This is a genomic window from Achromobacter sp. EG18 (genome assembly GCF_059759395.1).
In genome coordinates this window covers 2,193,061-2,247,683 of record NZ_CM186213.1, presented here as the reverse complement: position 1 = coordinate 2,247,683, position 54,623 = coordinate 2,193,061, and the positions used below count along the sequence as shown (strand labels likewise).

The following is a 54,623-nucleotide window of genomic DNA, read 5'->3' as shown; positions in this document are numbered from 1 at the left end:
AGCGTGTCGCTGAGGGCAATACTGCTGAAGGTGGAGTCGGACGATTTTGGCACCATGGCCGGGCCGACCGTCAGCGTGGGTTGGCTTGGCCTGTAGATGTTCGACGCCCACATCGTCACCGGGCCTTGGACGGCGCCGCCGGCTTGTTGGATGGCATTGCCGCTGAAGGTGATCTCGTGTCCGACGGGGCCCGTGCGCAGACGTCCGCGAATGCCGGCATTGGCGGCGTTGACGTTGGAGAAGCTTCTCGTATTCTTGGCCATGCCCATGTAGTCGCCCGAGGCTTGCGCATTCATGCCCAGCGCGTTGTTCATGTAGCCGGAACTGCTTTGATGCTTGGTGCCGATGGCCGCGAATCCGGTCCAATGTTCGTTGAAATCGAATTCGAGCGAGCCGATGAGCGCCTTGCTGCGCTCGGAGGAATACGCCCCCGGCATGGTGTTGGTCGCAGGATCGGGAGCCGCAGGAACGTGTTCGTTGGCGAAAGTGGTGAAGAGCGGCATGGCGCCGCGCTTCTTGCCATCGATGCTGTAGGCATCCAGCGCGATGCGCAGCCGCTCTGCGCGAAAGTCGAGCGCCACCGCGGCCATTTCCCGCTTCTCTCTCTGGCCGTCCAATGCGGTGTTGCCATTGGATGTGGCGGTATTGACCCGGATGCCGAATTCATTCTCCTGTCCGAATCGTCGCCCCATGTCCAAATGGGCGCCCAGCTCCGAATCCGAGGCATACCTGGTAGTCAGGCGGGTCAACGGCTTGTCGCCAGCGCGTTTGGGCACCAGGTTGATGACCCCGCCCACGGAACCGGCCGGAGTCATGCCATACAACAGAGCGCCCGGGCCTTTCAGCACTTCCACCCGTTCAAGGAACTCCGTGGCGACGCGAAAGCCCGGCGTCAGACCGAAAAGGCCATTCCAGGCGAAATCCGTGCTTGGCATGTGGAAGCCCCGCACATTGAAGAATTCTGTCGGACCCGATTCGGGGAACGTCTCTCTTACCGATGCGTCCGCGCGCAACACCTCCGCCACCGTATCGGCCTGCCAATCCTCGATCATGCGCGAGGTATAGCTGCTCGTGCTGAACGGCGTTTCCATGACATCCTTGTTGCCCAGCAAGCCCAGGCGGCCACCCCGGGCCACGTGGCCGCCGGCATAGGGCTCGGGCACTGCCGATGGCGCGGATGGCGTTGCCGTTACGCGCACAGCAGGCAAGGTCACGGCACTGCTATCCGGCGTGGACTGATGCAAGACATAGCTACCATCAGCCAGGCGTACTGCCTGCAATCCTTGGCCCTGAAGCAGCCGGGCGAAGCCCTGTTCGACGGTCGCCGCGCCGGACAGGCCAGGCCCGTACCTGCCTTGTGTCAGGGCGCCTGGGGCGGATAACAATATCCCTGCTTCTTCTGCGTAGCGGTTCAAGGTCGTGTTGAGCGGGCCGGCGGGAATGTCGTAACGGCGTGCCGGCGCGGCGGCGGTCTGCGCCTGTGCGGCGGGCATCGCGCCCATGGAGGCGAGCAGCGAGCCCGCCATGGCTAGGTTCAGTGCCAGCGCCAACGGACGCAGCGCGGGGCCACGCGGGCGGATAATGGGACGTGGCATCAATTGATCTCTCCGGAAGTTACTTGGATGGAGAGACGACCATCGATGGCAGGCACGGTTTTCCGTCGCGTTCCGTGGGCGGGCCGGATCGGGACGAAAGGCCCGCGTTCCTCCGATCATCGTCTCTTATGCACTAAATCGAACTGGACGGAAAAATGGGGAACTGCCTTTGGTCCTATTGAGGAGGCGAGGCCGGTACGATGCGTGCGGATCAAGGAAGGTGACCGACGCGGGCGTGATGCCTTTCAACTCGGGGCGGTTTCAGCGACCTTCGACCGTCGTCCACCACGGCAGGCGACGGCGTACCCGGATGGGCAGGGTCTGCTCCAGCATGGCCAGCGCCCGGTCCGTATCGTCGGTCGGGAAGACGCCCATGACGCGAATGTCCGCCACTTCCGGGGCGACGCCGAGATGGCCGTGGCGATAGCGGCCCAGTTCGGCCAGCAAGTCCGCCAGGCGGATGTGGTCCGCCGGCACCACGCCGTGAACCCAGGCTTCACGCATCGGATCGGCGCCCGCCAGGGCGCGGATTTGCTGGGTGTCGAACGTGGCGGCTTGCCCGTCGTGAACCTGCAGTGTCCGTCCCGCGTTCGTGCGGATTTCCATTGAGCCCTCGAATACGTCGACGCGCGTTGATGCGCGGCCCAGGAGCACCGAGTAGCGGGTGCCCAGGGCTTGCAACCGGCCATGCACCGTATCCACGTAGAACGGGCGCCGCAGCTTGTCTTGCGCGGTCTGGACCAGGATTTCACCGTCCAGAACGATGAGGCGCCGTTCCTGGCGCCGGTAGTCCACGTCCAGCGCGCTGCGGGTGTTGAGCCATACGCGCGAACCGTCAGTCAACACCAGGCGCTGCCGCTTGCCGGTGCCGGTGTGGTGGTCGGCCCGCAGCGCCGCCACCACCTCGGGCAGCGGCGTGTAGCGCCAACCCAGGGCGAACAGGCCCAGGCCCATGACGCCGGGAATGACTTTCAGGGCCTGGCGTCGGGCATTCACCGCGCGTCGCGCCGCCTCGCCGCTGGCGACCGCGGCTGTCGTGCCCGGTGGGCCATAGCCGCGCAACGGGTCGAACTTGCGGCTGACCTTGTCGATACAGGCCCAGGCGGCCTGATGCTCCGGCGCCTGCAGCCAGGCCTGCCAGGCGACCCGATCCGCGTCGGTGGCGCGCTCGTCGCGCAGTCTGGCGTACCACTGCGCCGCCTGCTCCAGGCTCTGGATACGGGGCTTGGTTCGCGCCGCGGCAGGCGCGGTTGCCGCGGCCCGTTGGCTCCGCGGGGGGCGCTTCGCTTTGCCGGACGCGGGATCAGTCACCCCGGCCGGCCTCGATCAAGGCGCATTGCAGCATGGCCTGGGCGATGTACTTCTTGACCATGCGTTCGGAGACGGACAACTGCGCCGCGATGGCGCGATAGGGCATCCCGTCCACCTGAGCCATGATGAAGGCGCTCGCCGCCTTTTGCGACAGGCGGCCGAGCATCGCGCCGATTTGCAGCAGGGCCTCGACGACAAGCGCCCGATCCTCGGGCGACGGCGCCAGCGGCTCGGGCTGGGCGGCCAGGGTTTGCAGCCAGGCGCGTTCGATTTCGCGGCGACGCCACAGGTCCACGCACAGGCCGCTGGCGGCGGTGCGCAGCCAGGCGCGAGCCTGGAGAAAGCCGTGGAACTCGCGGCCCACCGGTTTGGCCAACAAGCGCAGGAAGGCGTCGTGCGCCAGATCCGCGGCATCGGAATCGTTGCCCAGGCGGCGTTGCAACCAGCTCCGCAACCAGCCGTGATGATCGTGGTAGAGGGTTTCCAGCGAGGGAGGCGAGGGATAGGAGGGGGCGCTCATGCACAAGTCACCATGCCACGGGGTGACCGGAGGATCATGGTTTGTCTATTGATAGGGAATGATTTTTATTATCGTATGGCTATCAAGCGTCCGAACCGGGCGATTGTCTGAAACCGTCTTGTCTTGCGCGGGGACGTCTGGCTTCTGCCCAGCCAAACCGCATCTGATGATCTTTTTTGATTAAGAATTAATCACTTCGATTAAAATAGGCTGCCCATGCTGACAGTACCCCTCTGGAGATACAAGATGAGTCCCGCAACCAAGGTGCTGACCGCACATGTGCCGCTTCCGTTGGCCGAGAAGGTCGATCAGATGGCTGTGCGCCTGGACCGATCTCGCGGCTGGATCGTGAAGCAGGCACTGTCCGCTTGGATTGCCCAAGAGGAGGAACGTGACAAGCTCACCCAGCAAGCGCTTGCTGACGTGGATGCTGGTCGGATTGTGGATGACCAAGCCGTGCAAGCCTGGGCGGAGAGCCTGGGCTCTGACCAGCCATTGCCGCTGCCGCGATGATGGAAATGAAGTGGACCAGCAAGGCGCTTTCCGATCTGGCGCGCTTGCATGAATTCCTGGCGGCGGTGAATAGGCCCGCGGCCGTACGGGCTGTGCAAGCGCTGGTCAAGGCTTCAAGTGTTTTGCCGACCAACTCCCGCATTGGCGAGCAGCTATTTCAGTTCGAACCGCGCGAGGTACGCAGGATATTGGTCGGGGAGTACGAAATACGTTACGAGATCCGGGATTCGATCATCTACGTATTGCGACTGTGGCACACCCGGGAGAACCGCTGACGGCCTCAGCCCGCCAGCTTCATATGAATGATCGGCCGCGGCCGCCCCGCGTCGTCGGTTTCCGAGCGGCCCACGTCTTCAAAGCCATAGTGCTTGTAGAAACCATGCGCCTGCGGGTTCTGCTCGTTGACGTCGACCCGCAGGCTGCCGTGCAGCGACAGCGCGAAATTCAGCAGGCGCCGCCCGGCGCCCTTGCCGCGCTTGTTGGCGTCGACGAACAGCATCTCGACCTTGTTGCCGTTCAGGCCCATGAAGCCGGCGACTTCGCCGGCATCGTCCTCACAGACCCAGACGCGCACCGACGGCAGGTGGGTGTTGAGCACCTGCGGGTACATGGCCTGGATTTCCTTTTCGGACAGGAACGTATGGGTGGCCCGTACCGAACGGAGCCAGATGTCCACCAGGGCGAGGTCGTCGCCGTGGTTGCGTTCTCGGATGTTCATGTCGGGCGCTTGCTAATGTCCGGAGCGGTGGATATCGGTCGCCGCCAGGACGGTTTCCATTTGCACAGTATGCGCGAAAACGAAGCGGTCCCCGTACACGGTTTCATCCGGAAACTCGGAGATCAGCGCCATCGGCAGCTCTTCCCGGTCGGTCTCCGTGACCTGCACGGGAATGCCGTTCAGCACATCGAATCCGGTTTCGAGCGCGTGCGCGTGGAATAGTTCAAGCTGGCGCGCATTGAATTCGACCAGGCCGGGCACGTTGCGGGCCAGCCGCGCCGTCACGCCCTCGATCAGGCGGCGGGCGCGCTCGCTCCAGCCCGGGTGGTGGCGCAGCACCAGGAAGAAGCCCTTGGGGATGGTCCACAGCTCGAAATTGCGCGGCAGGTAGCCCGACAGGGGGCGGGTCCACTCGTGGGCCGGGTAGCCGTGCAGGTTGATGTGCAGCTGCGCGCCGCTGATGGCGTGGGCCTGGTGGCGTCCTTCGCGTTCGAAGAATGGCGCGTGCTCGCGGTAGGCGATGTCGTCGCCCAGCGCGCTGTAGCGCGATGCGTGCAGCATGTGGCGCGGATGCTGTTCGCGCAGGCGGTTAAAGAGCGCGTAGCCGTCCGGATTCTCGGCCGCGATCAGCGCGAAATGGGCGTCGCCGCGCGCCTTCAGCGCTTGCGCCGCGCGCAGCGCGCCGACCACGCCGGAGGTCTCGTTGGCGTGCTGCGCGCCCGAAATGAAGACCGCCGGGCCGGGGCCGCGCAGATAGGTGCCCAGCACCGGGCGGCCCTGGCGCGACACGGCCTGGAAGGCGTCGCCGCCCAGCGCGGCCATGCAGCCGGCGATCTGCGCGGCGGCCAGCGGCTGGCGCAGTTCGGCCAGCGGCGCGTCCAGCGCCACGGGCGCCACCGGCGCCGGCGGCGCGAAGGGTTCCAGCGTCACCTGCACGCGCGCCGCGCCGTCGTGGCGGCGGATGTCGGGAATGATCTGGCCGGGTTGCAGGCCGCGGTCGCCGGAGGGGCGGCCGGAATGGTGCTGGAAGTGTTCGAGCAGCGTGAAGTACAGGTCTTCGTGCAGCGCCTCGAAGGTGCTGACGATTTCCTCGTCGACCGGCAGCGCGAAGTCCATGCCGGGCAGGTCGACGCGGATCTCCAGCCGGTCGAAATACGGCTCGTGCGCGCCCCAGGGATGGTTGCGCACCGTGTCGACGATGCTGCGGAACGCCTGCTGGTATTCGGTGGCCTGGGCCGCGTCGGTCTGGATGGCGCCGTCGGCGTCGCGCACGCGCAGCCACCCCGTGGGCGACAGTTCGGGCGTGCCGTCCTGCGCCTGGCCAAGCTGGTTGGGCGCGAACACGCGATCTTCACGGCGTCGGCCGTCGGCGTAGACGAGCGTGACGTCGTAGTGCAGGTCGGACGCGCCCGGCTTCATCGTCACGCGCACGCCTTGCAGCAGCGCCACCAGCGGATAGGCTTCGAGCGTGAAGCGCTTGGGCAGCGCGTGCTCATGCCGCGGGTAGCGCAGCTCGACCGCCACCAGGCCGTCGCGCTCGACCTCTTCCAGGAAGTAGTGCAGCAGCGGCTTGTAGGCGCTGCGAAAGCGCGCCGTCACGCCGGCCTGCGCCAGCCGCGCCTCGGCCTCGCGGCGCGCATCGACGCCCTCGAACAGCCAGCCTTCGACGGCCGCGCCGCGCCAGGCCGGGGCCTTGTAGGCATGGATCCAGGCGTCCAGCGTGCGGTCGAATGTCTTTTCCAGCAATGCCATCGTCAGTAGTCCTCAAGTGCCTGCCGCAGCAGGCCGCCCCAAGGCGGGGGCATACATTTACACCTTGCCGGTGGGGTCCAGGCGGTCGCGCAGCCAGTCGCCCAGCAGGTTCAGCCCCAGCACGGTCAGCATGATCGCCAGGCCGGGGAACACGCTCACCCACCACGCCGTCTGCATGTAGGTGCGGCCATCGGCCAGCATACCGCCCCAGCTCGGGATCATGGGATCCACGCCCAGGCCCAGGAAGGTCAGGCTGCTTTCCAGCAGGATGTTGTTGGCGACGTTCAGCGTCATCAGGATCACCAGCGGGCCCAGCAGGTTGGGCACGATGTGGTGGCGGATCATGGCCAGGTCGCGCACGCCGAAGGCGCGCGCCGCCAGCACGAATTCGCGTTCGCGCAGCGCCAGCACCTGGGCCCGCACCAGGCGCGCGTATTGCACCCACTGCGAGATGATCATGAAGAAGATCACGTTGAACAGGCCGCCGCCCAGGATGGCGATGAAGGTGATGGCCACCAGGATGAACGGCAGCGCCAGCTGCACGTCGGCAAAGCGCATCACGATCATGTCCCAGAAGCCGCGGTAGTAGCCGGCGATCAGGCCCATGATGATGCCGAGCAGGGCGCCGCCCAGCACCGACGCGAAGCCCACCAGCAGCGAGATCTTGCCGCCGACGATGACGCGCGCCAGCACGTCGCGCCCCAGCGGGTCGGTGCCGAACAGGTGGGCGGCGCTGGTGAAGGGCGCCATCAGGCGGGCGGTCAGGTCCATGGACTCGCCGCCATCGGGAAACAGCCAGCCCGAGGCCAGCACCAGCACGATCATGACGCCGGTCAGCGCGGCGCCCAGCACGAATTCCAGCGAGCGGTAGCGGCTGCGCGGCTTGGCGGCCTTGGGAGCGGCGGGGGAAGTAGTCGTCTGCATGGGGATCACCGCGTGCGGATACGGGGATCGACGATGCCGTAGGCGATGTCGACGATCAGGTTGACCAGGACGATGACGGCGGCCAGCACGGTGACCGTGCCTTGCAGCACCGGGTAGTCGCGGCCGGAGATGGCGTCGAACGCCAGCGTGCCCAGGCCGGGCCAGTTGAACACCATCTCGATGACGACGATGCCGCCGATCAGGCCGCCGAACTGCAGCCCCAGGTAGGTGATGAGGGGAATGGCGCAGTTGCGCAGCGCGTGCTTGTACAGCACGATGCGTTCCTTCAGGCCCTTGCTGCGCGCCACCATGATGTACTGGGCCGACAGCGTCTCCAGCATGGTGGTGCGCACTAGCCGGATGTTGGTGGCCGACAGGATGATGGCCATGGTCAGCGACGGCAGCACCAGGCTGGCCGGACCGCTCCAGCCCGAGGGCGGCAGCAGTGGGAAGGTGATCGACAGCAGCAGCACCAGCATCAGCGCCAGCCAGAAGTTGGGGAACGACAGCCCCACCAGCGACAGGATGCGGATCGCCTGGTCGGTGGGCTTGCCGCGCTTGATGGCGGCCTGGATGCCCAGCGGCAGCGAAATCAGGATCGACGCGATCAGCGAGGTGAACGCCAGCATCAGCGTGGCTGGCAACGCGTCGCCGATCAGCTTGGCGACCGAGGTGCCGCCCATGAAGCTGCGGCCGAAGTCGCCATGCAGCAGGCCCTGCATGTAGCTCAGGTATTGCTCGTGGAACGGCCGGTTCAGGCCCAGCGCCTGGCGGATGTTGGCCAGGTCCTGCTCGGTGACGCTGCCCGAGCCCTGGCTGAGCATCAGCGCGGGGTCGCCGGTCAGGCGCACGGCATAGGAGACGAGCAGCGTCACGGCCACGATCACGAAGACCGCCTGCAACACGCGTTTAATCAGAAATCCGGTCATGAGGCTCCGCCAGGGCTTTCGCCCCGGCGAATCAGTAGGGTTAATGCGTCAAATGCTTCAAGTGCCACACAGACATCACGACGCCCAATCAGGCATCGCCCTTAAGCGGGATGCCGCGGATCCGGCTCCGCCGGTCCGCAGGCATGCCCCTGGGGGAAGGCGCGCAGCGCCTCGGGGGGGCTCTACTCCACGGTCGTATCGACGAACCGGAAGCGGATGTCGCCCGGCACTTCCAGGTTCTTCACGCGCTTGTTCACGCCGACGATGGTGTTCAGGCTGTACAGCGGCAGTTCCAGCGCCTGGTCGGCCACGTAGCCGGCGATCTCCTGCAGCATGGCTTCGCGCTTCTTCACGTCATAGACGGTGCGCTGCGCTTCCAGCATGGCGTTCAGCTTGGGATCGTTGTCGTACGGATTCCACTTCTGGCCCGAGTGGTACATCAGGTAGGCCGTGTTGTCGTAGTCGTAGGTCCAGCCGCCCCACTGGTTCTGCCACATCTCGCCAGTCTTGCCGCCGGGGATGATGTCGTTGAGCAGCACGCCGGTCTCATACGGCTTGATGGTGGCGCGCACGCCCACCGCTTGCAGATAGCCCGACACCGCCTGGGCCACTTCGCGGAAATTCGAATCGCTGCCGCGCACGTCGATCTGCACCGTCGCGCCCGGCTTGATGCCGGCGCCGGCCAGCAGCTTCTTGGCTTCGGCGGGGTTGAAGGGCAGGGGCTTTTGCTCGGGGTTGTAGCCGAACGACTGCGGACCCTGGAAGCTGGCGATGGTCTTGGCCTGGCCCAGCAGCAGTTGCTTGACGATGGTGTCGCGGTCCACCGCCATGATCAGCGCGCGGCGCACGTCGCGGTTCTGGGTGATGCCGTTCTTGGTGTTGTAGCGCAGCGCGAAGGCCACCGGGCCGCCGGTCGAGATGACGTCGGCGTTGCCCGACTTCTTGACCGTCTCGATCAGGCCCAGCGGGATCAGCGTGGCGATGTCCACGCGCCCGGCCTGCAGTTCGGCGACCTGGGTGCCGGGTTCGCTGATGAAGCGGTACACCACCTTGTCCAGCTTGGGCTTGCCGCCCCAGTAGTCGTCATTGCGCGCCAGGGTCACGTTGACCTTGGGCTGGTAGCTCTCGAACTTGAACGGGCCGGTGCCGACCGGATGGGTGTTGAAGTTCTCCTCGCCCTTTTCCTGGATGTACTTGGGCGGCACGATCATGGCGCCGTAGCCGGCCAGCTTGGTCAGCAGCACCGGGTCGGGCTGCTTGAGGATGAAGTCGACGGTGTACTCGTCCACCACCTTGACCTCGCCGATCGAGTCGTAGTTCGACTTCTGCGGGCCCTTGGCGCCTTCCGCGCCCAGCAGGCGCTCGAACGTGAACTTGACGGCCTCGGCGTTGAACGGCTCGCCGTTGTGGAACTTGACACCCTGGCGCAGCGTGAAGCGCAGGCGCTTGTTGTCGTCCAGGTATTCCCACTTGGTGGCCAGGCCGGGTTGCAGCTTCAGGTCGGCGCCGCGCATGGTCAGGCCGTCGTACAGGTTGCTGCCGACCGAACCCCAGAAGGTCACGAAGGTGTCGATCGGATCCCAGCTGCCCGGATCCTGGTTGATGGCGACGTTGAGCGTGCCGGCGGCCTGGGCGGTCGACAGGACCGCGGGCAGCGCGCCGCCCAGCGCCAGGGCCAGGGCGGTGGCGGTGAAGGTTTTGCGTAGGGAGAGCATGTTCAACTCCAGGGACGGGAAATCGGCCGGGCCGACGTGTAGAAAACGGAAGGTTCAGGCGGCGCGGGCCACGCGGTGGCCGGGCGCGAATTCAACCAGGGGAATGATCGCCGGCTCGTCGCCCACGCGCCGCACCGGGCTGGGGATTTCGCCCTCGATCAGCGAAGTGTCGATGTGGCGGCCGGGCTCGGCCACCGGCACGGCGGCCAGCAGCTTGCGGGTGTAGGCGTGCTGCGGCGATTCGAAGATCTGGCGGCGCGTGCCCAGTTCCACGATCTGGCCCAGGTAAAGCACCGCCACGCGGTGGCTGACCTTCTCCACCACCGCCATGTCGTGGGTGATGAACAGGTACGACAGGCCGCGGTCTTTCTGCAGGTCCATCAGCAGGTTCAGGATCTGCGCCTGGATCGACACGTCCAGCGCCGACACCGATTCGTCGGCGATGATCAGCTTGGGGTCGCTGGCCAGGGCGCGCGCGATGCAGACGCGCTGGCGCTGGCCGCCGGAGAATTCATGCGGATAGCGGCGCGCGTGCTCGGGTTTCAGGCCCACCTGTTCCAGCAGCTCGCCGACGCGGCGCGCGATGGCGGCCTCGTCGGTCAGCAGGCGATGGGTGCGGATCGGCTCGGCGATGCTGAAGGCCACGGTCTTGCGCGGGTCCAGCGAGGCATACGGATCCTGGAAGATGTACTGGATCTCCTGGCGCAGGCGCTGGCGGCCGGCGGTGTCCATCGAGAAGATGTCCTGGCCGTTGTAGCGCACCGCGCCCGAGGTCGGCGCCACCAGCTGCTGCAGGGTCTTGCCGATGGTCGACTTGCCGCTGCCCGATTCGCCCACCAGCGCCAGCGTCTCGCCGGGGTAGACGTCGAAACTCACTTCCTCGACCGCGTGCACGCGGTGGGTCACGCGGCCGAACAGATTGTGGCCGACGTCAAAGCGCGTGGTCAGCTTCTCGACGCGCAGCACCGGCTCGTCGTAGCGGGCCGTGTCCTGCTCGCGGGTCTCGCCCACTTCGCGCAGCGTGTCGCCTTCCAGCACCGTCTGCGGCGTGCGCAGCGGCAGGTCGCGGCCGATCAGGCTGCCCAGGCGCGGCACGGCGGCCAGCAGGGCGCGGGTATAGGGATGCTTGGGCGCGCGGAAGATCTCTTCCACCGGGCCCTGCTCGACCTTCCTGCCGCGCAGCATCACCACCACGTCGTCGGCCATCTCGGCCACCACGCCCATGTCGTGGGTGATGAAGATCACGGCGGTGCCCAGGTCGCGCTGCAGTTCGCGGATGGTGTTCAGGATCTGCGCCTGGATGGTCACGTCCAGCGCGGTGGTGGGTTCGTCGGCGATCAGCAGGCGCGGCTGGCACGACAGCGCCATCGCGATCATCACGCGCTGGCGCATGCCGCCCGACAACTGGTGCGGATAGCGGTCCAGCAATTGCTCGGCGTCCGGCAGGCGCACCTTCTCCAGCAGGGCGCGCGCCGCCTTGCGGGCGGCCGAGCGCGACAGCTGCTGGTGCAGCATGATGGCCTCGATGATCTGGTCGCCGATGGTGAACACCGGGTTCAGCGAGGTCATCGGCTCCTGGAAGATCATGGCGATGTCGTTGCCGCGGATAGCGCGCATCTGCTCGTCGGACGCGGCGGTCAGGTCGACCTCGCGGTCGGCGCCGTCGCGGAACAGGATCTTGCCGGTGGCGATGCGGCCGTTGTTGTAGTCCGTCAGCCGCATGATGGCCATGGACGTCACCGACTTGCCCGAGCCGGACTCGCCGACGATGGCCAGCGTCTTGCCCGGCCGCACGTCGAAGTCCAGGTTCTCGACGGCGCGGAACACGCCGTTTTCGGTATTGAAGTCCACCGAGACGCCGCGCACGGAGAGCAGCGGCTGGGCGGAGGAGGCGGGAAGGCTAGACAACGTGGATTCTCACAGCGAGGTGGCGGCGCGGGCGGCCTGGTCGTACAGGCCCGACAGGGCGCGCAGGGTATTGGCCAGCTGGTGGCTGGCATCGTCCGCGGCGGGGGAGTCGATGAAGGGTTTCACCAGGCATTGCTCGCGCACTTCGGCGTAGCGCTGGATCGCGGCGGCGCCGGCATCGGTGGTGGTGTAGATCACTTCCTTGCCGGTCTTGGCGCTTTGCACCACGCCCAGCCGCTCCAGCTTCTTGAGCGAATAGTTCACCAGGTGGGTGTCTTCGACATTGAGCGTGAAGCAGATGTCCGCCAGTTTCTTGCCGCGGCCGCGATGGAACACGTGGTTCAGCACCAGGATGTCCAGCGAGGTCAGCTCGGGCAGCCCGGCACAGGCCATGCAGCGGACCATCCAGCGGTTGAAGGCGTGCGAGGCGATGATCAGGCCGAACTCCACCTCGGACAGCTCCGGGGCGGACGAGGCGAGATGGGAGGAGGAAACAATGGCGTCCCGGACGGAAACGGACATGGGCGGCGGTGGGGACGGATCGACGACAAAACGTTGGCGAATTATTGACGATTTGTGGATATGGAGGCATCCGGGATAACCCGTGGATATAAGCCGCCCCGGGACATCATGACCGCCGGTTATTCAAGCCGCCGCGCCGCCCGCGGCCAACCGTGGGCGCTACGCGTTGCCCACGGATTCCTGCAGCAGCCCCAGGTCGGGCGGCCGGTTCTCGATGATGGCTTCCATGCTGAAGAACCCCGTCACCGTGGACAGCTCGAAATCGGTGATCAGCTTCTGGTAGAAGCGGTCGTACCCCGCGATGCCGCGGCAGACCACCTGGATCAGGTAGTCCCAGTCGCCGCCGATGCGGTAGAACCCGGTCACTTCGGGCAGGCGTTCCACGTGCTTGCGGAAACCGTCGGCCCATTCCTTGGCATGGTGGCTGGTGCGGATCATCACGAACACCGTCAGGTCCAGCCCGAGTTCCGCCAGGTTCACCTCGGCGCGGGTGCCGCGGATGATGCCGCAGGCGTTCAGCCGCTGCAGCCGCCGCCAGCACGCGTTCTGCGACAACCCCACCCGATCGGCCAGCTCGCGCTGCGACAGCGAGCCCTCGCGTTGCAGGCAGGAAATGATATTCAGATCAAACTTGTCTATTTTTTCCATATATTCGTTCAAACGATCGAATTTTGACGATTTTAAGGAAAATTTAGGTGAGGTTTCAAATTTCCTTCCATCGTATGATATTTCGCTAACTCTCCTGCCAGCCGTTTCATCGAAATCCGCACCATGTCCACCCAAGCGACCCCGGCCGCCACAGGGCCGTTGCGCCAGTTCCAGCAATCCCTGCAATCCCCCGACATCATCGCCAGCCTGGCCGACGGCCTGATCGGCAAGGACGCCGTCATCGAAGGCCCGTTCGGCCTCAAGCCGCTGGTCTACGCCGATTACGTGGCTTCCGGCCGTGCGCTCATGCAGGTCGAGCGCTTCGTGCTCGAGCACGTGCTGCCGTACTACGCCAATTCGCACACCGAGGCCTCGTTCTGCGGCGGTTTCATCACGCGCTTGCGGCGCGAGGCGCGCGCCGTGGTCGGCCGCTGCTGCGGCGCGGGCGACGAGCATGCCGTGATCTTCTCCGGCTCGGGCGCCACCATGGGCATCAACCGCCTGGTGCACCTGCTGGGCGTGCCGGCCGCGCTGGCGGCGGGCCGCAAGGTGCGCGTCGTCATGGGCCCCTACGAGCATCATTCCAACATCCTGCCGTGGCGCGAATGCGGCGCCGACATCGTCGTGCTGGCGGAAAGCCCGCAGGGCGGGCCGGACCTGGACGAACTCGACGCCGCGCTGCAAGCGCCGGCGGGCACGCTGGTCATCTGCGCGCTGTCGGCCGCCTCCAACGTCACCGGCATCGTCGCTGACGTCGAGGCGATCACGCGCCGCGTCAAGCGCGCCGGCGCCCGGATGATCTGGGACTACGCCGGCGGCGCGCCGTACCTGGACATCCGCATGACGCCCGCCGCCGACGCGCCCATCGACGCCATCGTGTTCTCGCCGCACAAGTTCATCGGCGGGCCCGGCGCCTCGGGCATCCTGATCGTGCGCCGCGACGCGGTCGTGCCGACCACGCCCACTTTCCCGGGCGGCGGCACCGTCAAGTTCGTCTCGCCCATGAACCACGACTACAGCGCCAGCCTGGAAGCGCGCGAAGAGGCCGGCACCCCCAACGTGGTCGGCGACATCCGCGCCGCGCTGGTGTTGCTGGTCAAGGAGGCGCTCGGCGCCGACCTGATGGCGCGGCGCAACGCCGCCTTCGTGCGGCGCGCGCTGGCCCGCTGGCAGGGCCATCCCCGCCTGGAACTGCTGGGTTCATTGAGCGCGCCGAGACTGCCTATTTTCTCGTTCCGCGTGCGCAACGGCCGGGGCGGCTACATCCACCAGCAACTGGTCACGCGCATGCTGAGCGACCGCTTCGGCATCCAGGCCCGCGGCGGCTGCGCCTGCGCCGGTCCTTACGTGCATAACCTGCTGGAGATCGACGAGGCCGAATCGGCGCGCATGCGCCAGGCCATCCTCGATGGCCGCGAGATCGAAAAGCCGGGTTTCATCCGCCTGAACTTCAGCGTGCTGCTGTCGGACGCCAAGGCCGATTTCATCCTCGATTCGGTGCTGGCCCTGGCCGCGGACGCCACCGAGTTCGAAGACCGCTACGACTTCGATCCCGCCCGCGCCATCTTCTTCCCGCGGCCCGCGGCGGCCGCCACGGCCGCCTGACGCGCCTGGCCGTTGCACGGCGCGCGGCGGCCTGCCCGCGCGTTGCGGCGGCCGCGCTATTGCTTCATGTAGGGGCCGCAGGTGTCGATCCACGCGCTCTTGCGCGCGGCCAGGTTGTCCGAGCGGTCCTGCATCGCGCGCGCGGTCTGCTCGGGAAACTTCCCGCCGTTGCGCGCGCATTGCTCGTAGTCGTCGACCAGCGCGAACTCCATGTCCAGCAGGTCCAGCCGCCCCTGGCACAGCAGCCCGTTCAGTTCCTGCCAGTTGGCCGTCTCGCGCCCCTTCTGCACGCCCACGGCTTCCTGGTAGCGGGCCACGCCCGCGTCGAACCGCGCCACGCATTCCTCGGCCGCGTGGGCCGGCAGGGTACAGGCGAGCAGGAAAAGGGCGGACAGGGGGCGAAGCGGGAACATGGACTGGGACTTCCGTTGCGGGCCGGCCGCGAATGCGATGGACGCATCATAACTGCCGTGCAATATCGGACCAGTCCAATAGGCAGGTCCGCGCGCGCAAAGCATATTGCTTTCCCTCGGAGCAGGAGGGAATGTGATGCGCAAGTCGCGCAAGTTGAAATATATCGCCAGTCGGGCGCTGTTCAGGCTGTCGCCTGTTCTGGCCGAACGCGTGGGAATCGATTTCAGGCTGGATACGCCCAGCCGGGTATTTCTCGAGACGCGCGTGTTCGCCTATCTGAACCGGCTGGCCGCCTTCCAGCGCGAACCGCAACAGTTGCTGTTCCTCGGCCTGGATAAGCACAACTGGCACTATCCCAGGCTGCTGCGCGCGACCTTCCATTCGTTGGATATCTCGCCGCGCAATGCGGTCTACGGCCGGCCGGGGCTGCACCGGATCGGCGATGCGCTCGACATGGCGGAACACTATGGCCAGGACGCCTTCGATGTGGTAATCGCCAACGGCCTGCTCGGCTTCGGCATCGACGGCGAGGCCGGCCTGCGCCGCCTGCTGGCGCAATGCCACGCGGTGCTCAGGCCTGGCGGCGTGCTGGTGCTGGGCTACAACGATCTGCCGGAGCGCACGCCGTTTCCGGTCGAAGTGGGCCCGGAATTCGAAGAGTTCGTGCCCGCCATCGATGGGGTGATCGCTTCGCGCCACATGGTCGACGATCCCTACCGGCACGTTTACTGCTTTTGCCGCAAGAGTGACTGAGGCTCGGACCGGGGCTGGGTGTCGAAGGGGCGTATGACGGCTTCACTGTGAAAAAACCCAGTTTACCGTCGCCCGAAACTGTCCTACCGTGCATGACGAATCAGTCGCTGGCGACGCGCCCCGGCACGTCGGGCACTTTGGCCGGCCCCTGATGGCAAGTTCTGTTTTATCAACACGTTGCGTTGGAGATGAAAGAGAATGACCGATACCCTCATCCAGGTCGACCTGGCCCAGTCCCCCTACGAAAACAAGCAGATCCACAACCGCTGGCATCCGGATATTCCGATGGCCGTCTGGGTCAAGCCCGGCGACGATTTCATCCTGGAGACCTACGACTGGACCGGCGGCGCCATCAAGAACGACGACAGCGCCGATGACGTGCGCGACGTCGATCTTTCCACCGTGCACTTCCTGTCCGGCCCCGTCGGCGTCGAAGGCGCCGAGCCCGGCGACCTGCTGGTGGTGGACCTGCTCGACATCGGCGCCAAGCCCGACAGCCTGTGGGGCTTCAACGGCTTCTTCAGTCGCAACAACGGCGGCGGCTTCCTTACCGACCATTTTCCCCATGCGCAGAAATCCATCTGGGATTTCCATGGCATGTTCACCTCGTCGCGCCACATCCCGGGCGTCAGCTTCGCCGGGCTGATCCATCCCGGCCTGATCGGCTGCCTGCCCGACAAGAAGCTGCTGGACACCTGGAACCAGCGCGAGCAGGCGCTGATCGACACCAACCCGAACCGCGTGCCGCCACTGGCCAATCCGCCGGCGCCCAAGACGGCGCACATGGGCGCGCTGCAAGGGGCCGACCGCGACCGCGCGGCCGCCGAAGGAGCGCGCACCGTGCCGCCGCGCGAGCACGGCGGCAACTGCGACATCAAGGACCTGTCGCGCGGCGCGCGCGTGTTCTTTCCGGTCTACGTCAAGGGCGGCGGCCTGTCGGTGGGCGACCTGCACTTCTCGCAGGGCGATGGCGAGATCACCTTCTGCGGCGCCATCGAAATGGCCGGCTGGGTGCACATGCGCGTCACGCTGATCAAGGGCGGCATGGACAAGTACGCCATCCGCAACCCGATCTTCAAGCCCAGCCCGATCACGCCGGCCTACAAGGACTTCCTGATCTTCGAAGGCATCTCGGTGGACGAGGGCGGCAAGCAGCACTACCTGGACGTGAACGTGGCCTATCGCCAGGCCTGCCTTAACGCCATCGAATACCTGAAGAAGTTCGGCTATTCGGGGGCGCAGGCGTACTCGATACTGGGCACGGCGCCGGTGCAGGGGCACATCAGCGGGGTGGTGGACATTCCCAACTCCTGCGCCACGCTGTGGCTGCCGACCGAGATCTTCGATTTCGACATCCAGCCGTCGGCCTCCGGTCCGGTCAAGCACATCAAGGGCGGCATCGACATGCCCTTGTCGCGCGACCGCTAGGCCTTGCGCGCAGGAGACCGACATGCCCATGTATGACTACGCCTGCGCCGATTGCGGCGAATTCACGGCGCTGCGGCCGCTGGCGCAGTGGCGCGACCCGGCCGACTGTCCGCGATGCGGCGCCGCCTCGAACCGCATCGTCGGCGGCGCGCCCGCGATCTCGGCGCTGTCGTCGGCCGTCAATCGCGCCCATGCCGCCAACGAACGCAGCGCCAACGAACCGCGCAGCTCGCGGTCGGGCCACGGCATGAACTGCGGTTGCTGTTCGGGCGCCCGCCGGTCCGGCAAGACCCGCGCCACGCCCGACGGCGCCAAGTCCTTCGCCGGTTCGCGGCCCTGGATGATCAGCCACTGACGGCGGTGGCGATCCCTGTCGCTGGCGGCCCGCGCGGCGGGCCGCCAGCGACGGTTCACAGCAGGCGGCGGCGCGGCAGGCAAGGCGCGTGATGCCACCGCGTGGCAGGCTCGCGGCGAGCAATCGAGCGGGGTCGCGGCTACGCTGCCTTTTATTGCGGCGCCGCTTCCAATGGCGCCACGGCGGCGCCCTGGATCTTGTGGCGCGCCAGCGCCTCGGCCACGAAGCCGCTTTTCTTCATCGCTTCGACAAAGGCGGCCAGGTACGCGCTGGCCTTGGCGCCGCGGCTCTTGGGCACGCCCATGGCCTGGCGGATCAGCATGAAGTGGCCGTCCAGCAGGCGCAGGCCGCCCAGGCGGTGCGCGTCGGCCTCCAACTGTTGCCTGACGCCGGCCGCCACTTCCATGTTTTCCTTCACGAAGGTGTCGACCACGGCGGGCGAGGTGGGCGCGCGAAAGAGTTCGGCGTGCTTGATCTCGCGCGTCAGGTACAGGTCATAGGCGCTGCCCTTGCCGACCACCACGCGCTGGCCGGCTCGGTCCACTTCTTCCATGCGGGTGATCGGGGAATCGTCGCGCACCAGGTAGGCGCCTTCGATCACCACGTACGGCGCGGTGAAGGCGATCTGTTCGCCCCGCAGCGGATCGATCGCGAAAAAGCCCACGTCAGCCTGTTCGGCGGCGACCGCGTTGACCGATTCGCCGGCGGACTTGAACACCACCAGCTCCAGTTTCACGTCGAGCCGGCGCGCCAGTTCGGTGGCCAGGTCGACCGACACGCCGCCGGGCGCGCCGCTGTCGGGATGGGTGTTGGCAAGGATGGGATTGCCCAGGTTGATGGAGGCGCGCAGCGCGCCGGTCGGGGCAAACGCGTCGAGCAGTTCGTGATCGGTCTTCATGGATCTTCCTTCCTTGGGGGCATCTTCCGGCGCGGGCGGCGCGGCCTGTGCAGCCCAGAGAATAGCCGCAAGCGCGGCATCTGCGCGGCATCACGGCGGCGAATGGGGCGCGGATCGCACGGGCATCATGGCGCGGCGCCCGCCGCCTGCGCGGGCAGGTGCTGCGGCGCTATTGCGCGCGCCGCAGCACGTAGTGCGGCGCCAGTGGGCCGGTGGGCCGGGTGCCGTCGCGGTACAGCATGATCACCTGGTTCTCGGCGATGAAATAGCGCTGGCTGTCGCCCGAGGCGTCCAGGCGGATGGTGCTGCCGTCCGATTCCCAGCTGAAGGTGCCGGCGACCGTTTCAGGCTGCGGCTCGCGGTCCAGGTACTGGGTGGCGCGCTCGTAGCGGCCGTCCTGCATCAAGGTCAGGCGGGTGCGGATGCCGGGGCAATCGGCGCAAGGCAGGGTGCCTTCGTAGCTGCCCGGCCAGTCGAGTGAATCGCGCGCCGTGTGATTGTCCACGGGCACGGAACGCGCGCTGATCGGTTTGGAGGGGGCGCAGCCGGCAAGCAGGGCGACTGTCAGGGTGCAGGTCAAGGTGGTTCTCATCATGGCGAGCTCCTGTGTTGCGGTGCGCCCACGATACGGACGCATGCCCATCCTTGCTGAAACGGGATGTAAAGGCAAGCGCGGCGCCCCCTCGTGGATGCGTGGGGTCCCGCCGGGGCCGTCGCCCGGAGCGCGTCAGCGCGGGGCCGCGGCCAGCAGACCCGGATGGGGCGCGCGGGCGATGAGGATGGTGCCCGTCACCGACTCGGTGCAGAACAGGGTGCGGCCATCCTCGCCGCCAAAGGCCAGGTTGGTGGTCGACATGCCCTTGGAGCTGCGCCAGACGATCACCGGCTCGGCGCGATGGTTCAGCAGCCAGACGTAGCCCAGGCCGGGATTGCAGACCAGCAGATTGCCTTCGCGGTCCACCGCCAGGCCGTCCGGGCCGCTGGGACCGTACGAGGTGAAGAACTGGCTCACCTTGCTGACGCTGCCATCCGCCATCAGCGGCACGCGCCAGACGCAGTTGCCGCGCGTCACGGCCAGGTACAGCACCTTGCCGTCCGGCGACAGCGCCACGCCGTTGGGACTGGGCACATTGTCCAGCAGGCAATCCAGCCGGCCGTCGGCGCGCAGGCGGTACAGCCGGCCGCTGGGGTCGTGCAGGCCGCTCTGGCCCTGGTCCGTGAAGTAGATATTGCCGTGCGCATCGAAGATCAGGTCGTTCACGCCCTTGAAGCGCTCGCTGTTGCGGCGGGCCAGGTGGGGCGTGACCTGGCCGCTGGCCACGTCCAGGACCATCAGGCCGTTCTTGTAGTCCGTGATCAGCAGTCGGCCGTCGTCCAGGAACTTCATGCCGTTGGGCTCGCCGTCGTATTCTGTCACCAACGACCATTGGCCGTCGGGCCCGATGCGAAACACCCGCCCCCACGGAATGTCGGTGACGTAGAGGTTGCCGTGGCGATCGAACACCGGGCCTTCCAGGAACGAATCGACCGGCGCCCCGCCGCGGTTGGCGTCGGCCCAGTCGCTGCGCTGGTGGCGGCGGAAGTGGTCGGGCATGGCGCTCCATGCGTCCAATTGCGCCACCTGGGGCGGTTGCAGGAAAAACATGGCGTCTCCTCGGTGTCTATTTGGCGTCGTAGCCGATGCTGCGGGCCACGTTGCCCCACATCACGTTGCTGTCGGCCAGGATGCGGCCGAATTCCGCCGCGTCGGCGGCGCGCGGCTCGGCGCCCATCTTGGTGGCGAAGGTCTGCATTTCCTCCGACGCCATGGCCTTGGCGACCTCGCGTTGCAGGCGTTCTGTGACTTCCGGCGGCGTGCCCTTGGGCGCCCACAGGCCGGTCCAGTTGACCACGCCGAAATCCTTCACGCCAGCCTGCGCGAATGTCGGCACGTCGGGAAGCACCGCCAGCCGCTTGGCGCCGCTCACGGCCAGCAGGCGCAACTGTCCGCCCTGCGCCGGCCCCATCAGGCCGGTGGTCGAGGCGAACTGGAAGTCGATCACCTTGCCCAGCACCGCCTGCGTGGCTTCGGCGGCGCCCTTGAACGGAACGTGCATGAATTTCACGCCGGTCGCCCGCGCCAGCCCTTCGGCGGCAAAGTGCGGCGTGGTGCCGGCGCCGCCCGAGCCGTACGTCACCGAGTCGGGCTTGGCGCGCGCCCGTGCCAGCAGATCGTCGAGCGTGCGATACGGGCTGTCGGCCGCTACCGCCAGCGCCATGGGCGCGAAGATGAAGGCCGTGACCGGCTGCAGGTCCGCCGCCGGATCGAAGGGCAGTTTCTTGAAGATGTGCGGCAGCAGCGAATAGGTGGTGTCGTTGGCCACCAGCGTGTAGCCATCGGCCGGCGCGCGGGCCACCTGGCCGACGCCGATGGTGCCGGTCGCGCCAGGCTTGTTCTCCACCACGAAACTCTGGCCGGTCTGCGTCGACAACATCTGTGCGACCTTGCGCGTGGCCACGTCGACCGCGCCGCCCGGGCCGTAGGGCACCACGATCCGCACCGGGCGGCTAGGCCAGGCGTCCGCGGCATGGGCAACGCCGCCCGCCAGGAGTGTCGCGGCGGCCGCGACGAGCAGCGCGGCGCGCCGGGGGGAGAAGCGGGTTCGATTGCGGTGATTCATTTGTCGTCCTCTGTTTTTATGTGGGAATGTCTTTCGGCCTTGAGCCCTCGCTGGCCGCGTCATTCCTTGTGGATACCGGCCTCGGCCAGGATGCGCGCGGTCCATCGTTGCGGCATGGCGCGGCTCCTCAGGCGGGTGCAGCCGCGCGGGCCAGCACGTCCAGGGCATTGCGCGCGGCGGCCACGCCCATGTTGACGTAGGCGGCGCTGGTCACCCCGCCGACGTGCGGGCTGAGGAGAATGCGCGGCTCCTGCTGGAAGGGGTGGCCGGCCGTCATGGGCTCGACGGCGAAGCTGTCCAGGCCGGCGGCGCGGACCTGGCCCGAGCGCACCGCCTGCAGCAACGCGTCTTCGTCCACCAGGCCGCCGCGCGCGGTGTTGACCAGGACCACGCCGGGCTTGCACTGCGCCAGCGTCGCCGCGTTGACCATGCCGCGGTTCTCGTCGGTCAGGGGGCAATGCAGCGATACCACGTCGGCCTCGCGCCAGATCGCGTCCAGCGGCACGCTGGCGATGTACTCGGGCAGATCGCGCGCGTAGGGATCGAAGCCGATCACGCGCATGTTCATGCCGTGCGCCATGGCGGCCATGCGCCGGCCGATGGCGCCCAGGCCCACCAGGCCGATGGTCTTGCCGTCCAGCTCCAGGCTCTTGTGCGTCGACTTGTCCCAGTGTCCGGCGCGCATGCGCCCATCCAGGCCCACGACCGATTTGGCGCAGGCCAGCAGCAGCGCCAGGGCGTGTTCCGCCACGGCGGCGGCGTTCACGCCCACGGCGGCCACGACCTGGATGCCGCGCTGGGCGGCGGCGGCCTTGTCGATGGTGTCGGTGCCGCTGCCGTGCTTGGAAATCACGCGCAGCGCGGGCGCGGCGTCCATGGCGGCCGCGCCCACCTTGCTGTAGCGCACGATGATGGCGACCGGGTTGTGCTCGCGGCACAAGGCCACGATTTCCTCTTCGGCGGGTGTCTTGCCGGCAAACACCAGATTGAAATCCTGCAGCAGCGCGATGGCCTCCGGGGCCAGGTCGGCCGCGGTCACGACGATGGCGGCCTTGCCTGTGGCGGTCTTGTTCACAGCGATTCCCCTTCCTTGAGCACGCCGGCGGCGCGCAGCGCCGCCGACAGCCACTTGGCCTCGGTGTCGCCGGCCTGGATCGCGGCGATGCGCGCGGCCTCGTCGCGCACCTTCTTTTCGGCGGCCGGCAGCAGGCCTTCGATTTTCTCGCGTTCGACCACCACCACGCCGTCGGCGTCGCCGATGACGAAGTCGCCGGGGTACACGGTCACGCCACCGACCGACACGGGATGGCCGATGCGGCCGGGCACGTTCTTGGTGGGGCCGTTCGGGTTGGTGCCGGCGGCGAACACCGGATAGTCCATTTCGATGATCTCCACGCTATCGCGCGCCGCGCCATCCATCACCACGCCGGCGATGCCCAGCTTGCGGCAGGCGTTCATCATGATGGTGCCCATCAGCGCCGAGCTGAGGTCGCCCTTGCCGTCGATCACCAGCACGTCGCCCGGCTTGGCCAGGGAAATCGCGGCATGGATCATGAGGTTGTCACCGGGGCGCACTTCCACCGTCAGCGCCGTGCCGGCCAGCTTCATGCCGGCGTGCAGCGGGCGGATGCGGCCGCTGAGCGCGCCGCGGCGGCCGGCCACGTCGGCCAGGATGGCCGGTTGCAGTGCCGCCGCGCGGCGCACGATGTCGGCGCCGACGCGCGGGAAGTCCTTGATGATGTCCTGGTTTGCCATGAGTGTTCCTGTGGAGGTGAGAGTCGGAAGGGCAGGGTCAGGCCGGCTTGATGCCGGCATCGCGGATGACCTTGCCCCATTTGTCGAAGTCCGCCCTGCGGGTGGTGTCCAGGGCCTGCGGCGTGCCGCCGGCCAGCGTGACGCCGAGCTGCTCGGCCAGCGCCGTGAGCGCCGGGCTCTGCAAGGCGCGTCCGATCCCGGCGTTGAGTCGGGCGATGACGGGCGCGGGCGTGGCGGCGGGGGCGAACACGGCCTGCCATTGCTCCACCACGAAATCGCTGAAGCCGGCCTCGGCCATGGTTGGCACCCGCGGCAAGGCCGGCAGACGCTGCGCCGACGTGGCGGCGAGCGCGCGCAGCGCGCCGGTCTGCACGTGCGGCAACGCGGCCGCCGCGGGAATGAAGGCGAATTGCACCTGACCGGCCAGCGTGTCCTGCAGCGCGGGCGTGTCGCCCTTGTAGGGCACGTGCAGGAACCGCGCGCCGCTCTTTTGCTGCAGCAGCTCGCCCTGCATGTGCAGGATCGTGCCCGTGCCGCCCGAGGCATACGCCAGGCTCTGGGGCGCCTTTTTCGCGGCCGTGATCAGGTCGGCGACCCTGTGGAACGGCTGCTCCTTGCCCACCACCAGGAGATGGGGAATGGTGCCGATCATGATGACGGGCGCGAAGTCCGCCACCGGGTCATAGGTCAGCTTGCCGAGCACGTGCGGCGCGATCGCCTGGGGGCCGATCGAGGTGCCCAGCAGCGTCAGGCCGTCCGGCTCGGCGCGCGCCACGCGGGCCGCGCCAATGGTGCCGGTGGCGCCGGGACGGTTGTCGACGATCACGCGCGTGGCCAGCAGCGCATCCAGTTGCTGCGCGATGGCGCGGCCCAGCACGTCGGTGCTGCCGCCGGCCGGATAGGGCACCACCCAGGTGATGGTCTTGCCGCCGGGCCAATCCTGCGCGGCGCGCGCGCCGAAGGCCGCGCCGGCCGCCACGGCCGCGCCCAGCGCGAGGAAGCGCCGGCGCGAGAGGGAATAAGAGGTCTGCATGGGTTGTCTCCGTATTGTTCTGGTACTCATGCCGCAAAGCCGTACAGGGCCGCCGGGTTGTGCACCAGGACCTGGCGCAGCCGGGCGCTGCCGGTCCAATCGGCCAGCCGGTCGAGCTGGCGCGCGTCGTCGGGCATGGGCTGCATGCCGGCCGACGCCGATGCGTGGGGCCAGTCGCTGCCCCAGACGATGCGTTCGGGATTGGCGTCGAGATAGCCGCGGGCCAGCGCGTCCAGCGCGGGATCCTCGACGCTGTGGCGCGGGCTGACGAGGTAGCCGCCCGACAGCTTGAGCCAGGCGCGGCCCTGGCCGAGCAGGCGCAGCACCAGGGCATGGGCCGGATGCGCGCCGGCCTGCGCCGGACTGATGCGGGCCATGTGATCGAACACGATCGGCGCCGGCAGGGCCGACAGCAGGCCCTCCAGTTGCGCCAGCCGCTCGGGCGGCATGAGCAACTGCACATGCCAGCCCAGCGGGGCGACCCGCGCCGCCAGCGGCCGGATCTGGTCGGCACGGCTCGTCACCCCCAGCGAGAGATTGAGCCGGATGCCGCGCACGCCGGCGTCGTGCAAGGCTTGCAGTTGCGCGTCACTTTCGCTGCCGTCGATCACGGCCACGCCGCGCGCCTGCCCGCCCAGTTGCGCCAAGGCGTCGAGCATGGGGCGATTGTCGGCGCCATAGGTCGATGGCGTGACCAGCACCGCGCGCTGGGTGCCAAGGCGGGCCTGGATCGCGCGGTACTGCGCCATGGACGCGTCCGGCGGCAGCAGCCTTGCGCCCTTCGCCGCCGGGTAGCGGGCGTCATATGCGTGGATGTGGCAGTCGCACGCCCCGGGCGGGGCGGCGGTGGCCGGCCTGGCGTCGCCGCTGGAGTAGGCGTAAAGGGCAGCCACGGCCGGATCACTCCACCTTCGCGCCCGAGTCCTTGACGATCTTGCCCCAGCGGATGCGGTCGTCGTGGATCAGCTTGGCGAACGCCTCCGGGGTGTCGGTAAGCACGCGCGCGCCCTGTTCCTGGTACTTGACGCGCAGCTCCGGCGTCTGGAGCGCCTTGTTGAACTCGGCATTCAGGCGCTGCACGATGTCCTTGGGCGTGCCGGCCGGCGCGGCCAGGCCGAACCAGGTCACGGCCTCGAAGCCGGGGAAACCGCGCTCGGCGATGGTGGGCACGTCGGGCATGTCGGGCACGCGCTGCGCCGAGGTCACCGCCAGCGCCCGCATCTTGCCGTTGCGCACGTGGCCGATGAGCGTCGGCACGGAAGACAAGTACATGTCGATCTGTCCGCCGATGAGATCGTTGGACGCCTGCGCCGCGCCCTTGTAGGGGATGTGCGTGAGCTGGATGCCCGCCGCGTTCTGCAATTGCACCGCCGCCAGGTGGGCCACCGTGCCGTTGCCGGAGCTGGCGAAGTTCAAGGCCCCCGGCTTGGCCTTGGCCGCCGCGATCATGTCCTCGAAGGTCTTGAGCGGCGAGTTGGCCGGCACCACGATCACCAGCGGCGCGTCGGCCACCAGGCCGATGGCGGTGAGGTCCTTCTCGGGGTCGTAGGGCAGCTTGGCGTACAGCGTCGGGTTGATCGCCAGGTTGCTGGTCTGGCCCAGCACCAGGGAATACCCGTCCGGCGCCGACTTGGCGACGGCGTCCACGCCGATGTTGCCGCCCGAGCCGGGGCGGTTTTCGGTGACGATGTTCCAGCCAGTGTTGCCGGCCACCTTGATCGCCGCTTCGCGGGCCAGCACGTCGGTGCCGCCCCCGGGCGGGAACGGCACGATCAGCCGGATGGGTTTGTCGGGGTAGCCCTGGGCGGCGCCCAGGCTGGTCATGCACATCAGGGCCAGGCCCGACAGCAAGCGTGCGAACGGCTTCATGTTTTGTCTCCGATATTTGTTTTTGATGGAAGGAATTGTCGGAGGATGTTCCGTCTAATACAATACGAGTTCATACATCGGAACATGTTTCATATGACGAACGATGATCTGACCCCGGAATCCCCCGACGCGCCGGGCGAAGAGGGCGTGGTGGCCGTGCGCCGCGCGATGCGCATCCTCGAAGCCTTTGGCGTGGAGGATCCCCATCTGTCGCTGGCGGAACTGAGCCGGCGCACCGGCTGCCATCGCTCCACCGTGCTGCGGCTGGCGCGCACCCTGGCCATGGACGACTACCTGGCGCAGCGGCCCGACGGCACCTGGCGCCTGGCGCGCGCCGCCGGCTGGCTGGGCGCGTGTTACCAGGCCACCTTCAACATCGTCGAGGTGGTCCAGCCGATCCTGCGCGAGCTGTCGGCGGCAACCGGCGAAAGCGCGACGTTCTACGTGCGCGAAGGCAAGCAGCGCATCTGCATGGCGCGGGTCGAGGGCCCCAGGTCGATCCGGCACCACGTGCGCGTCGGCGCGGCCTTGCCGCTGGAACTGGGCAGCCCGGGCCGCGTGCTGCTCGCCTTTTCCGGCGAACCGGGCGAACCCTATGAGTCGGTGCGCCGCGCCGGCTACATGGTGTCGCTGGGCGAACGCGATCCCGAGGTCTCCAGCATCTCCGCGCCGGTCTATGGCATCAACTGGACGCTGCAAGGAGCTGTCTGTATTTCGGGGCCGATTTCGCGCCTGGGCGAAAGCGTGCTGCATGAGTTGAAGGAACCGATCCTCGCCGCGGCCAGCCGCCTGTCGCGCTCGCTGATGGGGGCGCGGCAAGGGCAGGGGGCCTGACGCGGCTGCGGCGACCGGCCAGGCCTTGCGCCGTGGCCCGCATGTCCGCCGCCGCCCGCCATCCTGGCCGTATCGGCGCGGCGCGCCAATCAGGCCCGCGCTACGCTCATCGGCCAGACCCGCGGCATCGTGCCGCGGGCGCGAAGGAGCCTCATCATGCAAGGAAGCTGCCTGTGCGGCGCCGTGGCCTACCAGGCGGAGCGCCTGGCCGGGCCCATCGTCCATTGCCATTGCGCCACCTGCCGCAAGGCGCACGCGGCCGCGTTCGCCTCGACCGCCCGCGTGGCGCGCGCGGATTTCCGCTGGACCCGTGGCGTGGACGCACTGGGCGCCTATGAATCGTCGCCCGGCAAGATCCGCCACTTCTGCACCCGCTGCGGCGCGCACCTGATGGCGCACTGGGTGGCGCAGCCACAGGTCATCCTGCGCGTGGCGACGCTGGACGACGATCCCGGCGCGCGGCCGCTCGCGCACATCCACACCGCGCACGACGTGCCGTGGCTCGAGCATGGGCCGGGCATTCCGGCCTATCCGGAGACCATCCCGGGATAGCGCGCGCCGCCATCCCATTTCCGACGCGTGGCGCATGCGCTACGCTTGCGATCTTTGCGCGCCGGTGTGGCGCGCCGCGAGGAAGCCGCAATGAAAGGCGAACACCATTACGATGTCGGCGTGACCTGGACCGGCAATACCGGCAAGGGAACCGCCAGTTACACCGCGTATGCCCGCGACCACGTGATCCAGTCGCCGGGCAAGCCCGATATCGCCGGTTCGGCCGATCCCGCATTCCGCGGCGACGCGGCACGCTGGAATCCCGAGGACCTGCTGGTGGCCTCGCTGTCGGCCTGCCACAAGCTCTGGTACCTGCACCTTTGCGCGGTCGAGAACATCATCGTCACGGCCTACCGCGATGACGCGCAAGGTGTCATGCGCGAAGATCCGGAGCGCGGCGGCGCCTTCGTCTCGGTCACATTGCGGCCCGAGGTCACCATCGCCGCGGGCGGCGACGCCGGCCTGGCCGAGGCCCTGCATGCCCGCGCGCATCATTTCTGCTTCATCGCCAATTCGGTCAACTTCCCCGTGCTGTGCGAGCCGCGCATCGTCGTGGCCGGCTGACGCGCCACTTGAAGGGATCTTGCGATGCTGACGATCTGGGGCCGGCGCAGTTCCTTCAACGTGCAGAAGGTTCTGTGGCTGGCGGGCGAACTGGGCCTGGCGTATGAGCACGTGCCGGCCGGCGGCCAGTTCGGGCTGCTCGATACGCCCGACTTCCTGCGGATGAATCCCCATGGCCGGGTGCCGCTGCTGCGCGATGGCGACACGGTGGTGTGGGAGTCGCACGCGATCCTGCGTTACCTGGCCGCGCGCCATGGCGCCGAGGCCTTCTGGCCGGCCGATCCGGCGCGCCGCGCGCGCGCCGACGGCTGGATGGACTGGGCCCAGACGGCGTTGCAGCCGGCATTCCTGTCGGGCGTGTTCTGGGGCTACTACCGCACCCCCGAGGCGCAGCGCGACCTGCCCGCCATCGCGCGCAGCCTGGCCGCCACCCATGCCTGCCTGCGCCAGCTCGACGCGGTGCTGGCCGCGCAGCCCTACCTGGACGGCCAGGCGCTGACGCTGGCCGACATTCCCGCGGCCACCGCGCTGTACCGCTACTACGAGCTGGACATCGACCACGAGCCCCTGGCGCACGTGCGGGCCTGGTACGAGCGCCTGCGCGAACGCCCCGCCTACCGCGAACACGTCATGGTGCCGTTCGGCGAGTTGAAGGGCCGGCTGGATTTCTGAGGGCGCGCTGGCCTGTTAAGCTGTCCCATGGCCGGCGCGAGGGCGCGTCGGCACTATCTTTGCGACGTGGCTTCCCCATGCTCCTGCCTCTTGCCGACTGGCCGCAACGCGCGCCTGACCTGGGTATCGCCGGCCTGCGCCTGCGTCCCTTGCGCGACACCGACGCGACACACTGGTATGCCTATCTGCGCGACGACAACGTGACCCGCCACACCAGTTGGCAGCTGGACGGCCCGGACGCGCTGGCGCCATTGATCCGCGGCTATGCCGACCCTGCCGCCAGCCGCTGCGTGCGCCTGGCCATCGTCGAGGCCGACGACCGCCTGATCGGCACGGTCGGGTTCAACGAGATCACGCCGGGCGCGCGTCGCGCCGAAATCGCCTACGACCTCGCGCCTTCGCGCTGGCGCCGCGGCATCGCGTCGCGGGCCTGCGAGGCCATGACCGCGTGGGCCCTGCAGACGCTGGGCCTGGCGCGGGTGCAGGCCACGGTGCTGGACACCAATACCGCCTCGGCCGGCGTGCTGGAACGCTGCCATTTCCACCGCGAAGGGCTGCTGCACCATTACCGGCAGGTGCGCGGCGAGCCGCGCCATTTCTGGATGTACGCGCGCATCTGGCCGCCCGCGCTGGTCGGCGCCGAATGCGGTTAGCCCGCCTTTCCGTTCCCGTGGGCCCGGCCTTGCCGGGCCGCGACCCACTTTTTCCGAGAGAACCATGACGTCCGCCCTGATCGTGATCGACGTGCAACGCGCCCTGTTCGAGACCACGCCGGAACCCGCCGATGCCAGCGCCGTGCTGGCGCGCATCAACGACCTGGCCGAGCGCGCCCGCGCCGCCGCCGCGCCCGTGATCTACGTGCAGCACGAGGCGGCGGGCAGCCCGCTGGCGCAAGGCGAACCTGGATGGCAGCTGGATACGCGCCTGCGGCCGGCCGACGGCGACATCCGGATACGCAAGACCACCCCCGATTCGTTCCTGCGCACCGGCCTGGGCGACGCCTTGTCGCAGGCGGGCGTCACGCAGCTGGTGGTGTGCGGCTACGCCAGCGAATTCTGCGTCGACACCACCGTGCGCCGCGCCGCGGCGCTGGGCTATCCGGTCACCTTGGCGGCCGACGCCCACACCACCCAGGACAAGCCGCACGCGCCAGGCGCGCAGATCCGCGCGCACCACAACGCCACGCTCTCGTCGATGACCAGCTTCGGCGTGAAGATCGCCGCCGTGCCGGCCGCCGACATTGCCTTCGGCCAGGCGAGGTAACGGCCCATGGATCCCGAACTGCTGCAGCTGCTGGTGACGCGCACCATGCCTTTCGGCAAGTACCAGGGACGCCTCATCGCCGACCTGCCGGGGCCGTACCTGGCCTGGTTCGCGCGCAAGGGTTTTCCGCCGGGCGAACTGGGGCGCCTGCTGGCGTTGATGCACGAGCTGGACCATAACGGCCTGTCGTCCTTGCTGGCGCCCTTGCGCCAGCCGCCGGCGGCGCGCTGAACGGCGCCGGGGAAACCGCAAGAAACAAATCTCGCGGCTGGCGTAGCGTCTTGGCACGCCCCGCGGGCGCGCGTGGGGCTACGATAGACCGGCGCGTCACCGGGCGGGGTATCTGGCCCGGGCGCGACCAACAAAGAGAGGTCGTCATGAAGAAACTCCCGTTCACCGCCGTCCTGCTGGCCCTGGCCTGCCTGGGCGGCGCGGCCCAGGCGCAGAACGCGGCGCCGGTCACGCAGGAATTCCAATATCCCAGCCAGCGCTCCAAGGACGGCAGCCTGTCGCCGCCTTCCACCTTGCGCATGACCGTCACGCCCGATCCGAACTCGGCGCCGGCCGTGATCCGCGACACGCCCGAGAGCCAGGCGCAATACGTGCGCTGCCGCGAGGTCTCGGACCGCGCCGCCGTCTCCAACGCCCAGATGCAGGCCGGCGTCGCCCAGTGCCTGCGCGAGCTGGAGCAGCGTCGCCAGCAGCAGTAGGCGCCGCGCCCGCCGGGCTTGATCCGGCAGGGCTGCGTCAGGTCTGGCTCGGTCAGGCCAACCCGCTTCAGGCAGGGCCTGGTCAGGCCGGGCCGGCTGCCGTGGCGGCCCTGGCCGATCCGCGCGCCCAGTGCCAGGTCATCAGGCCGGCGGCCAGCACCACCGGCAGCATGGCGGCGTTCAGCGCCTCCCAGCCAAACGCGTCCAGCGCCGGCCCGGCGGCCAGCGTCGCCACCGCGGTGGCGGCATAGCGCAGCATCTCGGCCGCGCCCTGGGCGCGGGCGCGCTCGGACGGGCGGTACGACTGCGCCAGCAGCGTGGTGCCGCCGACGAACATGAAATTCCATCCCACTCCCAGGCAGAACAGCGCCGCGTAGAACGCCGGCAGCGACGGCGAGGCCATCGCGATCAGCGCGCAGGCCACGTTCAGCAGCATGCCCGCGCCCAGCACCTTGGCCAGGCCGAAGCGCTGGATCAGCGCGCCCGCGAAAAAAGCCGGCGCGTACATGCCGACCAGATGCCACTGCATGATGTTGGCGCCGTCGCCGATGCTGTGGCTGCACGCCACCGCCGCCAGCGGCGCGGCCGTCATGATGAACATCATCGACACCGATCCCACCACGTTGTTGGCCAGCGCGGCGATGAACACCGGCTGGCGCGCCACCGCGCGCAGCGGCCGCGGCGGCAGCCCGGCCTGCGCCTCGCCCGCGGCCACGGACGTTTCGGTATCGCGATAGAAACCGAACAGCAGGGCGGCGGACAACAGCGCCAGCAGCGCCACCATCAGGTAGGCGCCGGCGAACGCCACCGGCGCGAACAGGTCGCGGCTCCAGGCCGCCAGCGCCGGCCCGGCGATCGCGGCGATGACGCCGCCGGTCATCACCACCGAGATCGCGCGGCTCTTGGCGGCCGGTTCCACCGCGTCCGCCGCGGCCAGCCGGTAGTACTGCGCGAACGCCTGGAACACGCCCACCAGCGCGGTGCCCGCGCAGAAGGCCCAGAAGTGATCGTGGAACACCGCCCACACCGAGATGCCGCCGCCCGCCGCGCCGGCCAGGGCGCCCAGCGCGAAGCCGTTGCGGCGGCCGATGCGCTGCATCAGCAGCGAAGCGAACCAGGTCACGACCGCGCCGGCGACAGTGATCAGCGCGAACGGCAGCGTCGACAGCGCCTTGTCCGGCGCCAGCATGTGGCCGGTCAGCGCGGTCAGCGTCAGGTCGATGGAAATCGCGGCGATGAACAGGCCCTGGCACACGGCCAGGATGCGGGCGTTGCGGCGGCCCGTGGCGGGCGAGGGCGAGGAGGGCATGGGAAAGGAAGGGGCGGACAGGTCGGGTTTGACAGGCCCCACTGTATCGACGCACACTTTGGCGTGAATGACATAATTCCCTCAAAAAACGCCAATCCGTCATGACCCACCACGTCGCCTTCCTGCTGGTGCCCGATTTCCAGCTGCTGGACATGTCCGGCCCCGCGGCCGTGTTCCAGACCGCCGGCCGTTTCGCGCGGACGGCGGCTGGCCCGGCATACCGGGTCCACGTCGTGTCCGAGCATGGCGGCGAAGTGCGCAGTTCCTGCGGCATTGGCGTGCAGACGCGACCGTGGCGCGGCACGCCGGCCGATACCCTGGTGGTGCCGGGCGGCGAGGGCGCGCGCGAAACCGCCGTCACCGCCGCCTTGCGTGCCCGCCTGCTGGCCCAGCGCCAACAGGGCCGGCGGCTGGCCAGCGTGTGCACCGGCGCGCTGGTGCTGGCCGCCGCCGGCCTGCTCGATGGGCTGCGCGCCACCACCCATTGGCGCCATGCCGCGGCGCTGGCGCGCAACCATCCCACGGTCCGGGTCGAGCCCGACCGCATCCATGTGCGCGACGGCGACACCTGGACGTCGGCCGGCATCACCGCCGGCATCGACCTGGCGCTGGCCATGGTCGAGGCCGACCTGGGGGCGGACGTGGCGGCCGAGACCGCGCGCGAAATGGTGGTCTACCACCGGCGTTCGGGCGGCCAGTCGCAGTTCTCGGCCCTGCAGGACCTGGCGCCCGACAGCGAACGCATGCGCGCCGTGCTGGAACATATCCGCGGCAACCTGGGCACGGCGCTGACGGTGGAACAACTGGCTGGGGTCGCCTGCGTCAGCCCGCGCCAGTTCCTGCGCAGCTTCAAGGCCGAGACCGGCGAAACGCCCGCCAAGGCGGTCGAGCGCATTCGCGCCGAGACCGCGCGCGCGCAGATCGAACAGGGCGATGGCAGTATCGACAGCGTCGCCCGGCGGGTCGGCTTCACCGACAGCGAACGCATGCGCCGCGCCTTTCTGCGGGTCTACGGCCAGCCGCCACAGGCGCTGCGACGCGCGGCGCGCAATGCCGCGTTGGCATGAAACGGGTGAAACGGTAATAATAGTCACTCTCAATAAAGCGTCAGATCCCGCCCGGGCCCGCCACCGTGACCGCTTCGCATCCTGAACTCGACTGGGCCGTTCCGGCCGCCACGCCAGCCATGTCGCTGGCCGGCGGCACGTTGCGCTTCGAGCGCGGCGAGCGGGTGCTCGAAGACCTGACACCCGGCCTGAAGCTGGTGCTGGTGCTGGAAGGGGAACTGCGCTACTGCGTGCCGGGCGCGCCGGCCGCGCAAGTCAGCGGACCGCTGCTGCACATGAGCCTGTGCCGCGACCCGCTGCGCATGGAGCACGAGTTCGGCGCGCGCCGGTCGCTGCGCTTTGTCTCGCTGCGCACCTCGCTGGACCACCTGCGCGACTCCCTGTCGCTGGAACCCGCCGACATCGTCCGCCTGCTGCGCGCGCCGTGCCACGATGATTCCTACGCCGAGGCCAACCTGCGGCTGGCGCCGCCGCTGCAGGCCCTGGGCCGGCAGATGCTGGCCTGTCCCATGGAGGGCCCGCTCAAGCGCATGTACCTGTCCGCCAAGGCCCTCGAACTGACCGCGCTGGCGCTGGGCGCCCTGCAGCCGGCACAGGCCGCGCCGCCGCCGCCCGGCCTGTCGCGCGCCGATACCGAACGCCTGCACCACGCGCGCGACCTGCTGCTGGCCGATCTTCAGCATCCCCCCACCTTGCCCGAGCTGGCGCGCCGCGCCGGCGTCAACGTCAACAAGCTCACCACGGGCTTTCGCCGCGTGTTCGGATGCAGTGTCTACGCCTTCGTGCGCGAGCAGCGCATGGCCCAGGCGCACGCGCTGCTCGCCGCCGGCGAGATGAGCGTGTCGCAGGCCGCCTATGCCTGCGGCTATACCGATTCGCACTTCACCAAGGCCTTCCAGCGGCGCTACGGGGTGCTGCCCAGCGCGCTGGTTCCCGGTCGCTGAACATAGCAAGAGTCTTACAAACGCTTGCGCGCTGCGGATTCTCCTTCAAATTGTATGAGAATAATTCTCAGTATCAAAGAAGGAGAAGTACCCATGCGTTCAATGTCCAGGAACAAGGCGCGGCGCGCGCGGGCGGCGCGCCATTGGCCGCTCTGGCTGGCGGTGGTGGCGGGGCCGGCGCTGGCCGGCGACGCCAGGGATGCCAAGGACGCGGCCACGCTGCCGGCAGTCACCGTCAGCGGCGAACGCGAGGCCGCCAGTGCGCAACAGCCGACATTGGGCAAGCTGCCCTTGAGCGTGCGCGAGACGCCGCAATCGATCTCCGTGATCGGGCCGGAGCAGATGCGCCAGCAGAACCTGCAAACCCTGGACGACGTCATGCGGCACGCCACGGGCATCACGGTGCAGCCGCACCATCACCTGACCACCGCCTACTATGCCCGCGGCTTCCAGATCGAATCTTTCGAACAGGACGGCGTGCCTGCCATGATGGGCAACCGCGCCGCCGCGCCGGAAGACATGGCCATCTACGAGCGCGTCGAGATCCTGCGCGGCGCCAATGGCCTGTTGCACGGCGCCGGCAATCCCTCGGCCACCGTCAACCTGGTACGCAAGCGTGCGCAGCGGCAATTCGCCTTCGGCGGTGAACTCAGCGCCGGCAGCTGGGACAACTATCGCGCCCAAGTCGATCTGGGCGGACCGCTCAACGACAGCGGCAGCGTGCGCGGCCGCGTCGTCGGCGTCATGGCCGATCGCGGCTTCTTCTATGAAGGCGCGAACGAGAAGACCGGGCTGTTCTACGGCACCGGCGAGGTCGACCTGGGCCCGGACACCGTGCTGTCGGCGGGCCTGCTGCACAGCCGCGTGCGCTCGCATCCGCCGCCCAGCATGGGCGGGCTGCCGCGCTACAAGGACGGCGCGCCGATCGGGCTGCGGCGCTCGGTCAACCTGGAATCCGCCGGCAGCCGTTCCGACTGGAACACGACGCGCGTGTTCGCGGACCTGGACCACCACTTCGGCCAGGGCTGGCGCGCGCGGCTCAGCGTCGATCATCTTCGCTCCGATTCCGAGATGAAGTACCTCACCGTCAACGGCGGGATCGACCGCGCGACAGGCCTGGGCGCCAAGCTGTCGGGAGGAGGCATCAAGTACGACAACAGCCAGACCAGCATCGATGCCTACGTCGGCGGTCCGGTGGAACTGTTCGGGCGGCGCCACGAACTGCTGTTCGGCGCCAACTCGCTGCGGACTTCGTACGAGAACCTGAATGCCGATGTCACCAGCCCTCAGTTGAACATGCCGATGGACGTGTTCCACTGGCATCCGCGCGACGTGCCCGGCTACGACATCGGCCCCTACAAGTCCGCGGGCATCAATCGCGACCGGGAGCAGGGCGTGTACGGCATGGGCCGCTTCTCGCTGGCCGATCCGCTGACGCTGGTGCTGGGCGGGCGCATGGACTGGAGCCGGCTGCAAGCGCCCAAAGCGAGCCAGCGCACCAATGCCAAATTCACGCCCTATGGCGGCCTGATCGTCGACCTGGACCGGCAGTGGTCGCTGTATGGCAGTTACGCGCAGGTATTCATGCCGCAAATTGACCAGCTAGATCGCAACGGCCAGCCGCTCGATCCGGTCACGGGCACCAACTACGAGGCCGGCGTCAAGGGCGAACTGATGGACGGCGCGCTGAACGTATCGCTGGCGCTGTTCCAGATCCAGCAGAAGAACCGCGCCCAGGCCGATCCCTCGGTGGCGTGCGTGGGCAAGCGCTGCCCCTCGGTCGCCGGGGGCGAGGTCCGCAGCCGCGGCTTCGAGGCCGAGGCCGCCGGCGCCATCACGCCCTACTGGACGGTGGCGGCGGGCTACACCTTCAACACCACCAAGTACAAGGTGGACACGCGCGCCGAGGGCCAGCCCTACGCCAGCTTCACGCCCAAGCACATCTTCCGCCTGTGGACCGAGTACGCCCTGCCGGCACTCGAGCGGCGCCTGAGCGTAGGTGGGGGCGTGCAGGTGCAATCGGGCTTTTACAACGTGGCCAAGACCATCACGCTGCGCCAGGGCGGCTACGCGCTGGCCGACATGCGCGTGGCCTACCGCGTCGACAAGCATGTGACGGTGGCGCTCAACGCCAACAACCTGTTCGACCGCGTCTACTACCAGCGCCTGAACGATGCCAGCTGGACCAACTACTACGGCGAGCCGCGCAATTTCATGCTGACGGTGCGCGCCGAGTATTGACTGTCGTCATCGCATGAGGCGGCCGCGCGCGTCGCATGGCGCGCGCCGGCCGCCTCGGCCCGCCCGGTAAAAAACTTCCGCAATCGCCAGCGAGACTTCCGTAATCGCCAGTGGCGCGCCGCGCCGCTCTCTAGAATGGTTTGAGAATAATTCTCAGTAACCAGGAAAGAGGAACGGCGGTGCGATCAAGGTTCAGGAACAGGGCGGCACGGCCGCGCAAGGGCGCGGCGCGCCATTGGCCGGTGTGGCTGGCATTGACGGCGGCGGGGCCGGTGGCGGCGCAAGCGTCCGACGATGCCGCGACCTTGCCGGCGGTCACCGTCAGCGGCGAACGCGACGCCACCGCGCCGGCGCCCACGATGGGCAAGCTGCCCTTGACGGTGCGCGAGACGCCGCAGTCGATCACCGTGATCGGCCAGGAACAGATGCGGCAGCAGAACCTGCAGAGCCTGGACGAGGTGATGCGGCACGCCACCGGCATCACGGTGCGGCCCTACCAGCAACTGACCACCGCCTACTACGCCCGCGGCTTCCAGGTCGATTCGTACGAACAGGACGGCGTGCCGGTGCTGATGGGCAACCAGGCCGCGTCGCCCCAGGACATGGCGGTGTACGAGCGCGTCGAGATCCTGCGCGGCGCCAACGGCCTGTTGCACGGCGCCGGCAACCCCGCCGCCACCGTCAACCTGGTGCGCAAGCGTCCGCAGCGCGAGTTCGCCTTCAGCGGCGCGCTCAGCGCCGGCAGCTGGGACCGCTACCGCGTCGAGGCCGACCTCGGCGGCCCGCTCAACGACAGCGGCAGCGTGCGCGGCCGCATCGTCACGGCGCTCGAGGACCGCGGCTATTTCTACGACGTGGCGGACCAGAAGTCGGCGCTGTTCTACGGCATCGGCGAGGTCGACCTGGGTCCGGACACCGTGTTCTCGGCCGGCCTGCAATACCAGCGCATCCGCTCCACCACCAACATGGCGGGCGTGCCGCGCTACAAGGACGGCGGCGATATCGGCCTGAAGCGCTCGACCTACCTGGACGCCGCCTGGGACCGCTTCAACTGGAACACGACGCGGGTATTCGCCGACCTGGAGCACCGCTTCGGCCAGGGGTGGAGCGCCAAGGTCAGCGCCAACTACCTGACCGCCGACAGCAACCTGAAGTACGCCGGCGCCTATGGCGCGATCGACCGCCAGACCGGCCTGGGGTCGGCGCTGATGGGCGGCGCCTACAAGTTCGACAACACCCAGGCCAGCGTCGATGCCTACGTCAGCGGCCCGGTGCAACTGTTCGGCCGCCGCCACGAACTGCTGCTGGGCGGCAACGCCCAGCGCACCACGACCGAGCAGTACACCGGCCAGTTGTTGCCGGCGCTGCGCGTGCCGGTCAACGTGTTCGACTGGGACCCGCGCAGCGTGCCGGAGCCGGGCGTGGGACCCTATACCTCGCCGGGCGAGACGCGCGCGCGCCAGCAGGGCGTCTACGGCATGGGCCGCTTCTCGCTGGCCGACCCGCTGACGCTGGTGCTGGGCGGACGCATGAGCTGGTGGAACCAGGACGCGCCCGCTTCGCGCCAGCGCATCGATCCCGAATTCACGCCCTACGGCGGGCTGATCGTCGACCTGGACCGCCAATGGTCGCTGTACGGCAGTTATGCCGAGGTGTTCCAGCCGCAGACCCAGCTGACGCGCGACGGCCAGGGGCTGGACCCGGTCACCGGCACCAACTACGAGGCCGGCCTCAAGGGTGAACTGATGGACGGCGCGCTGAACGTGTCGCTGGCCGTGTTCCAGATCCGCCAGAAGAATCGCGCGCAGCAGGATCCCGCCTGGCCCTGCGTCGGCCAGAACTGCTACTACGTGGCCGGCGGCGAGGTGCGCAGCCGCGGCTTCGAGGCCGAGGCCAGCGGCAACATCACGCCGTACTGGACGGTGGCCGCGGGCTACACCTTCAACACCAGCAAGTACCTGACCGACACGCAGGCCGGCGGCCAGCCGTTCGCCAGCTTCACGCCCAAGCACATCTTCCGGCTGTGGACGAACTATGCGCTGCCGACGATGCAGCGGCGCCTGAGCGTGGGCGGCGGCCTGCAGGTGCAGTCCGGCTACTCGACCGTGTCGGGCCCGGTCACGCTGTGCCAGGGCGGCTACGCGCTGGTGGACCTGCGCCTGGCCTACCGCGTCGACAAGCACCTGACCGCCGCGCTGAACGTCAACAACGTGTTCGACCGCGGCTACTACCAGAGCCTGTCGGGCACGGCCTGGAACAACCGCTACGGCGAGCCGCGCAACGTCATGCTGACCTTGCGCGCCGAGTATTGAACGGCGCGCCCCACACGGGCGGCGCGCGCCGCCCGGCCATCATTCGAAGGAGTAAACGGATTGGCCACGCTCATCCCCCCGCCAGTGTTCGACTGGCTCGATCATTTCATGGCGCTCGGCGCCGACGGCGCCATGCGCGATATCGGCAAGCTGCGCCGCCTGGCGCCGCACGAGGGCTGGCTGGTCGGCGTCAAGGCCGCGGCCTGCGACGCCGACGTGCACGGCGATGTCTGGGAACGCCATCCCGCGGGCGAGGAAATGCTCTGTGTGCTGGAGGGCCGCGTGGTGCTGACGCTGATGGACGCGGCCGGCGCCGAGACCGACGTGCTGCTGGACGCGCGGCGCAGCGTGGTGGTGCCGCGCGGTGTGTGGCACCGGCTGCATGTGGCCTGTCCGGCGCGCATCCTGTTCGTCACGCCCGGGCATGGCAGTGAACACCGCCGCGCCGGCGCGGCCTCGCAAGCTTGAAGGAAATCGACGTGAAGCCTATCGCCAATGCGCGCCTGTTCGTCATGATCGGCGCGCTGTATTTTTCCCAGGGCATTCCGCTGGGCGTGGCCATGGAGGCGCTGCCCACGCTGCTGCGGCGCGATGGCGCGCCCCTGCATGCGCTGGCCTGGCTGCCGCTGGTGGGGCTGCCCTGGGTGCTGAAGTTCCTGTGGGCGCCGCTGGTCGACAACCGCTGGCGCGCCACGCTCGGCCGGCGCCGCAGCTGGATCCTGCCGATGCAGGCCGTGGTGCTGGCCTGCCTGGCGGCGGTGGCCATGACCGGCATCGCCGCCGCCAGCGCGCCCTGGGTGGTGGGCCTGATGGCATTGGCCTCGCTGGCCAGCGCGACGCAGGACATCGCCACCGACGGCCTGACCGCCGAGCGCTTCCAGGGCCAGGCCCTGGCGCGCGCCAACGCCGTGCAGGTGGGTGGCACCATGGTCGGCTTCTTCGCCGGCGGGCCCGGTTGCCTGGTGCTGGCCGGCCGGCTGGGGCAGGGCGGCGCGCTGGCGCTGCTGGCCGCGGTGGTGGCGTTCAGCCTGCTGATGGCGCTGGGGTGGCGGGAAACCGCGCTGCCCGAACCCGTGGCCGCGCCGCGGCGCGCCTCGCTGGCCGGTTTCGCGCGCCGGCCCGGCGCCTGGGCGCTGGTACTGGCAGCGTTCCTGTCGGCGATGACGGCGGTGGCGGGCTATGGATTGTCCAAATTGTTCCTGGTCGATGCGGGCTGGCCGGTGGACGCGGTGGGGCAGCTCGGCATGGCCGGCGGTGCGGTGACGGTGCTGCTGGGGTGCGGCGGCGGCGCCTGGCTGGTCGGGCGCCTGGGCGCGCGCGGCGCATTGGCCCTGGGGCTGGCGGCCTCGGGCGCGGCCGCGGTGGCCTGGCTGGCGCAGGCGCGGGGCTGGGCCGCGCAGCCCGCGCTGATGGCCTACCTGGCCCAGGCGCTGGGTTCGTTCGGCGCCGGCGCCGCCTCGGTGGCGCTGATGACGCTGGCGATGCGCTTTGCCGCCCGCGGCACGCAGGCCGGCACCGACATGACGGCGGTGCAGAGCGCGCGCGACCTGGGCGAAATCCTGACCTCGTCGCTCATCACCGCGCTGGCCGCCCAGCTCGGCTACGCCGCCGGTTTCGGCGGCGGACTGCTGGCGGCCGTGGTCACGCTGGTTTTCGTGGCGCTGGCGCTGCGCCGCCCCGGGTGACATGGCGTTTCGGGCGGTTGCGGCTACACTTGTGCGCCGTTTTGCTTTCAGCCCCCCGAATTTCCATGATTTCCACCGCATGCGGCGTCGACTTCGGCACGTCGAACTCCACCGTCGGCTGGAGCCGCCCCGACCAGCGCGCGCTCCTGGCTCTTGAAGACGGCAAGACCACCTTGCCCTCGGCCATCTTCTTTCACGATGAAGACGCCGAGGTCAGCTACGGCCGCGCGGCCATCTCCGACTACCTGGCGGGCTACGACGGGCGCCTGATGCGCTCGATGAAGAGCCTGCTGGGCAGCTCGCTGATCGACGGCTCCACCGAGGTGCAGGGCCGCTCGATCCCGTTCCGCGTGCTGCTGACGCGTTTCATCGCCGAGCTCAAGCGCCGCGCCGAAACCGCCGCCGGCCGCGACTTCACGCGCGCCGTGCTGGGCCGGCCGGTGTTCTTCGTCGACGACAACCCCGCCGCCGACCAGACCGCCCAGGACACCCTGGGCGAGATCGCGCGCAGCGTCGGCTTCACCGACATCGAATTCCAGTTCGAGCCGCTGGCCGCGGCCTTCGACTACGAGTCGCAGATCGACCGCGAGGAACTGGTGCTGGTCATCGATATCGGCGGCGGCACCTCGGACTTTTCGCTGATCCGCCTGGGGCCCAGCCGCGCCGCCAAGCCGGACCGGCGCGACGACATCCTGGCCTACGGTGGCGTGCACATCGGCGGCGTGGACTTCGACAAGCAGCTCAGCCTGGCGCACGTCATGCCGCTGCTGGGCCTGGGCAGCCAGTTGCGCAGCGGCAAGGACGTGCCGTCCACGCAGTACGGCAACCTGGCCTGCTGGCACACCATCAACCAGGCCTACACCCGCAAGGCCGCCGAGCACTTCGCCTACATCCGCGCCGAGGCCGGCGACCGCGACAAGATCGACCTGCTGCTGAACCTGGTCAAGCAGCGCGCCGGCCACTGGGTGGCGGTGCAGGTGGAAGAGGCCAAGATCGCGCTGTCCGAGGCGCCGGCGGCGCGCATCGACCTGTCGCGCATCGCGCCCGAACTTGGCGTGGACGTGAGCCGGCCGTCGTTCGACAACAGCGTGGCGCGGCTGATCGAGAAGATCGAGCAGACCGTCGGCACCCTGCTGCGCGACGCGGGCGTCGCGCCCGCCGATGTGGACACGGTGTTCTTCACCGGCGGTTCGAGTCGCGTGCCGCGACTGCGCGAATGCGTCTCGGCGCTGGTGCCGCAGGCGCGCAGCGTCGAGGGCGACCTGTTCGGCAGCATCGGCGCCGGCCTGGCGCTGGACGCGCGCCGCAAGTTCGACTGAGGCTCGGGCGGCGCTTGCCGCCCACACCGCGCGGCCGCCGCGCCGCGCGCTTTCGTCACCACGTCGCCAGCATCGCCGGCACCCGTTCGGCCAGCGCGTCGATCGCGGTGCGCGTCTTCGACGGCAGGTAGCGCGCCTGGGGCCACACCGCATGCACTGGCTGCGCCGCCATGCGGTCGCCGTGCATCAGCACATCCAGTTCGCCGGTGCGCACGTAGTGCGACAGCATCCAGCAAGGCAGCCAGGCCAGTCCGGCGCCCGCGATGGCCGCGTCGGCGATGGCTTGCAGATCGTCCATGCGCAGGCGCGGCGGCACGCGCAGCTGCACCACCTCGCCGTCCGCCTCCATCAACGACCAGCCCTTTTCGACGCCGCCACGGGCGTAGGCCACGCCCACGTGCTGGCGCATTTCATCCAGCGTTTGCGGGCGCCCATGCGCCGCAATGTAGGCCGGCGACGCGCCTATGCCCATGGTCTGCAGGCCCAGGCGCCGGGCCACCAGGCTCGCGCTGTCGGGTAGGGCGCCGATGCGGATGCCCAGGTCGTAGCCTTCCTCGATCAGGTCGACCACGCGGTCGTTGAACGAAATCTCGATCTGCAACTGCGGATGCCGCGCCGCCAGTTCGCGCAGTACCGGGGCCACGCAATGGCGGCCGAACACCACCGGCGCGCTGACGCGCAGGCGGCCCTGTGGCGAGCGGCGGCCGCTGTCCAGCTCCGCCTCGGCGTCGTACAGCTCGGCAAGCGCGCGCACGCAGCGGTCGTAATAGGCCTGGCCGGCGTCGGTCAGGCTCTGCTGGCGCGTGGTGCGATGAAACAGCCGCGCGCCCAGCCTGGCCTCGAGCCGCGCGATGGACTTGCCGACCGCCGAACGGGTCAGGTTCAGGCGCTCGGCCGCCAGCGCGAAACTGCCGGCCTCGGCGGCCTGCACGAAAACCTCGATGCCGCCGAGCCGGTCGTGGGGGAGGGGTGTAGCCATCATGCCTTCCTGGGCGTCGCCGCCTGCGATTGAATTGGTTCCTTAAAGGCAACATTGGTGAGAATGAATGCCATCACTGGATCGTATGGTTCCCATATATCGTACTGGCGCCAGGCCACGGCGTGAGGCTTTTTTTGCCGCCGGGCCGCCCCAAGGCAAAAACGCCCCTCGGGGGGCAGCGACCCGCGCAGCGGCGAGCGTGGGGGGCTTTTTTTCCGCCGGGCCGCCCCAAGGCAAAAACGCCCCCTCGGGGGGCAGCGACCCGCGCAGCGGCGAGCGTGGGGGCCTTTTTTTGCCGCCGGGCCGCCCCAAGGCAAAAACGCCCCCTCGGGGGGCAGCGACCCGCGCAGCGGCGAGCGTGGGGGGGCTTTCTCTGCCGCCGGGCCGCCCCAAGGCAAGAACGCCCCCTCGGGGGGCAGCGACCCGCGCAGCGGCGAGCGTGGGGGGGCTTTCTCTGCCGCCGGCCGCGCCCGTGCCGGCCGCGTTCGAGCGCCTGGCCTCGGGCCGTCACTTCGGCAAGATCGTGATCCGCGTCGACGCCTGGACGGCGCGGAGCCGATGGTAAGCTGCAAGCTCTTCGCGCGCGGGCCGGCACGGTTTCGCGCTGCCCCCGCGCTGAACTCCATCACGCCCGCCATGACCGACAAGCCCGATTCCCATCTGTACGAAGAACGCGTCTCCAGCGAGGCCGCCTACGACGGCCGTTTCCTCAAGATCCGCAACGACGTGGTGCGCCTGCCCAACGGCAACACCTCCACCCGCGAATACGTGGTGCATCCGGGCGCGGTGGTGGTGATCCCGCTGCTCGACGACGGCCGCGTGCTGCTCGAGCGCCAGTATCGCTATCCGATCGGCCGCGTCATGACGGAATTTCCTGCCGGCAAGCTCGATCCCGGTGAGGACCCGCTGGCCTGCGGCAAGCGCGAACTGCTCGAGGAAACCGGCTATACCGCCACGCAGTGGGCCCGCGCCGGCGCCCTGCACCTGGCCATCGCCTATTCCACCGAGATCATCCACATCTACTTCGCGCGCGGGCTGCGCGCCGGCCCCCGGCAACTGGACCAGGATGAATTCCTGGACGTATTCAGCGCCGACCCCGCCGATCTGTACGCCGCCTGCGCCAAGGGCGAGGTCACCGACGCCAAGACGCTGACCTGCACGCTGTGGCTGCAGAACGTGCTGTCCGGCGCCTGGCAGCTGGACTGGCAGGAGCACGCCGCCTGAGCGCCGGGGACAACGCCCATGCCGTCCTTTGCCGTGCTGTTGCAGCCGTCCGGCTGGCGCTTCGACGCCGATGCCGACACCTCCGTGCTGGCCGCGGCGCAGGCGGCCGGCATCAAGCTGCCCAGTTCCTGTCGCAACGGCACCTGCCGCGCGTGCATGTGCCAGCTGCGCGCGGGCGCGGTGCGCTACCGCATCGAGTGGCCCGGCCTGTCGCGCGACGAAAAGGATGAAGGCTGGATCCTGCCTTGCGTGGCCCACGCCACGGCGCCGCTCGAGATCCTGTCGCCACACGCCGAACGCATCACGGCGGCGCCCGAGACGCCGGCGCGGCCCTTGACGGGCGCGCGCCGTTAGCGGGGCCGGAAGGGCGCCTATGCGGGGCCGGGAGGGCGCCTACGCCGCGCCGGCCAGGTCGGCCGCCAGCCGGTCCATCGCGCCGGCCCAGCCGCTGCCATGGCTGTCGCGGGTGGCCTCGTCGACGAACGGGGTCTGCAGGAAGTCCAGGTCGGTGCCGTGGTCCGCGGGCGTAAATGTCAGCGTGATCAACGACGTTTCCTGCGGCGCGTCGCGCCAGGTCCAGGTGAAGACCAGTTTGCGCTGCGGCTGCACTTCCCGGTATTGGCCCCGGGCGTAGTGCGCCAGCCCGTCTTCGGTGGCAAAGCCGATGTGGTACGCGCCGCCGACCCGCAGGTCGGTCTCGGCCAGCAGCACTTCGCGTGTCTCGGCGGGGCCGAACCAGCGCATCAGCGCTTGCGGTTCGGTCCAGGCTCGCCAGACGCGTTCGACGGGGGCGTTGAAGCGCCGCCGGAGGCGCAATTCGAGGGCGGTGTCGGTGGACATGGGTGAGTCTCCTCTTCGTGGTAAAGGTAGCGGGCCAGCGAGTCGAGCTGCCCGTTCCAGAATTTCTCGTAGCGCGCCAGCCAGTCGGACGCCGACCGCATCGGCCCGGCCGACAAGGTGCAGCGGACCACCCGGCCATCCTTGGCCCGGGCGATCAGGCCGGCGTCCTCCAGCACCCGCAAGTGCTTCATGAAGGCGGGCAGCGACATTGCATGGGGCCGGGCCAGCGTGCCGACGGAAGCCGGACCCGGCTCCAGGTCGGCCAGCACCCGGCGCCGGGTGGCATCCGCAAGGGCGGAGAACACACGGTCCAGTTGAGCGTCGTCGAGCGGGGAATTCATTAACTTAACCATAAGGTTAAGTATCGGCCGAAGCGGCTGCCACCGCAAGCCCCCAGGCCGCACGCTTACACTTTTTCAAGGGACCCCGGCGCGACGGGCGAATTGCCGCGCCGCGCCGTGGGAAGCTGGATCACTCGTGCCGGTGCATCGCCGACTGGTGCTTGGTGTCGCGCATGGTGGCGTACACCAGCAGCGAAATGAAGATCACGCCCGCCAGGTAGTAGTAGAACCACTGCTCGTGGCCCTGCTGCTTGAACCACAGGGCGATGGCCGGCGCGGTGCCGCCGAAGATGGACACGGTGATCGCGTATGGCACCGCCACGCCGGTGGCGCGGATGTTGGTGGGAAAGAGCTCGGCCTTCACCACCGCGTTGATCGAGGTGTAGCCGGCGGTGAAGAGCCAGGCCGCGCAGATCAGCAGGAAGGCGATGAACGGCGAGCGGGTATGCGACAACGTCACCAGCAACGGCACCGTGAGCAGCGCGCCCGCGATGCCGAAGAACACCAGCAGCGGCTTGCGCCCGATCTTGTCGGACAGCGCGCCGTACAGCGGCTGCAGGATCAGCGCGAAGATCAGCGACGCGGCGATCACGTAGGTGGTGACGATGTCGGAGAACCCGGCCGTCTGCCGCACGAAGGTCTGCATGTAGGTGGTGAAGGTGTAGAACGCCGCCGTGCCGCCGGCCGTCAGGCCGACCACGATCGCGACCTCGCGCGGATAGCGCAGCAGGCCGCGCAGCAGGCCGCGCAGCGAGCTGGTCTGCGGCTTGTGCTGGCTGGCCTGCTTGTAGGAATCGGTTTCCGGCATGTCGCGCCGCATGACGGCGGTGATGATGGCGAGCATGGCGCCGATCACGAACGGAATGCGCCAGCCCCATTGCACCAGCTGCTCGTGCGTCAGGAACACGTTCTGCAGCAACAGCAGCACCAGGATGGCGCAGAGCTGCCCGCCGATCAGCGTGACGTACTGGAAGCTGGAATAGAAGCCGCGGTGGTTCGGATCGGCGATCTCGGTGAGATAGGTGGCGCTGGCGCCGTATTCGCCGCCCAGGCTCAGGCCTTCGATGACCCGCGCCAGCGCCAGCAGCGCCGGCGCCGCCAGCCCGATCGAGGCATAGGTGGGCGTGACCGCGATGATCAGCGACCCCACGCACATCATGCCCACCGACACCATCAGCGACAATCGTCGCCCGTGGCGGTCGGCCAGGTGGCCGAACAGCCAGCCGCCCAGCGGCCGCACGATGAAGCCGGCGGCGAACAGCGTGGCGGCGTTCAGTTGCTGCACGACCGGGTCGTGCGAGGGGAAGAAGGCGGGGGCGAAATACAGGGCGAAGGCGGTATAGGCGTAGAAGTCATACCATTCGACCAGGTTGCCCATGGAGCCGACGAAGATCGCCTTGATGCGGCGTTTGGCGTCGGGCATGTCGAGATACGCTTGGCTCATATCTGTCTTCCACGGAGACGGTACCCGCTTATGTTGCGCCTGTCGGCGCCAAAATGCACCCCTGCGTCCGTCCGGGATATACGTTCAGTTTCGCGTCAACGATCGTTGCGACGAAGAACGCCGCGGGTGCGAGCCGGCGGGCATGCGGCTTGCTGCCCGCGCTCGCGCGCGGGCCTTGCGGCGCGCCGCGGTCGACCGCGCGACGTTCCGGCCCATGGCTTTCCGGGCTATTTGCGCGCCGGCCCGATCACCGTGCAGGGCGCCGCGCCGGCTGGCGCGATCGCATTCTCGCCCAGCAGCGCGCGCGCGCCGCAGACCGAGCTGAACATGCCCTTGTTGTCATGGCCGACGCCGGTCACTTCGAAGCCGGCGCGGTGCAGCGTCACGGGGTGGTTGCCGCGCGCCGCGACGATGCGCTCGTATTGCAGGTAGGCCGTGCCGCGCGCCAGCCGCGTGGCGCCTTGCGCCTCGGCGCCGCAGGTCTTGTCCAGCAGGCGGTGCTCGGGGTTGTTGTCCGCGCCGCCCAGCAGGTAGGTCACGTCGCGCTCCGCGTAGCGGATGAACAGGCGCGTGTCGTCGGTTTCTTGCGCGTACGCCGGCAACTTGTCGGTGCCGTACTTGTACTGGTTATAGGTGGGGCAGATGCCGCGTTCGTAGGGCGCGTAGCCCTTGCCGTCGGGGCGCGGGCGCTCGCGGGTCAGGTACAGGTAGGAGGAAGGATTCGCGATCACGTAGCGGATGGCGATGCCGTCGCGCCGCAGCGGGCCGTCGACGGGATTGAGCACCGCATAGCGCTGCACCAGCTGGCCGCCGCCGGAATGGCCGGCCAGCACGATGCCGGCCAGTATCGGCAGGCGCTTGCGGTCGTCCAGGCTGCGCAGCAGGTCGTCGATCACCTGGAACGAGCTGACCGGCGCCGGCCGGCCGCTGGCCTGCACGCTGTCCTCGCCGTCCTCCCAGCTGGCCTTGCGCCACGCGGCCATGCCGGCAAAGCCCGAGTCGATCGAACCGACAAAGCGCGGCGCCAGGATCAGCGTGTCGTTGGCGCGGGCGGGATTGGCGGCCAGCAGCGTGGCGACGGTTTCGTAATAGGCGTCGGCGTTGCGCTTGACGCCGTGGAACACGATCACGATTTGCTTGATATCGCGCAGGTCGGCGCGCGCCAGGTTCCGGTTAGCATAGACCGGTACCTTGTAGCGATGGCCCGGCCTGCCCAATTCGAGCGCCTGCCAGCGCGGCACCGCCACCCGCTTGGGCGCGGGCGCGGGTTCGTCGTAATCGTAGGGATCGGGCAGCGGCGTCTGCGCATGCACCGCCAGGGGCAGCAGGGCCGCCAGGGCCAGCGCCGCCGCGCACCAGGCCCGGGGCGAGCGCGGCAGGCGCGGCGCCGGGCAGGGCCGTGCGGCGCCGGGTGCGGCGGTGCGGCGCATGGCGCGGGCGGGCGTCAGCAGCCCTCGTGGCCCAGCAGTTGCTTGAGCGCGGGCTGGTCCAGAATGCGGACTTCGCGCTGGTTGATGCGGATCAGGCCGTCGCGCGCGAAACGCGAGAACAGCCGGCTGACCGTCTCCAGCGTCAGGCCCAGGAAGTTGCCGATTTCCTCGCGGCTCATGCGCAGCACGAACTCGGTGGACGAGTAGCCCAGCGAGGCATAGCGCTGCGACAGGTTCAGCAGGAACGCGGCCAGACGCTGTTCGGAACGCATCGAGCCCAGCGACGCCAGCATCTGGTGCGAGCGCGTGATCTCGCGGCTCATCAGGCGGCGGAACTGCTGCTGCAGCGAGGGCAGGTGGGCGGCCACGCGGTCGACTTCGTTCAGGCGGATCACGCAGACTTCGGAGTCTTCCAGCGCGACGGCGGCCGAGACGTGCTTGCCGTCGAGCATGCCGTCCATGCCGACGATCTCGCCGGGCAGGTGGAAACCGGTGATCTGGATCTGGCCGGTGGCGTCCTCGAGCTGCGTTTTCAGGCTGCCGAAGCGCACGCCGTAGACGGCGTCCAGGGGGTGATCCAGCGAATACAGCGTCTTACCCTTTTCAAGGCGCACACGCTCTTTCACCAGCTCGTCCAGCTTTTCCACTTCGGCGGCTGCCATCCCGACCGGGACACACACGTGGCCCAACATACACGTGGAACAGTGGGCGGCATCAGGGGCAACGGGAACCCGTTTTTGCATACGATGACCTTTATAGTGCCCGGACCCGGCGGGTGGCCTGGACGGGCTTAAAGCGTGAAGACAGGTACCCATTGTAGTCCGTTGTTACTACGGGTGTCTTACGGGGCGGTTTTGCAGTAGAACCTTACGGCGATACGGGGGGCGCGCGGGCCTGGCGGTAGGCGATCCAGTCGTCCGCGGCGACGTCCGGCGCCGCCCCGCGCCAGGCCGGATCGATGGGGTAGTACTGGCAGGCCACCGCGGCGGCGCCGGGCGGCGCCAGCGGGCGGGCCAGCACAGGCCGGCGCACGAAGCAGCCGGGCCGGCCGGGCGCGTATTCCTCGATCTCGTCCATCAGGGCGAGCAGGGCCGGGCAGACCGCGTAGATGTCGCCGCGCACGCGGCGGCCGTCCCGCACCGGGACCAGTCCGGGCCAGTCGCCGAAGTCCACCAGCGCGCCCGGCACGGTGGCCGCGCCGAGATGGCGGGCGGGCGGCAGCGCGCGCCGGGCGGCCGCTTGCGCCAGGTCGTTGATTTCGCCCGCGCGTAGCGTGCCGTAGACAAAAACGTATATGCTCATAGTTCAGATTGTTGCTGCACGCGGATGTGTCCACGGACATAAAGCCATGAGGCCGGCGAGGTATTGAAATTCTCGCATCCGGCCGCATATTCAGGTCATCGAGCCCGCCGGCGCGTATCGGTCAGGCTCACCAACAAGCCACCAACGACCATTATGCGATTCGACAAACTGACCACCAAGTTCCAGCAAGCCCTGGCCGACGCTCAGAGTCTGGCCGCCCGCAACGATCACCCCTACATCGAGCCCGTCCACGTGCTGGCGGCGCTGCTGTCCGACCCCGACAGCGGCGCCGGCAGCCTGCTGGCGCGCGCCGGCGTGGCCGTCAACCGGCTGCAGCCGGCCCTGGACGCCGCGCTCAAGGCGCTGCCCCAGGTGCAGGGCGATGACAACGTCCAGGTCGGCCGCGACCTGCAGGGCGTGCTGACCCGCACCGACAAGGAAGCCGCGCGCCGCGGCGACACTTACATCGCCAGCGAACTGTTCCTGCTGGCCCTGGCCGACGACAAGGGCGAGGCCGGCCGCATCCTGCGCGACGCGGGCCTGCAGAAAAAGGCCCTGGAGGCCGCCATCGACGCCGTGCGCGGCGGCGAGAACGTCTCCGGCGCCGAAGGCGAATCCAACCGCGAGGCGCTGGCCAAGTACACCCTGGACCTGACCGAGCGCGCCCGCCAGGGCAAGCTCGACCCGGTGATCGGCCGCGACGACGAAATCCGCCGCACCATCCAGATCCTGCAGCGCCGCACCAAGAACAACCCGGTGCTCATCGGTGAACCCGGCGTGGGCAAGACCGCCATCGTCGAGGGCCTGGCGCAGCGCATCGTCAACGACGAAGTGCCCGAGACCCTGCGCGGCAAGCGCGTGCTGTCGCTCGACCTGGCCGCGCTGCTGGCCGGTGCCAAGTTCCGCGGCGAATTCGAAGAGCGCCTGAAGGCCGTGCTCAAGGAACTGTCGCAGGACGACGGCAGCAACATCGTCTTCATCGACGAGCTGCACACCATGGTCGGCGCCGGCAAGGCCGAAGGCGCGATGGACGCCGGCAACATGCTCAAGCCGGCGCTGGCGCGCGGCGAGCTGCACTGCATCGGCGCCACCACGCTGGACGAATACCGCAAGTACATCGAAAAGGACGCCGCGCTCGAACGCCGCTTCCAGAAGGTGCTGGTCGACGAACCCGACGTCGAGTCCACCATCGCCATTCTGCGCGGCCTGCAGGAACGCTATGAGATCCACCACGGCGTTGAGATCACCGACCCGGCCATCGTGGCCGCGGCCGAACTCTCGCACCGCTACATCACCGACCGCTTCCTGCCCGACAAGGCGATCGACCTGATCGACGAGGCCGGCGCCCGCATCCGCATGGAAATCGATTCCAAGCCGGAAGTGATGGACAAGCTCGACCGCCGCATCATCCAGCTCAAGATCGAGCGCGAGGCCGTCAAGAAGGAAACCGACGACGCCTCCAAGCGCCGCCTGGGCGTGATCGAGGACGAGCTCGAAAAGCTGCAACGCGAATACAACGACTTCGAGGAAATCTGGAAGGCCGAGAAGGCCGCGGTGCAGGGCACCCAGGCCATCAAGGAAGAGATCGACAGCGTGCGCGCCGAAATGGCGGAGCTGCAACGCAAGGGCCAGTTCGACAAGCTGGCCGAGCTGCAGTACGGCAAGCTGCCCGACCTGGAAGCGCGCCTGAAGGCCGCCGAGGTCGGCGCCGCTGAAGCGGCCGAGGAGGCCGAGGGTGGCGAAGGCCGTCCGCGCCTCTTGCGCACCCGTGTCGGCGCCGAGGAAATCGCCGAGGTCGTGTCGCGCGCCACCGGCATCCCGGTGTCCAAGATGATGCAGGGCGAACGCGAGAAGCTGCTGCACATGGAGGAATACCTGCACAAGCGCGTGGTTGGCCAGGACGAGGCCGTGCGCCTGGTGTCCGATGCCATCCGCCGTTCGCGCGCGGGCCTGGCGGATCCGTCGCGCCCGTACGGTTCGTTCCTGTTCCTGGGCCCCACCGGCGTGGGCAAGACCGAGCTGACGCGCGCGCTGGCCGAGTTCCTGTTCGACTCCGAAGAGCACATGATCCGCATCGACATGAGCGAATTCATGGAGAAGCACTCGGTGGCGCGGCTGATCGGCGCGCCGCCCGGATACGTGGGCTACGAAGAGGGCGGCTACCTGACCGAGGCCGTGCGCCGCAAGCCGTACAGCGTGGTGCTGCTCGATGAAGTCGAGAAGGCCCACCCGGACGTCTTCAACGTGCTGCTGCAGGTGCTGGACGACGGCCGCCTGACCGATGGCCAGGGCCGCACGGTGGACTTCCGCAACACCGTCATCGTGATGACGTCGAACCTCGGTTCGCAGCATATCCAGACGCTGGCCGGTCAGCCGTACGACGTGGTCAAGGAAGTGGTCTGGGGCGAACTCAAGCAGACGCTGCGGCCGGAATTCCTGAACCGCATCGACGAAGTGGTGGTGTTCCACGGGCTGGAAGCGCAGCACATCGAGTCCATCGCCCGCATCCAGCTGCGCCGCCTGGCCGAGCGACTGGAAAAGCAGGAGATGCGGCTGGAAGTGACCGAGCCCGCGCTGGCCGAACTGGCACGCGATGGCTTCGATCCGGTGTTCGGCGCGCGTCCGCTCAAGCGCGCGATCCAGCAGCAGATCGAGAACCCGGTCGCCAAGCTGATTCTGGAAGGCCAGTTCGGGCCGCGCGACGTGGTGCCGGTGGATTGGCGCGACGGCAAGTTCGTCTTCACGCGCACGTTGCAGTAAGCGCCTACGCGCAGCCCGTCCAGGCGGCGTGTACAGAAAGCCCCGCAGGCGATCGCTTGCGGGGCTTTGTTTTGCCGGGCCGGGACCCGGGGGGCGGTGCCGGCCTACCGCATCAGGAGGCAGTGTAGTCCTGCCGCTGGTCACCCAGTTGCCGGCCCAGCCCTTGCAGCGTCCGCAGCACCAGCGCCAGCCCGCGCCGCGTATCCTCGTCGCGCGAGAGCTGGAACAGTCCGCCCAGGCCCGGCGGGCGCGCCTCTTGCAACCCTTGCGCCTGGGCCGCGCGCCAGGCGTTGGACAGGGTCCAGGCGGCGCCCGTGGCCTGCTCCGACAGCGCGCCCAGTTTTTCCACCATCGGCGCATCGAGCAGGTCGACCAGGTCGGACGCCAGCGCCAGCAGGTCGACGATATTGTCCAGGCGTCCGCTGTCGGCCAGCGGTTGCAGCTTGTCCGCCAGTTGCGCCAGCGCATCGTTGCCGCCGGCCGCGGGCGGCGCGTCGAACACGGCGGCGCATTGCCCGGCCGCGGGCAGGCTGTTGTCGTGCGGAGCGTTCATAGCATTCCCCTGGCGACGGACCAGTACAGGCCCCGGTTGAAACCATGGCGCAGCAACCCGCCCAGCTTGGTCGGCGGTGTCGGCCGCACGTCATGGGTGTAGTCGTACCAGAGCGGCATGCCGGCGTTCAGGCCCATCTGCGCCACGGCCTGCACCCGGCCGTCGTACGCGCTGCAGGGATGGCCCAGCCGGATCTCGCCGGCGATGTTGTTGGCGATGACGGGCGCCTGGTTGTGGCACGAGCCGCCGGCCTTGCTGACCGGCAGGTCCACGGTGTCGCCGATCACGTACACGTTGCGCAGGCCGTAGACCTGCATGGTCTCGTGATCGGTCGGCAGCCAGCCTTCGTTGTCGGGCGCCTGCGAGGCGCCCGATTCCAGCACCGCATCGACCGCGCGGATCGGCGGCGTGGCCATGAGGATGTCGAAGGGTTGCTCGACGCCTTCTTCCGAATAGGCGATGCGCCGGTCGGGGTCCACCTTCGCCAGCGTGAAGCCGCGCTGGAACCGGATGCCGCGCTGTTCGAAGATGGCCGGCAGCACTTCGCAGGTGGGCTTTTGCAGGAACAGGCAGTTGCGCAGCAGTTGCGAGGTGGTCGGGTAGGTGTAGACGATCTCGACGCGGTCGCGCACGCCGCGGCGGCGCAGATAGTCATCCAGCATCAGCGTGGTCTCGATCGGCGCGATGCCGCACTGGTGCGGCACGTTCGGCGTCTTGGGAAAGGTGACGCTGACGAATACGCGGCCGCGCTCGATCGTGGCCAGGCGGCTGGCCAGTTGCCGCGCCGGCTCGTACTGGTAGAAATGATCGCCCGCTTCGCGCAGTCCCTCGATGCGCTCGGGGGCGGGCACGCAGCCCGTGGCGATGACGAGGTAGTCGTAGCCGTGGCGCTTGCCGCCGCGGGTGTGCAGTTGCTGGGCATCGAAATCGAAGCGCGTCACCTTGTCGACGCGGAACTCGATCTCGGGCCGCAGCAGGGAACGTTCGGGGCGTTTGAGTTCTTCCTGAAAGAACAGATTGAACGCCACATACATGAAGGCCGGCTTGTAGTAATGATCCGGCGAATCGGACAGCAGCATGATGCTGACCTTGCCGGCCGTCACTTCGGGGTAGAGCTTGTGCACCAGTTGGTTGGCCAGCATGGTGCCGCCGACCCCGCCTCCCACGACAACAATTCGCTTGCTCATAAAAATCCTCCGATGAGAATAATCAGGAACCAAGTGCAGTTGCGCCCTCATATGTAGCAAGCGAGGGGTTGGAGGTCAACAAAATAACTGTGACTTATAAAAGAGAATCCGTGCCGCTCGCGTTTCGGGCCGGGCCGGCGCGGCTCGACATGCCGCGCCGGCGCGAGCCGTCCTACTGTTTGACGGTGACGAACACCGGATTCGAATAGAACCACAGGTCGTTGTAGTTGCGCGCGTTGATGGCGTTGAAGCGGGCCGCGTTGTCGGCCAGGTCGATCTTGGCGTCCGCCAGCGGTTCGCCGTTGGCGGTTTCACCGGCCACGTCGGGCGCCAGGTTGGTGCCGCGCAGGCGCAGGTACTGGCTCTTGTCCGCGGTCAGCTTGACCTTGATGACGCTGTAGCCGTCCTGGTCCACCGTCCAGTCCTTGCTGGTGTAGCGGCCCAGCACCCGGGTGCTCGGATTGGTGGCATTGTCATAGGCCGGGGTGCCGGCGGCGGCGCGGGCGCCGACGTCGCCCACGATCAGGTCGACGTGATGCACGGTCGGCTTGACGTAGGTCGGGTTGCCGCTTTCGATCGGGTATTCGTAATGGTTGCTGCCGGGGCTGCGGAAGCGGATGGTCACTTCCACCTGCTCGCCCTTGGCCGCCACCAGTTCGCCGCCCATCTGTGCGGTGCCCGAGGCGCCGCGCGCCTGGAATTCGAGCGCGTCGATCAGGTCGCCGAACACGCCGAACAGGCGGCCGCTCTTGAGGCCCGCGACCACCGCCGCCATGTCCTTGCCGTCCTTCCAGACATAGGTCTTGGCGTATTCGCCCGGCGCGTAGCCGCTGCTGTACTGGCCGGTGGCGTTGACGCGGAAATGGAAGTCCGAATCGGCCACGGTCCAGATGCGGCGGCCTTCGCCCAGCAGCGCGTCCCAGGTGCCGCCGAGCTTGGCCACCAGGTAGTCGACGCCGCCGTAGGTGCGGTTGGGCAGTTTGTCGGCCGTGTAGGCCTCGGCGTAGCCGCCGCGGTCGGGTTCCATCTGGTTGCCCACCATGCCTTCGATGGCGAAGAAGATCGACGGCGCCAGGTCGTGCATCTCACGCAATTGGCCGATGGTGTACTTGCCGGCGTAGCGCGACGGGTGATTCAGCAGCATGTAGCTGTCGGGGTGCCTGTCGCGCAGCCACTTGAGCGCCGTCAGCGAATCGGCGTGGGTGGTGTAGGCGCGCGCCTGGCCGGCCAGGTCCGATAACAGCTGCGGATCGAACAGGTTGGCGG

Annotated in this window: 56 protein-coding genes (2 of these 56 only partly in view); 24 read left to right on the top strand and 32 right to left on the bottom strand. The window is 68.5% G+C overall.

What is annotated here, in order from left to right:
• The 3 genes from AC6CR5_RS10220 to AC6CR5_RS10210 all read right to left on the bottom strand — a co-directional run.
• Positions 1–1,595: the 5' portion of a TonB-dependent receptor gene (locus AC6CR5_RS10220; protein ID WP_238874049.1), read on the bottom strand. 832 nt of this gene lie to the left of the window's left edge; only the first 1,595 of its 2,427 coding nucleotides appear in the window; it begins with the start codon at positions 1,593–1,595; its stop codon lies off the left edge, out of view.
• Positions 1,596–1,856: 261 nt separating this feature from the next.
• Positions 1,857–2,906, bottom strand: coding sequence for a FecR domain-containing protein (locus tag AC6CR5_RS10215; RefSeq protein WP_238874048.1), 1,050 nt, complete (start codon positions 2,904–2,906; stop codon positions 1,857–1,859).
• On the bottom strand, positions 2,899–3,426 hold the full coding sequence (locus AC6CR5_RS10210; protein ID WP_054436910.1) for a sigma-70 family RNA polymerase sigma factor: 528 nt from the start codon (positions 3,424–3,426) through the stop codon (positions 2,899–2,901). Before AC6CR5_RS10210 ends, AC6CR5_RS10215 begins: the two co-directional genes overlap by 8 nt.
• Before the next feature lie 246 nt (positions 3,427–3,672).
• On the opposite strand from AC6CR5_RS10210, the gene AC6CR5_RS10205 reads away from it, so the two are divergent.
• Positions 3,673–3,939, top strand: coding sequence for a CopG family ribbon-helix-helix protein (locus tag AC6CR5_RS10205; protein WP_047991248.1), 267 nt, complete (start codon positions 3,673–3,675; stop codon positions 3,937–3,939).
• Positions 3,940–3,944: 5 nt separating this feature from the next.
• Positions 3,945–4,214 (top strand): type II toxin-antitoxin system RelE/ParE family toxin, encoded by a 270-nt coding sequence (locus tag AC6CR5_RS10200; protein WP_223203203.1) that lies wholly within the window; start codon positions 3,945–3,947, stop codon positions 4,212–4,214.
• Positions 4,215–4,219: 5 nt separating this feature from the next.
• Here AC6CR5_RS10200 and AC6CR5_RS10195 read toward each other — a convergent pair whose 3' ends face one another.
• From AC6CR5_RS10195 to AC6CR5_RS10160, 8 genes are all read right to left on the bottom strand, one after another.
• On the bottom strand, positions 4,220–4,657 hold the full coding sequence (locus tag AC6CR5_RS10195) for an acetyltransferase (RefSeq protein WP_006385010.1): 438 nt from the start codon (positions 4,655–4,657) through the stop codon (positions 4,220–4,222).
• Positions 4,658–4,669: 12 nt separating this feature from the next.
• Complete coding sequence (locus AC6CR5_RS10190; protein WP_054517002.1) at positions 4,670–6,409, bottom strand: M14 family metallopeptidase; 1,740 nt, start codon at positions 6,407–6,409, stop codon at positions 4,670–4,672.
• Positions 6,410–6,466: 57 nt separating this feature from the next.
• The gene (locus AC6CR5_RS10185; RefSeq protein ID WP_172999624.1) at positions 6,467–7,333 is read right to left on the bottom strand and encodes an ABC transporter permease; all 867 of its coding nucleotides are present in this window, start codon (positions 7,331–7,333) and stop codon (positions 6,467–6,469) included.
• A gap of 5 nt (positions 7,334–7,338) precedes the next feature.
• Positions 7,339–8,262, bottom strand: coding sequence for an ABC transporter permease (locus AC6CR5_RS10180; RefSeq protein WP_006385014.1), 924 nt, complete (start codon positions 8,260–8,262; stop codon positions 7,339–7,341).
• 182 nt (positions 8,263–8,444) lie between these two features.
• On the bottom strand, positions 8,445–9,977 hold the full coding sequence (locus AC6CR5_RS10175; RefSeq protein ID WP_020928525.1) for an ABC transporter substrate-binding protein: 1,533 nt from the start codon (positions 9,975–9,977) through the stop codon (positions 8,445–8,447).
• 54 nt (positions 9,978–10,031) lie between these two features.
• Positions 10,032–11,885 carry an ABC transporter ATP-binding protein gene (locus AC6CR5_RS10170; RefSeq protein ID WP_498085590.1) on the bottom strand — a complete coding sequence of 618 codons (1,854 nt, stop codon included), beginning with the start codon at positions 11,883–11,885 and terminating at the stop codon, positions 10,032–10,034.
• 9 nt (positions 11,886–11,894) lie between these two features.
• A complete protein-coding gene (locus AC6CR5_RS10165; RefSeq protein WP_006385017.1) occupies positions 11,895–12,407 on the bottom strand; it encodes a winged helix DNA-binding protein in 513 nt (170 codons plus the stop codon).
• 159 nt (positions 12,408–12,566) lie between these two features.
• Complete coding sequence (locus AC6CR5_RS10160) at positions 12,567–13,055, bottom strand: Lrp/AsnC family transcriptional regulator (RefSeq protein ID WP_006385018.1); 489 nt, start codon at positions 13,053–13,055, stop codon at positions 12,567–12,569.
• Positions 13,056–13,178: 123 nt separating this feature from the next.
• On the opposite strand from AC6CR5_RS10160, the gene AC6CR5_RS10155 reads away from it, so the two are divergent.
• Positions 13,179–14,660 (top strand): aminotransferase class V-fold PLP-dependent enzyme, encoded by a 1,482-nt coding sequence (locus AC6CR5_RS10155; protein WP_498085589.1) that lies wholly within the window; start codon positions 13,179–13,181, stop codon positions 14,658–14,660.
• Positions 14,661–14,716: 56 nt separating this feature from the next.
• On the opposite strand, the gene AC6CR5_RS10150 is transcribed toward AC6CR5_RS10155, so the two are convergent.
• Positions 14,717–15,073 carry a hypothetical protein gene (locus AC6CR5_RS10150; RefSeq protein WP_498085588.1) on the bottom strand — a complete coding sequence of 119 codons (357 nt, stop codon included), beginning with the start codon at positions 15,071–15,073 and terminating at the stop codon, positions 14,717–14,719.
• 136 nt (positions 15,074–15,209) lie between these two features.
• Between AC6CR5_RS10150 and AC6CR5_RS10145 the strand changes: the two genes are divergently transcribed.
• The 3 genes from AC6CR5_RS10145 to AC6CR5_RS10135 all read left to right on the top strand — a co-directional run bounded on the left by AC6CR5_RS10145 (position 15,210) and on the right by AC6CR5_RS10135 (position 17,610).
• Positions 15,210–15,827: a class I SAM-dependent methyltransferase gene (locus tag AC6CR5_RS10145; RefSeq protein ID WP_498085587.1), complete on the top strand. Its 618-nt coding sequence runs from the start codon at positions 15,210–15,212 to the stop codon at positions 15,825–15,827.
• Positions 15,828–16,025: 198 nt separating this feature from the next.
• Positions 16,026–17,255, top strand: coding sequence for a formamidase (gene fmdA, locus AC6CR5_RS10140; RefSeq protein WP_006385022.1), 1,230 nt, complete (start codon positions 16,026–16,028; stop codon positions 17,253–17,255).
• Positions 17,256–17,277: 22 nt separating this feature from the next.
• Entirely contained in the window at positions 17,278–17,610 is a 333-nt protein-coding gene (locus tag AC6CR5_RS10135) for a zinc ribbon domain-containing protein (RefSeq protein ID WP_020928519.1), read from the top strand.
• Positions 17,611–17,761: 151 nt separating this feature from the next.
• On the opposite strand, the gene AC6CR5_RS10130 is transcribed toward AC6CR5_RS10135, so the two are convergent.
• From AC6CR5_RS10130 to AC6CR5_RS10090, 9 genes are all read right to left on the bottom strand, one after another.
• The gene (locus AC6CR5_RS10130; RefSeq protein ID WP_148318242.1) at positions 17,762–18,508 is read right to left on the bottom strand and encodes an ABC transporter substrate-binding protein; all 747 of its coding nucleotides are present in this window, start codon (positions 18,506–18,508) and stop codon (positions 17,762–17,764) included.
• A 169-nt stretch (positions 18,509–18,677) separates the two neighbouring features.
• Positions 18,678–19,103, bottom strand: a complete 426-nt coding sequence (locus AC6CR5_RS10125; RefSeq protein WP_006385025.1) for a copper resistance protein NlpE — start codon at positions 19,101–19,103, stop codon at positions 18,678–18,680.
• Positions 19,104–19,235: 132 nt separating this feature from the next.
• The gene (locus AC6CR5_RS10120) at positions 19,236–20,153 is read right to left on the bottom strand and encodes an SMP-30/gluconolactonase/LRE family protein (protein WP_498085586.1); all 918 of its coding nucleotides are present in this window, start codon (positions 20,151–20,153) and stop codon (positions 19,236–19,238) included.
• A gap of 16 nt (positions 20,154–20,169) precedes the next feature.
• Positions 20,170–21,168: a Bug family tripartite tricarboxylate transporter substrate binding protein gene (locus AC6CR5_RS10115; protein ID WP_498085585.1), complete on the bottom strand. Its 999-nt coding sequence runs from the start codon at positions 21,166–21,168 to the stop codon at positions 20,170–20,172.
• Between the two features lie 127 nt (positions 21,169–21,295).
• Positions 21,296–22,243: an NAD(P)-dependent oxidoreductase gene (locus AC6CR5_RS10110; protein ID WP_064527801.1), complete on the bottom strand. Its 948-nt coding sequence runs from the start codon at positions 22,241–22,243 to the stop codon at positions 21,296–21,298.
• Positions 22,240–22,923, bottom strand: coding sequence for an RraA family protein (locus tag AC6CR5_RS10105; protein WP_498085584.1), 684 nt, complete (start codon positions 22,921–22,923; stop codon positions 22,240–22,242). The genes AC6CR5_RS10110 and AC6CR5_RS10105 overlap by 4 nt, the downstream gene beginning before the upstream one ends.
• Positions 22,924–22,960: 37 nt before the next feature.
• Positions 22,961–23,956 (bottom strand): Bug family tripartite tricarboxylate transporter substrate binding protein, encoded by a 996-nt coding sequence (locus AC6CR5_RS10100; RefSeq protein ID WP_498085583.1) that lies wholly within the window; start codon positions 23,954–23,956, stop codon positions 22,961–22,963.
• A gap of 26 nt (positions 23,957–23,982) precedes the next feature.
• Positions 23,983–24,849: an amidohydrolase family protein gene (locus AC6CR5_RS10095; RefSeq protein WP_054485255.1), complete on the bottom strand. Its 867-nt coding sequence runs from the start codon at positions 24,847–24,849 to the stop codon at positions 23,983–23,985.
• A 7-nt stretch (positions 24,850–24,856) separates the two neighbouring features.
• Positions 24,857–25,825 (bottom strand): Bug family tripartite tricarboxylate transporter substrate binding protein, encoded by a 969-nt coding sequence (locus tag AC6CR5_RS10090; protein WP_020928509.1) that lies wholly within the window; start codon positions 25,823–25,825, stop codon positions 24,857–24,859.
• A gap of 84 nt (positions 25,826–25,909) precedes the next feature.
• On the opposite strand from AC6CR5_RS10090, the gene AC6CR5_RS10085 reads away from it, so the two are divergent.
• The 8 genes from AC6CR5_RS10085 to AC6CR5_RS10050 all read left to right on the top strand — a co-directional run bounded on the left by AC6CR5_RS10085 (position 25,910) and on the right by AC6CR5_RS10050 (position 30,420).
• Entirely contained in the window at positions 25,910–26,659 is a 750-nt protein-coding gene (locus tag AC6CR5_RS10085; protein WP_100504397.1) for an IclR family transcriptional regulator, read from the top strand.
• A 156-nt stretch (positions 26,660–26,815) separates the two neighbouring features.
• Entirely contained in the window at positions 26,816–27,211 is a 396-nt protein-coding gene (locus AC6CR5_RS10080) for a GFA family protein (protein WP_020928507.1), read from the top strand.
• A gap of 90 nt (positions 27,212–27,301) precedes the next feature.
• Entirely contained in the window at positions 27,302–27,775 is a 474-nt protein-coding gene (locus AC6CR5_RS10075) for an OsmC family protein (protein ID WP_498085582.1), read from the top strand.
• A gap of 24 nt (positions 27,776–27,799) precedes the next feature.
• The gene (locus AC6CR5_RS10070; protein ID WP_070542672.1) at positions 27,800–28,447 is read left to right on the top strand and encodes a glutathione S-transferase family protein; all 648 of its coding nucleotides are present in this window, start codon (positions 27,800–27,802) and stop codon (positions 28,445–28,447) included.
• Between the two features lie 77 nt (positions 28,448–28,524).
• Positions 28,525–29,100, top strand: a complete 576-nt coding sequence (locus tag AC6CR5_RS10065) for a GNAT family N-acetyltransferase (protein ID WP_498085581.1) — start codon at positions 28,525–28,527, stop codon at positions 29,098–29,100.
• 64 nt (positions 29,101–29,164) lie between these two features.
• Positions 29,165–29,710, top strand: a complete 546-nt coding sequence (locus AC6CR5_RS10060) for a cysteine hydrolase family protein (protein ID WP_020928503.1) — start codon at positions 29,165–29,167, stop codon at positions 29,708–29,710.
• Between the two features lie 6 nt (positions 29,711–29,716).
• Positions 29,717–29,941: a DUF3820 family protein gene (locus AC6CR5_RS10055; RefSeq protein ID WP_006385039.1), complete on the top strand. Its 225-nt coding sequence runs from the start codon at positions 29,717–29,719 to the stop codon at positions 29,939–29,941.
• Positions 29,942–30,087: 146 nt separating this feature from the next.
• On the top strand, positions 30,088–30,420 hold the full coding sequence (locus tag AC6CR5_RS10050) for a hypothetical protein (RefSeq protein ID WP_006385040.1): 333 nt from the start codon (positions 30,088–30,090) through the stop codon (positions 30,418–30,420).
• Between the two features lie 82 nt (positions 30,421–30,502).
• On the opposite strand, the gene AC6CR5_RS10045 is transcribed toward AC6CR5_RS10050, so the two are convergent.
• The gene (locus AC6CR5_RS10045; protein ID WP_020928502.1) at positions 30,503–31,729 is read right to left on the bottom strand and encodes an MFS transporter; all 1,227 of its coding nucleotides are present in this window, start codon (positions 31,727–31,729) and stop codon (positions 30,503–30,505) included.
• A gap of 101 nt (positions 31,730–31,830) precedes the next feature.
• Here AC6CR5_RS10045 and AC6CR5_RS10040 point away from each other — a divergent pair, with 101 nt between their 5' ends.
• The 7 genes from AC6CR5_RS10040 (at position 31,831) to AC6CR5_RS10010 (ending at position 41,297) form a co-directional block, all read left to right on the top strand.
• The gene (locus AC6CR5_RS10040; RefSeq protein WP_498085580.1) at positions 31,831–32,796 is read left to right on the top strand and encodes a GlxA family transcriptional regulator; all 966 of its coding nucleotides are present in this window, start codon (positions 31,831–31,833) and stop codon (positions 32,794–32,796) included.
• A 65-nt stretch (positions 32,797–32,861) separates the two neighbouring features.
• Positions 32,862–33,740: a helix-turn-helix transcriptional regulator gene (locus AC6CR5_RS10035; RefSeq protein ID WP_233639404.1), complete on the top strand. Its 879-nt coding sequence runs from the start codon at positions 32,862–32,864 to the stop codon at positions 33,738–33,740.
• A gap of 93 nt (positions 33,741–33,833) precedes the next feature.
• Complete coding sequence (locus AC6CR5_RS10030) at positions 33,834–35,981, top strand: TonB-dependent siderophore receptor (protein WP_341271764.1); 2,148 nt, start codon at positions 33,834–33,836, stop codon at positions 35,979–35,981.
• Between the two features lie 179 nt (positions 35,982–36,160).
• Entirely contained in the window at positions 36,161–38,293 is a 2,133-nt protein-coding gene (locus AC6CR5_RS10025; protein ID WP_498085579.1) for a TonB-dependent siderophore receptor, read from the top strand.
• Positions 38,294–38,353: 60 nt separating this feature from the next.
• Positions 38,354–38,761, top strand: coding sequence for a cupin domain-containing protein (locus AC6CR5_RS10020; protein ID WP_233638998.1), 408 nt, complete (start codon positions 38,354–38,356; stop codon positions 38,759–38,761).
• Positions 38,762–38,805: 44 nt separating this feature from the next.
• Positions 38,806–39,978 carry a RhtX/FptX family siderophore transporter gene (locus AC6CR5_RS10015; protein ID WP_498085740.1) on the top strand — a complete coding sequence of 391 codons (1,173 nt, stop codon included), beginning with the start codon at positions 38,806–38,808 and terminating at the stop codon, positions 39,976–39,978.
• A 65-nt stretch (positions 39,979–40,043) separates the two neighbouring features.
• Positions 40,044–41,297, top strand: coding sequence for an Hsp70 family protein (locus tag AC6CR5_RS10010; RefSeq protein ID WP_150100726.1), 1,254 nt, complete (start codon positions 40,044–40,046; stop codon positions 41,295–41,297).
• A 55-nt stretch (positions 41,298–41,352) separates the two neighbouring features.
• On the opposite strand, the gene AC6CR5_RS10005 is transcribed toward AC6CR5_RS10010, so the two are convergent.
• Positions 41,353–42,276 (bottom strand): LysR family transcriptional regulator, encoded by a 924-nt coding sequence (locus AC6CR5_RS10005; RefSeq protein ID WP_024069565.1) that lies wholly within the window; start codon positions 42,274–42,276, stop codon positions 41,353–41,355.
• Between the two features lie 636 nt (positions 42,277–42,912).
• Here AC6CR5_RS10005 and AC6CR5_RS10000 point away from each other — a divergent pair.
• Positions 42,913–43,500, top strand: a complete 588-nt coding sequence (locus AC6CR5_RS10000) for an NUDIX domain-containing protein (RefSeq protein WP_024069563.1) — start codon at positions 42,913–42,915, stop codon at positions 43,498–43,500.
• A gap of 18 nt (positions 43,501–43,518) precedes the next feature.
• A complete protein-coding gene (locus tag AC6CR5_RS09995) occupies positions 43,519–43,854 on the top strand; it encodes a 2Fe-2S iron-sulfur cluster-binding protein (RefSeq protein WP_047991233.1) in 336 nt (111 codons plus the stop codon).
• Positions 43,855–43,893: 39 nt separating this feature from the next.
• On the opposite strand, the gene AC6CR5_RS09990 is transcribed toward AC6CR5_RS09995, so the two are convergent.
• The 6 genes from AC6CR5_RS09990 to AC6CR5_RS09965 all read right to left on the bottom strand — a co-directional run bounded on the left by AC6CR5_RS09990 (position 43,894) and on the right by AC6CR5_RS09965 (position 48,857).
• Entirely contained in the window at positions 43,894–44,340 is a 447-nt protein-coding gene (locus tag AC6CR5_RS09990; protein ID WP_082388325.1) for an SRPBCC family protein, read from the bottom strand.
• Complete coding sequence (locus AC6CR5_RS09985) at positions 44,244–44,681, bottom strand: ArsR/SmtB family transcription factor (RefSeq protein WP_020928490.1); 438 nt, start codon at positions 44,679–44,681, stop codon at positions 44,244–44,246. The genes AC6CR5_RS09990 and AC6CR5_RS09985 overlap by 97 nt, the downstream gene beginning before the upstream one ends.
• A gap of 130 nt (positions 44,682–44,811) precedes the next feature.
• Positions 44,812–46,125 carry an MFS transporter gene (locus AC6CR5_RS09980; RefSeq protein ID WP_498085578.1) on the bottom strand — a complete coding sequence of 438 codons (1,314 nt, stop codon included), beginning with the start codon at positions 46,123–46,125 and terminating at the stop codon, positions 44,812–44,814.
• A gap of 227 nt (positions 46,126–46,352) precedes the next feature.
• Positions 46,353–47,555 carry a hypothetical protein gene (locus AC6CR5_RS09975; protein ID WP_238919858.1) on the bottom strand — a complete coding sequence of 401 codons (1,203 nt, stop codon included), beginning with the start codon at positions 47,553–47,555 and terminating at the stop codon, positions 46,353–46,355.
• Between the two features lie 14 nt (positions 47,556–47,569).
• On the bottom strand, positions 47,570–48,298 hold the full coding sequence (locus AC6CR5_RS09970) for a helix-turn-helix domain-containing protein (RefSeq protein ID WP_026384438.1): 729 nt from the start codon (positions 48,296–48,298) through the stop codon (positions 47,570–47,572).
• Between the two features lie 124 nt (positions 48,299–48,422).
• Positions 48,423–48,857: a gamma-glutamylcyclotransferase family protein gene (locus tag AC6CR5_RS09965; RefSeq protein WP_346505927.1), complete on the bottom strand. Its 435-nt coding sequence runs from the start codon at positions 48,855–48,857 to the stop codon at positions 48,423–48,425.
• A 153-nt stretch (positions 48,858–49,010) separates the two neighbouring features.
• Here AC6CR5_RS09965 and clpB point away from each other — a divergent pair, with 153 nt between their 5' ends.
• The gene (clpB, locus tag AC6CR5_RS09960) at positions 49,011–51,617 is read left to right on the top strand and encodes an ATP-dependent chaperone ClpB (protein ID WP_047991229.1); all 2,607 of its coding nucleotides are present in this window, start codon (positions 49,011–49,013) and stop codon (positions 51,615–51,617) included.
• Between the two features lie 112 nt (positions 51,618–51,729).
• Here clpB and AC6CR5_RS09955 read toward each other — a convergent pair whose 3' ends face one another.
• The 3 genes from AC6CR5_RS09955 to AC6CR5_RS09945 all read right to left on the bottom strand — a co-directional run.
• Positions 51,730–52,170: a helical membrane plugin domain-containing protein gene (locus AC6CR5_RS09955; RefSeq protein ID WP_047991228.1), complete on the bottom strand. Its 441-nt coding sequence runs from the start codon at positions 52,168–52,170 to the stop codon at positions 51,730–51,732.
• The gene (locus AC6CR5_RS09950) at positions 52,167–53,357 is read right to left on the bottom strand and encodes an NAD(P)/FAD-dependent oxidoreductase (protein ID WP_047991227.1); all 1,191 of its coding nucleotides are present in this window, start codon (positions 53,355–53,357) and stop codon (positions 52,167–52,169) included. Before AC6CR5_RS09950 ends, AC6CR5_RS09955 begins: the two co-directional genes overlap by 4 nt.
• Positions 53,358–53,529: 172 nt before the next feature.
• Positions 53,530–54,623, bottom strand: the 3' portion of a protein-coding gene (locus AC6CR5_RS09945) for a CehA/McbA family metallohydrolase domain-containing protein (protein ID WP_498085577.1). It continues 553 nt past the right edge of the window; only the last 1,094 of its 1,647 coding nucleotides appear in the window; the start codon falls outside the window, past its right edge; the stop codon is at positions 53,530–53,532.

What these genes read in the sequence shown, in the direction of transcription:
- AC6CR5_RS10015 (WP_498085740.1), top strand. Translation starts at nt 38,806, where the DNA reads ATGATCGGCGCGCTGTATTTTTCCCAGGGCATTCCGCTGGGCGTGGCC.
- AC6CR5_RS10175 (WP_020928525.1), bottom strand. Translation starts at nt 9,977, where the DNA reads ATGCTCTCCCTACGCAAAACCTTCACCGCCACCGCCCTGGCCCTGGCG.
- AC6CR5_RS10195 (WP_006385010.1), bottom strand. Translation starts at nt 4,657, where the DNA reads ATGAACATCCGAGAACGCAACCACGGCGACGACCTCGCCCTGGTGGAC.
- AC6CR5_RS10080 (WP_020928507.1), top strand. Translation starts at nt 26,816, where the DNA reads ATGCAAGGAAGCTGCCTGTGCGGCGCCGTGGCCTACCAGGCGGAGCGC.
- AC6CR5_RS10090 (WP_020928509.1), bottom strand. Translation starts at nt 25,825, where the DNA reads ATGAAGCCGTTCGCACGCTTGCTGTCGGGCCTGGCCCTGATGTGCATG.
- AC6CR5_RS09970 (WP_026384438.1), bottom strand. Translation starts at nt 48,298, where the DNA reads ATGCAAAAACGGGTTCCCGTTGCCCCTGATGCCGCCCACTGTTCCACG.
- AC6CR5_RS09950 (WP_047991227.1), bottom strand. Translation starts at nt 53,357, where the DNA reads ATGAGCAAGCGAATTGTTGTCGTGGGAGGCGGGGTCGGCGGCACCATG.
- AC6CR5_RS09990 (WP_082388325.1), bottom strand. Translation starts at nt 44,340, where the DNA reads ATGTCCACCGACACCGCCCTCGAATTGCGCCTCCGGCGGCGCTTCAAC.
- AC6CR5_RS09985 (WP_020928490.1), bottom strand. Translation starts at nt 44,681, where the DNA reads ATGAATTCCCCGCTCGACGACGCTCAACTGGACCGTGTGTTCTCCGCC.
- AC6CR5_RS10185 (WP_172999624.1), bottom strand. Translation starts at nt 7,333, where the DNA reads ATGCAGACGACTACTTCCCCCGCCGCTCCCAAGGCCGCCAAGCCGCGC.
- AC6CR5_RS10045 (WP_020928502.1), bottom strand. Translation starts at nt 31,729, where the DNA reads ATGCCCTCCTCGCCCTCGCCCGCCACGGGCCGCCGCAACGCCCGCATC.
- AC6CR5_RS10105 (WP_498085584.1), bottom strand. Translation starts at nt 22,923, where the DNA reads ATGGCAAACCAGGACATCATCAAGGACTTCCCGCGCGTCGGCGCCGAC.
- AC6CR5_RS09980 (WP_498085578.1), bottom strand. Translation starts at nt 46,125, where the DNA reads ATGAGCCAAGCGTATCTCGACATGCCCGACGCCAAACGCCGCATCAAG.
- AC6CR5_RS10160 (WP_006385018.1), bottom strand. Translation starts at nt 13,055, where the DNA reads ATGGAAAAAATAGACAAGTTTGATCTGAATATCATTTCCTGCCTGCAA.
- AC6CR5_RS10200 (WP_223203203.1), top strand. Translation starts at nt 3,945, where the DNA reads ATGAAGTGGACCAGCAAGGCGCTTTCCGATCTGGCGCGCTTGCATGAA.
- AC6CR5_RS10125 (WP_006385025.1), bottom strand. Translation starts at nt 19,103, where the DNA reads ATGATGAGAACCACCTTGACCTGCACCCTGACAGTCGCCCTGCTTGCC.
- AC6CR5_RS10190 (WP_054517002.1), bottom strand. Translation starts at nt 6,409, where the DNA reads ATGGCATTGCTGGAAAAGACATTCGACCGCACGCTGGACGCCTGGATC.
- AC6CR5_RS10060 (WP_020928503.1), top strand. Translation starts at nt 29,165, where the DNA reads ATGACGTCCGCCCTGATCGTGATCGACGTGCAACGCGCCCTGTTCGAG.
- AC6CR5_RS10155 (WP_498085589.1), top strand. Translation starts at nt 13,179, where the DNA reads ATGTCCACCCAAGCGACCCCGGCCGCCACAGGGCCGTTGCGCCAGTTC.
- AC6CR5_RS10180 (WP_006385014.1), bottom strand. Translation starts at nt 8,262, where the DNA reads ATGACCGGATTTCTGATTAAACGCGTGTTGCAGGCGGTCTTCGTGATC.
- AC6CR5_RS10000 (WP_024069563.1), top strand. Translation starts at nt 42,913, where the DNA reads ATGACCGACAAGCCCGATTCCCATCTGTACGAAGAACGCGTCTCCAGC.
- AC6CR5_RS09995 (WP_047991233.1), top strand. Translation starts at nt 43,519, where the DNA reads ATGCCGTCCTTTGCCGTGCTGTTGCAGCCGTCCGGCTGGCGCTTCGAC.
- AC6CR5_RS10120 (WP_498085586.1), bottom strand. Translation starts at nt 20,153, where the DNA reads ATGTTTTTCCTGCAACCGCCCCAGGTGGCGCAATTGGACGCATGGAGC.
- AC6CR5_RS10055 (WP_006385039.1), top strand. Translation starts at nt 29,717, where the DNA reads ATGGATCCCGAACTGCTGCAGCTGCTGGTGACGCGCACCATGCCTTTC.
- AC6CR5_RS10030 (WP_341271764.1), top strand. Translation starts at nt 33,834, where the DNA reads ATGCGTTCAATGTCCAGGAACAAGGCGCGGCGCGCGCGGGCGGCGCGC.
- AC6CR5_RS10100 (WP_498085583.1), bottom strand. Translation starts at nt 23,956, where the DNA reads ATGCAGACCTCTTATTCCCTCTCGCGCCGGCGCTTCCTCGCGCTGGGC.
- AC6CR5_RS10130 (WP_148318242.1), bottom strand. Translation starts at nt 18,508, where the DNA reads ATGAAGACCGATCACGAACTGCTCGACGCGTTTGCCCCGACCGGCGCG.
- AC6CR5_RS10150 (WP_498085588.1), bottom strand. Translation starts at nt 15,073, where the DNA reads ATGTTCCCGCTTCGCCCCCTGTCCGCCCTTTTCCTGCTCGCCTGTACC.
- AC6CR5_RS10065 (WP_498085581.1), top strand. Translation starts at nt 28,525, where the DNA reads ATGCTCCTGCCTCTTGCCGACTGGCCGCAACGCGCGCCTGACCTGGGT.
- clpB (WP_047991229.1), top strand. Translation starts at nt 49,011, where the DNA reads ATGCGATTCGACAAACTGACCACCAAGTTCCAGCAAGCCCTGGCCGAC.
- fmdA (WP_006385022.1), top strand. Translation starts at nt 16,026, where the DNA reads ATGACCGATACCCTCATCCAGGTCGACCTGGCCCAGTCCCCCTACGAA.
- AC6CR5_RS10165 (WP_006385017.1), bottom strand. Translation starts at nt 12,407, where the DNA reads ATGTCCGTTTCCGTCCGGGACGCCATTGTTTCCTCCTCCCATCTCGCC.
- AC6CR5_RS10210 (WP_054436910.1), bottom strand. Translation starts at nt 3,426, where the DNA reads ATGAGCGCCCCCTCCTATCCCTCGCCTCCCTCGCTGGAAACCCTCTAC.
- AC6CR5_RS10085 (WP_100504397.1), top strand. Translation starts at nt 25,910, where the DNA reads ATGTTTCATATGACGAACGATGATCTGACCCCGGAATCCCCCGACGCG.
- AC6CR5_RS09975 (WP_238919858.1), bottom strand. Translation starts at nt 47,555, where the DNA reads ATGCGCCGCACCGCCGCACCCGGCGCCGCACGGCCCTGCCCGGCGCCG.
- AC6CR5_RS10050 (WP_006385040.1), top strand. Translation starts at nt 30,088, where the DNA reads ATGAAGAAACTCCCGTTCACCGCCGTCCTGCTGGCCCTGGCCTGCCTG.
- AC6CR5_RS10040 (WP_498085580.1), top strand. Translation starts at nt 31,831, where the DNA reads ATGACCCACCACGTCGCCTTCCTGCTGGTGCCCGATTTCCAGCTGCTG.
- AC6CR5_RS10115 (WP_498085585.1), bottom strand. Translation starts at nt 21,168, where the DNA reads ATGAATCACCGCAATCGAACCCGCTTCTCCCCCCGGCGCGCCGCGCTG.
- AC6CR5_RS09955 (WP_047991228.1), bottom strand. Translation starts at nt 52,170, where the DNA reads ATGAACGCTCCGCACGACAACAGCCTGCCCGCGGCCGGGCAATGCGCC.
- AC6CR5_RS10205 (WP_047991248.1), top strand. Translation starts at nt 3,673, where the DNA reads ATGAGTCCCGCAACCAAGGTGCTGACCGCACATGTGCCGCTTCCGTTG.
- AC6CR5_RS10005 (WP_024069565.1), bottom strand. Translation starts at nt 42,276, where the DNA reads ATGGCTACACCCCTCCCCCACGACCGGCTCGGCGGCATCGAGGTTTTC.
- AC6CR5_RS10070 (WP_070542672.1), top strand. Translation starts at nt 27,800, where the DNA reads ATGCTGACGATCTGGGGCCGGCGCAGTTCCTTCAACGTGCAGAAGGTT.
- AC6CR5_RS09965 (WP_346505927.1), bottom strand. Translation starts at nt 48,857, where the DNA reads ATGAGCATATACGTTTTTGTCTACGGCACGCTACGCGCGGGCGAAATC.
- AC6CR5_RS10145 (WP_498085587.1), top strand. Translation starts at nt 15,210, where the DNA reads ATGCGCAAGTCGCGCAAGTTGAAATATATCGCCAGTCGGGCGCTGTTC.
- AC6CR5_RS10010 (WP_150100726.1), top strand. Translation starts at nt 40,044, where the DNA reads ATGATTTCCACCGCATGCGGCGTCGACTTCGGCACGTCGAACTCCACC.
- AC6CR5_RS10075 (WP_498085582.1), top strand. Translation starts at nt 27,302, where the DNA reads ATGAAAGGCGAACACCATTACGATGTCGGCGTGACCTGGACCGGCAAT.
- AC6CR5_RS10135 (WP_020928519.1), top strand. Translation starts at nt 17,278, where the DNA reads ATGCCCATGTATGACTACGCCTGCGCCGATTGCGGCGAATTCACGGCG.